The sequence below is a fragment of the Pilimelia columellifera subsp. columellifera genome, assembly GCF_039532605.1.
In the GTDB taxonomy this organism is placed as follows: Bacteria; Actinomycetota; Actinomycetes; order Mycobacteriales; family Micromonosporaceae; genus Pilimelia; species Pilimelia columellifera.
The window spans coordinates 1-55,904 of the sequence record NZ_BAAARY010000002.1 but is presented as its reverse complement, the minus strand read 5'-3'; the positions used below and the strand labels follow the sequence as shown (position 1 = coordinate 55,904).

General features: G+C 70.8%; 55 protein-coding genes and 4 pseudogenes. 41 read left to right on the top strand and 18 right to left on the bottom strand.

Annotated features, from left to right (window positions below):
* Positions 1–64: 64 nt before the first annotated feature.
* Positions 65–280, bottom strand: coding sequence for a DUF2277 domain-containing protein (locus ABD287_RS03215; RefSeq protein WP_344167919.1), 216 nt, complete (start codon positions 278–280; stop codon positions 65–67).
* Between the two features lie 49 nt (positions 281–329).
* On the opposite strand from ABD287_RS03215, the gene miaB reads away from it, so the two are divergent.
* Positions 330–1,865 carry a tRNA (N6-isopentenyl adenosine(37)-C2)-methylthiotransferase MiaB gene (gene miaB / locus ABD287_RS03210; RefSeq protein ID WP_344167916.1) on the top strand — a complete coding sequence of 512 codons (1,536 nt, stop codon included), beginning with the start codon at positions 330–332 and terminating at the stop codon, positions 1,863–1,865.
* A 22-nt stretch (positions 1,866–1,887) separates the two neighbouring features.
* On the opposite strand, the gene ABD287_RS03205 is transcribed toward miaB, so the two are convergent.
* A complete protein-coding gene (locus ABD287_RS03205) occupies positions 1,888–3,093 on the bottom strand; it encodes a DUF349 domain-containing protein (protein WP_344167912.1) in 1,206 nt (401 codons plus the stop codon).
* 220 nt (positions 3,094–3,313) lie between these two features.
* On the opposite strand from ABD287_RS03205, the gene ABD287_RS03200 reads away from it, so the two are divergent.
* Genes ABD287_RS03200 through dapF form a run of 3 tightly spaced genes read left to right on the top strand, consistent with a single transcriptional unit; the run spans position 3,314 to position 5,884 of the window.
* Positions 3,314–4,042: a class III extradiol ring-cleavage dioxygenase family protein gene (locus ABD287_RS03200; protein WP_344167909.1), complete on the top strand. Its 729-nt coding sequence runs from the start codon at positions 3,314–3,316 to the stop codon at positions 4,040–4,042.
* Positions 4,039–4,983, top strand: coding sequence for a tRNA (adenosine(37)-N6)-dimethylallyltransferase MiaA (gene miaA / locus ABD287_RS03195; protein WP_344167906.1), 945 nt, complete (start codon positions 4,039–4,041; stop codon positions 4,981–4,983). Before ABD287_RS03200 ends, miaA begins: the two co-directional genes overlap by 4 nt.
* 7 nt (positions 4,984–4,990) lie before the next feature.
* Positions 4,991–5,884 carry a diaminopimelate epimerase gene (dapF, locus tag ABD287_RS03190; protein ID WP_344167903.1) on the top strand — a complete coding sequence of 298 codons (894 nt, stop codon included), beginning with the start codon at positions 4,991–4,993 and terminating at the stop codon, positions 5,882–5,884.
* Between the two features lie 76 nt (positions 5,885–5,960).
* Here dapF and ABD287_RS03185 read toward each other — a convergent pair.
* Positions 5,961–7,340, bottom strand: a pseudogene (locus ABD287_RS03185) (NAD-dependent malic enzyme); the annotation flags it as partial.
* 132 nt (positions 7,341–7,472) lie between these two features.
* Here ABD287_RS03185 and hflX point away from each other — a divergent pair.
* A complete protein-coding gene (hflX, locus tag ABD287_RS03180; protein WP_344167900.1) occupies positions 7,473–8,885 on the top strand; it encodes a GTPase HflX in 1,413 nt (470 codons plus the stop codon).
* A gap of 68 nt (positions 8,886–8,953) precedes the next feature.
* Entirely contained in the window at positions 8,954–10,327 is a 1,374-nt protein-coding gene (locus tag ABD287_RS03175; RefSeq protein WP_344167897.1) for an SdiA-regulated/phytase-like domain-containing protein, read from the top strand.
* A gap of 48 nt (positions 10,328–10,375) precedes the next feature.
* On the opposite strand, the gene lexA is transcribed toward ABD287_RS03175, so the two are convergent.
* Complete coding sequence (gene lexA / locus ABD287_RS03170; RefSeq protein WP_344167894.1) at positions 10,376–11,149, bottom strand: transcriptional repressor LexA; 774 nt, start codon at positions 11,147–11,149, stop codon at positions 10,376–10,378.
* Between the two features lie 337 nt (positions 11,150–11,486).
* Here lexA and nrdR point away from each other — a divergent pair, with 337 nt between their 5' ends.
* The 4 genes and pseudogenes from nrdR to ABD287_RS18505 all read left to right on the top strand — a co-directional run.
* Positions 11,487–11,981, top strand: a complete 495-nt coding sequence (nrdR, locus tag ABD287_RS03165; RefSeq protein ID WP_344167891.1) for a transcriptional regulator NrdR — start codon at positions 11,487–11,489, stop codon at positions 11,979–11,981.
* 80 nt (positions 11,982–12,061) lie between these two features.
* Positions 12,062–12,529, top strand: a pseudogene (locus ABD287_RS18515) (vitamin B12-dependent ribonucleotide reductase); the annotation flags it as partial.
* A pseudogene (locus tag ABD287_RS18510) lies at positions 12,530–13,408 on the top strand (LAGLIDADG family homing endonuclease); the annotation flags it as partial.
* A gap of 177 nt (positions 13,409–13,585) precedes the next feature.
* Positions 13,586–15,964, top strand: a pseudogene (locus ABD287_RS18505) (vitamin B12-dependent ribonucleotide reductase); the annotation flags it as partial.
* An 87-nt stretch (positions 15,965–16,051) separates the two neighbouring features.
* Here ABD287_RS18505 and ABD287_RS03155 read toward each other — a convergent pair.
* A complete protein-coding gene (locus ABD287_RS03155; RefSeq protein ID WP_344167888.1) occupies positions 16,052–16,420 on the bottom strand; it encodes an FKBP-type peptidyl-prolyl cis-trans isomerase in 369 nt (122 codons plus the stop codon).
* Positions 16,421–16,548: 128 nt separating this feature from the next.
* On the opposite strand from ABD287_RS03155, the gene ABD287_RS03150 reads away from it, so the two are divergent.
* Together ABD287_RS03150 and ABD287_RS03145 are read left to right on the top strand one after the other, a co-directional pair.
* Positions 16,549–17,700, top strand: a complete 1,152-nt coding sequence (locus tag ABD287_RS03150; RefSeq protein WP_344167885.1) for a hypothetical protein — start codon at positions 16,549–16,551, stop codon at positions 17,698–17,700.
* A gap of 135 nt (positions 17,701–17,835) precedes the next feature.
* Positions 17,836–18,132: a C1orf53 family protein gene (locus tag ABD287_RS03145; RefSeq protein ID WP_344167882.1), complete on the top strand. Its 297-nt coding sequence runs from the start codon at positions 17,836–17,838 to the stop codon at positions 18,130–18,132.
* A 34-nt stretch (positions 18,133–18,166) separates the two neighbouring features.
* Here ABD287_RS03145 and ABD287_RS03140 read toward each other — a convergent pair whose 3' ends face one another.
* From ABD287_RS03140 to ABD287_RS03130, 3 genes are all read right to left on the bottom strand, one after another.
* Positions 18,167–18,526 (bottom strand): hypothetical protein, encoded by a 360-nt coding sequence (locus ABD287_RS03140; RefSeq protein WP_344167878.1) that lies wholly within the window; start codon positions 18,524–18,526, stop codon positions 18,167–18,169.
* Positions 18,527–18,598: 72 nt separating this feature from the next.
* Complete coding sequence (locus ABD287_RS03135) at positions 18,599–19,870, bottom strand: sensor histidine kinase (RefSeq protein ID WP_344167875.1); 1,272 nt, start codon at positions 19,868–19,870, stop codon at positions 18,599–18,601.
* Positions 19,867–20,568, bottom strand: a complete 702-nt coding sequence (locus tag ABD287_RS03130) for a response regulator transcription factor (RefSeq protein WP_344167872.1) — start codon at positions 20,566–20,568, stop codon at positions 19,867–19,869. Before ABD287_RS03130 ends, ABD287_RS03135 begins: the two co-directional genes overlap by 4 nt.
* Before the next feature lie 101 nt (positions 20,569–20,669).
* Here ABD287_RS03130 and ABD287_RS03125 point away from each other — a divergent pair, with 101 nt between their 5' ends.
* Positions 20,670–21,176: a septum formation initiator gene (locus ABD287_RS03125; protein WP_344167869.1), complete on the top strand. Its 507-nt coding sequence runs from the start codon at positions 20,670–20,672 to the stop codon at positions 21,174–21,176.
* 7 nt (positions 21,177–21,183) lie between these two features.
* Here the strand turns inward: ABD287_RS03125 and ABD287_RS03120 are convergent, their stop codons facing one another.
* Positions 21,184–21,867, bottom strand: coding sequence for an iron-dependent transcriptional repressor DtxR (locus ABD287_RS03120; RefSeq protein ID WP_344167866.1), 684 nt, complete (start codon positions 21,865–21,867; stop codon positions 21,184–21,186).
* Between the two features lie 94 nt (positions 21,868–21,961).
* The gene (locus ABD287_RS03115) at positions 21,962–22,897 is read right to left on the bottom strand and encodes a sigma-70 family RNA polymerase sigma factor (protein WP_344167863.1); all 936 of its coding nucleotides are present in this window, start codon (positions 22,895–22,897) and stop codon (positions 21,962–21,964) included.
* Between the two features lie 187 nt (positions 22,898–23,084).
* Between ABD287_RS03115 and ABD287_RS03110 the strand changes: the two genes are divergently transcribed.
* Complete coding sequence (locus ABD287_RS03110) at positions 23,085–23,873, top strand: sporulation protein (RefSeq protein ID WP_344167860.1); 789 nt, start codon at positions 23,085–23,087, stop codon at positions 23,871–23,873.
* 103 nt (positions 23,874–23,976) lie between these two features.
* Here the strand turns inward: ABD287_RS03110 and ABD287_RS03105 are convergent, their stop codons facing one another.
* Positions 23,977–25,458 carry a DUF7782 domain-containing protein gene (locus ABD287_RS03105; RefSeq protein WP_344167857.1) on the bottom strand — a complete coding sequence of 494 codons (1,482 nt, stop codon included), beginning with the start codon at positions 25,456–25,458 and terminating at the stop codon, positions 23,977–23,979.
* A 135-nt stretch (positions 25,459–25,593) separates the two neighbouring features.
* On the opposite strand from ABD287_RS03105, the gene ABD287_RS03100 reads away from it, so the two are divergent.
* From ABD287_RS03100 to ABD287_RS03060, 9 genes are all read left to right on the top strand, one after another.
* Positions 25,594–26,250, top strand: coding sequence for a sigma-70 family RNA polymerase sigma factor (locus ABD287_RS03100; protein ID WP_425565490.1), 657 nt, complete (start codon positions 25,594–25,596; stop codon positions 26,248–26,250).
* Entirely contained in the window at positions 26,247–27,005 is a 759-nt protein-coding gene (locus ABD287_RS03095) for an anti-sigma factor family protein (protein WP_344167854.1), read from the top strand. Before ABD287_RS03100 ends, ABD287_RS03095 begins: the two co-directional genes overlap by 4 nt.
* Before the next feature lie 194 nt (positions 27,006–27,199).
* A complete protein-coding gene (locus ABD287_RS03090) occupies positions 27,200–27,892 on the top strand; it encodes a hypothetical protein (RefSeq protein ID WP_344167851.1) in 693 nt (230 codons plus the stop codon).
* A 427-nt stretch (positions 27,893–28,319) separates the two neighbouring features.
* Positions 28,320–29,111: a DUF4142 domain-containing protein gene (locus tag ABD287_RS03085; protein ID WP_344167848.1), complete on the top strand. Its 792-nt coding sequence runs from the start codon at positions 28,320–28,322 to the stop codon at positions 29,109–29,111.
* A 47-nt stretch (positions 29,112–29,158) separates the two neighbouring features.
* Positions 29,159–29,938 carry a hypothetical protein gene (locus ABD287_RS03080; protein ID WP_344167845.1) on the top strand — a complete coding sequence of 260 codons (780 nt, stop codon included), beginning with the start codon at positions 29,159–29,161 and terminating at the stop codon, positions 29,936–29,938.
* A 95-nt stretch (positions 29,939–30,033) separates the two neighbouring features.
* Positions 30,034–30,612: an HhH-GPD-type base excision DNA repair protein gene (locus tag ABD287_RS03075; RefSeq protein ID WP_344167842.1), complete on the top strand. Its 579-nt coding sequence runs from the start codon at positions 30,034–30,036 to the stop codon at positions 30,610–30,612.
* Between the two features lie 47 nt (positions 30,613–30,659).
* Positions 30,660–30,995 (top strand): DUF3099 domain-containing protein, encoded by a 336-nt coding sequence (locus tag ABD287_RS03070; protein WP_344167839.1) that lies wholly within the window; start codon positions 30,660–30,662, stop codon positions 30,993–30,995.
* Positions 30,996–31,045: 50 nt separating this feature from the next.
* Entirely contained in the window at positions 31,046–31,309 is a 264-nt protein-coding gene (locus ABD287_RS03065; RefSeq protein WP_344167836.1) for a DUF3039 domain-containing protein, read from the top strand.
* 110 nt (positions 31,310–31,419) lie between these two features.
* Entirely contained in the window at positions 31,420–33,129 is a 1,710-nt protein-coding gene (locus tag ABD287_RS03060; protein WP_344167833.1) for a DEAD/DEAH box helicase, read from the top strand.
* 81 nt (positions 33,130–33,210) lie between these two features.
* On the opposite strand, the gene ABD287_RS03055 is transcribed toward ABD287_RS03060, so the two are convergent.
* Together ABD287_RS03055 and ABD287_RS03050 are read right to left on the bottom strand one after the other, a co-directional pair.
* The gene (locus tag ABD287_RS03055) at positions 33,211–33,438 is read right to left on the bottom strand and encodes a DUF7455 domain-containing protein (protein WP_344167830.1); all 228 of its coding nucleotides are present in this window, start codon (positions 33,436–33,438) and stop codon (positions 33,211–33,213) included.
* A gap of 443 nt (positions 33,439–33,881) precedes the next feature.
* On the bottom strand, positions 33,882–35,396 hold the full coding sequence (locus tag ABD287_RS03050) for an RNA polymerase sigma factor (RefSeq protein WP_344167827.1): 1,515 nt from the start codon (positions 35,394–35,396) through the stop codon (positions 33,882–33,884).
* 329 nt (positions 35,397–35,725) lie between these two features.
* Between ABD287_RS03050 and ABD287_RS03045 the strand changes: the two genes are divergently transcribed.
* Entirely contained in the window at positions 35,726–36,535 is an 810-nt protein-coding gene (locus tag ABD287_RS03045; protein ID WP_344167824.1) for an inositol monophosphatase family protein, read from the top strand.
* Positions 36,536–36,543: 8 nt separating this feature from the next.
* On the opposite strand, the gene ABD287_RS03040 is transcribed toward ABD287_RS03045, so the two are convergent.
* Positions 36,544–37,080 carry a LytR C-terminal domain-containing protein gene (locus ABD287_RS03040; RefSeq protein ID WP_344167821.1) on the bottom strand — a complete coding sequence of 179 codons (537 nt, stop codon included), beginning with the start codon at positions 37,078–37,080 and terminating at the stop codon, positions 36,544–36,546.
* A gap of 348 nt (positions 37,081–37,428) precedes the next feature.
* Here ABD287_RS03040 and ABD287_RS03035 point away from each other — a divergent pair, with 348 nt between their 5' ends.
* On the top strand, positions 37,429–37,725 hold the full coding sequence (locus tag ABD287_RS03035; RefSeq protein ID WP_344167818.1) for a DUF4193 domain-containing protein: 297 nt from the start codon (positions 37,429–37,431) through the stop codon (positions 37,723–37,725).
* On the top strand, positions 37,712–38,500 hold the full coding sequence (locus ABD287_RS03030) for a hypothetical protein (RefSeq protein ID WP_425565489.1): 789 nt from the start codon (positions 37,712–37,714) through the stop codon (positions 38,498–38,500). The genes ABD287_RS03035 and ABD287_RS03030 overlap by 14 nt, the downstream gene beginning before the upstream one ends.
* On the opposite strand, the gene ABD287_RS03025 is transcribed toward ABD287_RS03030, so the two are convergent.
* On the bottom strand, positions 38,448–38,945 hold the full coding sequence (locus ABD287_RS03025; RefSeq protein ID WP_344167815.1) for a DUF3093 domain-containing protein: 498 nt from the start codon (positions 38,943–38,945) through the stop codon (positions 38,448–38,450). The two genes, ABD287_RS03030 and ABD287_RS03025, sit on opposite strands and share 53 nt — an antisense overlap.
* Before the next feature lie 91 nt (positions 38,946–39,036).
* On the opposite strand from ABD287_RS03025, the gene dut reads away from it, so the two are divergent.
* From dut to ABD287_RS03005, 4 genes are read left to right on the top strand one after another with little or no spacing between them, the layout of a single operon-like run.
* Positions 39,037–39,519, top strand: coding sequence for a dUTP diphosphatase (gene dut / locus ABD287_RS03020; protein WP_344167812.1), 483 nt, complete (start codon positions 39,037–39,039; stop codon positions 39,517–39,519).
* Positions 39,516–40,160, top strand: a complete 645-nt coding sequence (locus ABD287_RS03015) for a DUF3710 domain-containing protein (protein ID WP_425565488.1) — start codon at positions 39,516–39,518, stop codon at positions 40,158–40,160. The genes dut and ABD287_RS03015 overlap by 4 nt, the downstream gene beginning before the upstream one ends.
* Positions 40,157–40,528, top strand: a complete 372-nt coding sequence (locus ABD287_RS03010) for an OB-fold nucleic acid binding domain-containing protein (RefSeq protein ID WP_344167809.1) — start codon at positions 40,157–40,159, stop codon at positions 40,526–40,528. The genes ABD287_RS03015 and ABD287_RS03010 overlap by 4 nt, the downstream gene beginning before the upstream one ends.
* A complete protein-coding gene (locus ABD287_RS03005; protein WP_425565487.1) occupies positions 40,525–41,208 on the top strand; it encodes a DUF3159 domain-containing protein in 684 nt (227 codons plus the stop codon). Before ABD287_RS03010 ends, ABD287_RS03005 begins: the two co-directional genes overlap by 4 nt.
* A gap of 24 nt (positions 41,209–41,232) precedes the next feature.
* Here the strand turns inward: ABD287_RS03005 and ABD287_RS03000 are convergent, their stop codons facing one another.
* Entirely contained in the window at positions 41,233–41,901 is a 669-nt protein-coding gene (locus ABD287_RS03000) for a potassium channel family protein (protein WP_344167806.1), read from the bottom strand.
* Positions 41,902–41,903: 2 nt separating this feature from the next.
* Complete coding sequence (locus ABD287_RS02995; protein ID WP_344168550.1) at positions 41,904–42,569, bottom strand: potassium channel family protein; 666 nt, start codon at positions 42,567–42,569, stop codon at positions 41,904–41,906.
* 256 nt (positions 42,570–42,825) lie between these two features.
* Here ABD287_RS02995 and ABD287_RS02990 point away from each other — a divergent pair, with 256 nt between their 5' ends.
* The 11 genes from ABD287_RS02990 to ABD287_RS02940 all read left to right on the top strand — a co-directional run bounded on the left by ABD287_RS02990 (position 42,826) and on the right by ABD287_RS02940 (position 55,459).
* Positions 42,826–44,904 (top strand): APC family permease, encoded by a 2,079-nt coding sequence (locus ABD287_RS02990; RefSeq protein ID WP_344167803.1) that lies wholly within the window; start codon positions 42,826–42,828, stop codon positions 44,902–44,904.
* Positions 44,901–46,154 (top strand): class I SAM-dependent RNA methyltransferase, encoded by a 1,254-nt coding sequence (locus tag ABD287_RS02985; RefSeq protein WP_344167800.1) that lies wholly within the window; start codon positions 44,901–44,903, stop codon positions 46,152–46,154. The genes ABD287_RS02990 and ABD287_RS02985 overlap by 4 nt, the downstream gene beginning before the upstream one ends.
* A gap of 73 nt (positions 46,155–46,227) precedes the next feature.
* The gene (gene dxs, locus ABD287_RS02980; protein WP_344167797.1) at positions 46,228–48,183 is read left to right on the top strand and encodes a 1-deoxy-D-xylulose-5-phosphate synthase; all 1,956 of its coding nucleotides are present in this window, start codon (positions 46,228–46,230) and stop codon (positions 48,181–48,183) included.
* 164 nt (positions 48,184–48,347) lie between these two features.
* A complete protein-coding gene (locus ABD287_RS02975) occupies positions 48,348–48,881 on the top strand; it encodes a hypothetical protein (protein WP_344167794.1) in 534 nt (177 codons plus the stop codon).
* Positions 48,882–48,929: 48 nt separating this feature from the next.
* On the top strand, positions 48,930–49,289 hold the full coding sequence (locus ABD287_RS02970; protein WP_344167791.1) for a response regulator: 360 nt from the start codon (positions 48,930–48,932) through the stop codon (positions 49,287–49,289).
* Positions 49,286–50,731: a DUF7125 family protein gene (locus ABD287_RS02965; protein ID WP_344167788.1), complete on the top strand. Its 1,446-nt coding sequence runs from the start codon at positions 49,286–49,288 to the stop codon at positions 50,729–50,731. Before ABD287_RS02970 ends, ABD287_RS02965 begins: the two co-directional genes overlap by 4 nt.
* 140 nt (positions 50,732–50,871) lie before the next feature.
* Positions 50,872–52,392 (top strand): ferredoxin reductase family protein, encoded by a 1,521-nt coding sequence (locus tag ABD287_RS02960; RefSeq protein WP_344167785.1) that lies wholly within the window; start codon positions 50,872–50,874, stop codon positions 52,390–52,392.
* A gap of 25 nt (positions 52,393–52,417) precedes the next feature.
* A complete protein-coding gene (locus ABD287_RS02955; protein ID WP_344167782.1) occupies positions 52,418–52,906 on the top strand; it encodes an FMN-binding protein in 489 nt (162 codons plus the stop codon).
* Entirely contained in the window at positions 52,906–53,664 is a 759-nt protein-coding gene (locus tag ABD287_RS02950) for an FAD:protein FMN transferase (protein WP_425565486.1), read from the top strand. The genes ABD287_RS02955 and ABD287_RS02950 overlap by 1 nt, the downstream gene beginning before the upstream one ends.
* Before the next feature lie 71 nt (positions 53,665–53,735).
* Positions 53,736–54,416, top strand: coding sequence for a response regulator transcription factor (locus ABD287_RS02945; protein ID WP_344167779.1), 681 nt, complete (start codon positions 53,736–53,738; stop codon positions 54,414–54,416).
* A complete protein-coding gene (locus tag ABD287_RS02940) occupies positions 54,413–55,459 on the top strand; it encodes a sensor histidine kinase (protein ID WP_344167776.1) in 1,047 nt (348 codons plus the stop codon). Before ABD287_RS02945 ends, ABD287_RS02940 begins: the two co-directional genes overlap by 4 nt.
* A gap of 35 nt (positions 55,460–55,494) precedes the next feature.
* Here ABD287_RS02940 and ABD287_RS18500 read toward each other — a convergent pair whose 3' ends face one another.
* Positions 55,495–55,698: a transposase family protein gene (locus tag ABD287_RS18500; protein ID WP_425565485.1), complete on the bottom strand. Its 204-nt coding sequence runs from the start codon at positions 55,696–55,698 to the stop codon at positions 55,495–55,497.
* Between the last annotated feature and the right edge of the window lie 206 nt (positions 55,699–55,904).

Sequence of the window (55,904 nt, the reverse complement as noted above, 5' to 3'; positions counted from 1 at the left end):
TCACGGCCCGGTAACGCGCTCCCCGTGCCCCTGCTGGCACGTTGTCATACCGGGTCAAGCAGTGTCACCTCTGGCCGCCGCGTACCTCCAACCGCCCCAGCAGTGTCGCGGTGGCCGCCGCGACGGCCGCCACCGCCTGCTCGAACGCCTCGGCGTTGTGCGCCGCCGGCTGCCGGAAACCGGAGATCTTGCGCACGTACTGGAGCGCGGCGGCGGCGATGTCGGCGTCGGTGACGTCGGCGGTGTAGGGCTCACGAAGCGTCTTGATGCTGCGGCACATGACTGCCCCCTCCACTGGGCTACCCGGGGCGGATAACCTTCTCGCTGACATGACTATCGCAGCCCCCGCCCCCAGCGACAGCAGCCCCGCCGTCGACGGCAGCCCCGTCGACCAGGCCGGCCGCACCTACCAGGTGCGCACCTACGGCTGCCAGATGAACATGCACGACACCGAACGGATCTCCGGCCTTCTGGAGGGCGCGGGCTACCGTCGAGTGTCCGACGGCGTCGACCCTGACGTCGTCGTCTTCAACACCTGCGCGGTGCGCGAGAACGCCGACAACCGCCTCTACGGCAACCTCGGTCACCTGCGCCCGACGAAGCTCAGAAACCCGGACATGCAGATCGCGGTCGGCGGCTGCCTGGCCCAGAAGGACCGGGGCGAGATCGTCAAGCGGGCCCCCTGGGTGGACGTGGTGTTCGGCACCCACAACATCGGCGCCCTGCCGGCGCTGCTGGACCGCTCACGGCACAACGCCGCCGCCGAGGTGGAGATCCTCGAATCGTTGGAGGTCTTCCCCTCGACCCTGCCGACCCGGCGCGAGTCCACCTACGCGGGCTGGGTGTCGATCTCGGTCGGCTGCAACAACACCTGCACCTTCTGCATCGTGCCGGCGCTGCGCGGCAAGGAGAAGGACCGCCGACCCGGGGACGTGCTCGCCGAGGTGCGGGCGCTGGTCGCCGAAGGCGTCCTCGAGGTCACCCTGCTGGGTCAGAACGTCAACTCCTACGGGGCCGAGTTCGGCGACCGGCTCGCGTTCGGCAAGCTGCTGCGGGCCTGCGGCGACATCGATGATCTGGAGCGGGTCCGTTTCACCAGCCCGCACCCCAAGGACTTCACCGACGACGTCATCGCCGCGATGGCCGAGACGCCCAACGTGTGCCACCAGCTGCACATGCCGTTGCAGTCCGGCTCGGACGCCGTCCTCAAGGCGATGCGGCGCAGCTACCGCACCGAGCGTTACCTGGGCATCATCGACAAGGTCCGGGCGGCGATGCCGGACGCGGCGATCACCACCGACATCATCGTCGGCTTCCCCGGCGAGACCGAGGACGACTTCCAGGGCACCCTGGAGGTCGTCCGTCAGGCCCGGTTCGCCACGGCGTTCACGTTCCAGTACTCGATCCGGCCCGGCACCCCGGCGGCCACCATGGACGACCAGATCCCCAAGGCCGTCGTCCAGGACCGGTACGAGCGGCTCCTCGCCGAGCTTGAGGCGATCACCTGGGCGGAGAACAGCAAACAGCTCGGACGTACGGTCGAGGTCCTGGTCGCCGTGGGGGAGGGCCGCAAGGACGAACGCACCGGCCGGATGTCGGGGCGGGCCCGCGACGGCCGGCTGGTCCACTTCAACGCCGGCGACATCGCCGCGTCGATCCGCCCCGGCGACGTCGTCACCACCGAAGTCACCTACGCGGCCCCGCACCACCTCAACTGCGACGGCGCCCCGCTGTCACACCGGCGCACCCGCGCCGGCGACGCGTTCGCGGCCGGCCACGCCCCGAAGCTGCCCGGCGTAGCGTTGGGTATGCCGACGATCGGTCAGCCGACGCCGCCGCCGGTAGCGGGCGGCTGCGTCGGCTGACCACCACCGAAGCGCTACGACGTCAGCTGGCCTTCTCCGCCAGCGCCAGAAACTGGCGTTTGCCCTCCAGCGCCTTCTCGGCCTCCTTGACGCGCTTGGCGTCACCGGCGGCCCTGGCCCGCTCCAGCCGCTGTTCGGCCTCGGCCACCTGCTCGCGCATCTGCGCCAACAGCGGGTTGTCCTGCGGGGCGACCCGACGCCACGCGGTGTCCATCGCCTGACGGATCTTGTCCTCCACCGCGCGGAAGCGACGGTCCAGCGACACCATGTGCTCGCGCGGCACCCGGCCGGCGTCGTGCCACAGGCCCTGGATCTCCCGAAGCTCCTTGTGCGCGGTCTGCGGGTCCGCGGCGATGTCCAACCCCTCGGCGCGCGCCAGCAGGGCCTGCTTGGCCTCCAGACTGCTCTTCTGCTCGGCGTCGCGGGCCGAGAACACCTCGCTGCGACGGCTGAAGAACGCGTCCTGGGCGGCCCGGAACCGGTCCCACAGCCGCTGCTCGGCGTCCTTGGCGGCGCGCGGCGCCGCCTTCCACTCCGCCATCAGCTCCTTGAGCCGGTTGGCCGTCGGCGCCCAGTCCTCGCTGCCGGCCAGCGACTCAGCCTCGGTGACCAGGGTCTCCTTGGCTGTCTGCGCCTGCTTGCGCTGGGTGTCCAGGCTGGCGAAGTGCGCGCCACGACGACGGGTGAAGCCGTCACGGGCCGTCGAGAACCGCTTCCACAGCTCACCGTCGGTCTTCTTGTCGACCCCACGGATGGACTTCCACTCGTCGAGGATCTCCTTGAGACGGTCCCCGGCGGCTTTCCAGCCGGTGGACTCGGCGGCGAGCTTCTCGGCCTCCTCCACCAGCGCGTTCTTTCGGGCGACCGCTTCGACCCGGGCGGCGTCGCGGGCGGCGCGGACGGCGCTGGCCTTCTCCTCGGCGTCGGTGGCGAGTTTGTCCAGCCGCCTGGCCAGCCCGTCGATGTCGCCGACGACGTGCGCCTCGGGGAGGGAGTCCCGTAGTCGTTTCACCGTCGCCTGCGCCTGCTGGGCGTCGCCACCTGCCTTGAGCCGGGCGGCGACGAGGTCGACCTCGGTGACCAGGTCGGCGAAGCGGCGCGCGTAGTGGGCCAGGCCCTCCTCGGGTGTTCCGGCCTGCCACGATCCGACGACCCGTTCGCCTTCGCCGGTCACGACGTAGACAGTGCCGTCAGCGTCGACCCGACCGAAGCTCGTCCAGTCGTTCATGTGTGTTCCTCGTCTTCCCGGCAGTCCGCGCCGCCCGCGACGAGTGTCCCCCTCGCGGCGGTCGCGCGGCGTCGCCGCCATCGCGCAGATTCAGTTCGTGTCGTATCGCATTGTCACAGGCCGGTCTACCCCGATGGAACGGGCCCGTCGGCGACCGTGACCATACGGTGTCGTCGAACGCTCGCGCAGCCCCCGAACGGACGGCCGTTACCGTGGTCGGGTGCCTGTCGTCAGCGTCGCGTTCTGCCCGCATCCGCCCGTGCTCGTGCCCGAGGTCGCGGCCGGCGCCGCGGCGGAGCTGGCCGACCTGCGCGCCGCCTGCCTGGACGCGGTGGCCGCGCTCGCCGGCGCCGCCCCGGACGCGGTGATCATTCTCGGCGCCGGTCCGGCGAACGGCTGGCACGGGTCCGCGGCGTGCGGCTCGCTCGCTGCGTACGGGGTCCCCGGGCCGCTGCCCGGAGCCACTGTGGCCGCCCCGAACGGTCGTCGGTCGGGCGGCCGGCCGGCTGCCCATCCGTTGCCGTTGAGCCTGACCATCGGCGCCTGGCTCCTCGACCGCGCCGCCGTCGGCGTCCCCGCCTACGCCGTCGCGGTCGCCGACGGCGAACCCGCGCCCACGCTCGCCGCCGACCTGACCTCGCTGGGCGGCCGGGTGGCGTTGCTGGTCATGGGCGATGGCGCCGCCTGCCACGGCGAGAAGGCCCCCGGCTACGCCCACCCGGACGCCGCCGGCTTCGACGCCGCCGTCGCCGCCGCGATGTCCACCGGCGACGCGGCGGCGCTCCGCGACCTCGACCCGCCCACCGGCCGCCGGGTCCTGGCCGCTGGCGTCCTCGTCTGGCGGGTCGCCGGGGCGCTGCTCGACGACCGGCGCTGGTCCGGCCGGCTCCGCCGCCACGAGGCCCCCTACGGCGTGGGCTACCTGGTCGCCGACTGGCAGCAGGCATGAGCACGCCGCGGCAACGGGTGATCGCGGTGGTCGGCCCCACGGCCGCCGGCAAGTCTGAGCTGAGCCTGCGGCTCGCCGAGGCCCTCGACGGCGAAGTCGTCAACGTCGACTCCATGCAGCTCTACCGGGGCATGGACATCGGCACCGCCAAGCTGTCGCCGGCCGAGCGCCGAGGCGTCCCACACCACCTGCTCGACATCTGGGACGTCACCGAGCGCGCCAGCGTCGCCGAGTACCAGCGTCTGGCCCGGACCGCCGTCGACGACATCCACGCCCGCGGCCGGACCCCGCTGCTGGTCGGCGGCACCGGCCTGTACCTGCGGGCCGTGCTGGAGGACTTCCGGTTCCCCGGCACCGATCCGCAGGTCCGCGCCGCGCTGGAGGCCGAGCTGACCCAGATCGGCCCCGCGGCGCTGCACGCCCGCCTGACCGAACAGGACCGGGCGGCCGCCGCGGCGATCCTGCCCAGCAACGGGCGACGGATCGTGCGGGCCCTCGAAGTCATCGCCATCACCGGCCGGCCCTTCGCCGCCAGCCTCCCCGATCCGGCGCCCGTCTACCCGTCGACGATCATCGGCGTCGACCGCGACCCGGCCGAGCTGGACGAACGGGTCGCCGCGCGGGTCGACCTCATGTGGCGAGCGGGCCTGGTCGAGGAGGTACGGACGCTGGTGGCCCGGGGCCTGCGCGATGGCCGCACCGCCAGCCGGGCGCTGGGCTACCAGCAGCTCCTGGCGGCGTTTGCCGGGGAGCACGACGAGGACGCCGCCCGGGACGAGACCGTCCGGGCCACCCGGCGCTTCGTGCGCCGGCAACGGTCCTGGTTCCGACGCGACCAGGCCATCGTATGGCTGGACGCGGCCCGCGCCGACCTCGCTGAGGCGGCGCTCGCCGCGTTGGCCGACCGGACAGGTGCGGTCCCTGGCCCCGTTGGGCGATGATGTGGCCATGGGCCAGCACAGCGTCGCCGAAGGCAAGGGAACCGACGGCGTCATCGGCATCGACGGCGTCCCGTTCGCGAAGGGGCACGGCGCCGGGAACGACTTCGTTATCCTGCCCGATCCCGATGGCGCCCTGCCGCTGACCGCGGCGCAGGTGGCCGCGCTGTGCGACCGCCGGCGAGGCATCGGCGGCGACGGCCTGCTGCGGGTCGTGCGCTCGGCCAAACACCCGGACGCCGTCGCCATGGCCGGCGAGGCCGAATGGTTCATGGACTACTGGAACGCCGACGGCACCCAGGCCGAGATGTGCGGCAACGGTGTGCGCGTCTTCGCCCGCTACCTCATCGAATCCGGCCTGGTCGGCTGGCCGTCGGGCGACCTCAGGGTCGCGACCCGTTCCGGGGTCGTCCCGGTGCGCGACGATGCTGCCGGCCTGGCTGCCGGCCTGGCCCCGCCGCGCCTCGGCGGTCCGGCCACCGCCGCCGTCGCCGGTCGCGAGCTGGACGGCGTCGCCGTCGACTGCGGCAACCCGCACCTGGTCTGCGCGCTGCCCGACGCCGAGGACCCCGCCGTGCTCGACCTGACCGCCGCGCCCACCCTCGACCCGGAGACCTTCCCGACCGGGGCGAACGTCGAGTTTGTCGCGGCTGCCGAGCCGGTCGACGGCGCCGACCTGTCCGTGCGGATGCGGGTGCACGAACGCGGCGTCGGCGAGACCTTGTCCTGCGGCTCCGGGGCGTGCGCGGTGGCCGCGGCGGCGCTCGCCGACACCGGCCGCGACACCGGCGTCGTCGCGGTCCATGTGCCAGGCGGCCGGCTCACCGTCACCGTCGCCGACGAGGCGTGCTGGCTCGCCGGGCCGGCGGTCATCGTCGCCGCCGGGGTCGTCCACCTGGGTTGACGCCATCGCGACCGCCTCAGACGCCGCGGCGCTGGCAGCCGAGGCCGCCGCCAACGCCGACTGGTCAGCGCTTGGGGGCCGCCGCCCGTACCGCCGCCGCGACCGCTGGCGCGACCCGGGCGTCGAACACACTGGGCACGATCACCGACGGGTTGAGCTTCTCCTCGCCCACCACGTCCGCGATCGCGGTGGCCGCCGCCAGCGCCATCTCCTCGGTGAACTCCTCGGCGTGCGCGTCGAGCATCCCCCGGAACACCCCCGGGAACGCCAGCACGTTGTTGATCTGGTTCGGCTGGTCGGAACGGCCGGTGGCGACGACCTTGGCGTGCTTGCGCGCCTCCCGAGGGTCGACCTCGGGGTCCGGGTTCGCCAACGCGAACACGATCGCGTCCTCGGCCATCGCGGCGATGTCGTCGCCGGTCAACAGATTCGGGGCGCTGACCCCTATGAACACGTCCGCGCCGCGCAGCGCCCCCGGCAGATCACCCTCGTAGCCGTCGCGGTTGGTGTTGTCGGCCAACCACTGCCAGGACGGGCTCAGATCCTCCATCTTGCGGTGCAGCGCCCCCCGGCGGTCGTACGCGATGACGTCGCCGACGCCCTGGCGCAACAGCAGCTTCATGATCGCCGTGCCGGCGGCGCCCGCGCCGGACACGACCACCTTCACATCGGACATCCGCTTGCCGACCACCCGCAGCGCGTTCGTCAACGCCGCCAGCACGCAGATCGCGGTGCCGTGCTGGTCATCGTGGAAAACCGGGATGTCGAGAAGGTCGCGCAGCCGCGCCTCGATCTCGAAGCAGCGCGGCGCCGCAATGTCCTCCAGGTTGATCCCCCCGTACGCCGGCGCGATCGCCCGGACGATCTCCACGATCTGGTCGGTGTCCTGGGTGTCCAGCACCACCGGCCACGCGTCGACGCCGCCGAAGCGCTTGAACAGCGCCGCCTTGCCCTCCATCACCGGCAGTGACGCCGCCGGCCCGATGTTGCCCAGCCCCAGCACCGCCGACCCGTCGGTGACCACCGCGACCGTGTTCCGCTTGATCGTGAGTCGACGGGCGTCAGCGGGATTCTCGGCGATCGCCAGACACACCCGGGCCACCCCGGGGGTGTAAGCCCGCGACAGCTCATCCCGGTTCCGCAGGGACACCTTCGGGTTGACCTCGATCTTGCCGCCGAGGTGCAGCAGGAACGTCCGGTCGGAAACTTTCCGGACCTGCACCCCCTCCAGATCGTTGATCGCGGCGACCACCTGGTCGGCGTGGCCCGAGTCAGCTGTGTCGCAGGTGATGTCGACGATCACGCTCACATGGTCCGAGTCGACCACGTCAAGGGCGGTCACGATCGCGCCCGACTCGCCCACGCAGGTGGTCAGGCGGCCGATGGCGGAGCTGTCAGAGGTCACACTTGCCCGGATGGTGATAGAGAATCCGGCGCTCGGCAGGCGGCTGGTCATAGTGCTCATTTGTACTCCCCGCGTTCCATCGACCCGCGTGCCGTATCCGCGGCGTCGGAAAGCCAGGTGCGGCGCCCCGACAAGGCGTGCGACGATTGAATCCTCCTGAACGCCCACACTCCTGGAGCGAATTTGCGAAACCGTACGGATCCCGCGCCCGAGTTCGCCGAGCAGCTCGAGCTCACCGGTGGCGACCTGGAGCTGGCCGAACGGCACGCCCTGCGTCGAGTGGCCGGTCTGTCCACCGAACTCACCGATGTCACCGAGGTCGAGTACCGGAAGCTGCGCCTCGAACGTGTGGTGCTCGTCGGGGTCTGGGCCGACGGCAGCATCACCGACGCCGAGAACTCCCTCACCGAGCTGGCGGCGCTCGCCGAGACTGCCGGCTCGCAGGTCCTCGAAGGCGTCATCCAGCGCCGCAGCCGCCCGGACTCCTCCACCTATGTCGGCCGGGGCAAGGTCGAAGAGCTGCGCGCCGTCGTCGATGACACCGGCGCCGACACCGTCATCTGCGACGGCGAGCTCTCGCCCTCGCAGCTGCGGAACCTGGAACAGGCCGTCAAGGTCAAGGTGGTCGACCGCACCGCGCTGATCCTGGACATCTTCGCCCAGCACGCCAAGAGCCGAGAGGGCAAGGCCCAGGTCGAGCTGGCCCAGCTCCAGTACCTGCTGCCGCGGCTGCGCGGCTGGGGCGAGAGCCTCTCCCGGCAGGGCGGCGGCGCCGGCGGCTCCGGTGGCGGCGTCGGCACCCGCGGCCCCGGTGAGACGAAACTGGAGACCGACCGGCGACGGATCAACCAGCGGATCTCACGGCTGCGCCGCGAGATCAAGGGCATGAAGACCGTCCGGCTGACCAAACGCGCCAACCGGTCCCGTAACGCCCAACCGACGGTAGCGATCGCCGGCTACACCAACGCCGGCAAGTCGAGCCTGCTGAACCGGATCACCGGCGCCGGCGTACTGGTGGAGAACGCGCTGTTCGCCACCCTGGATCCCACCACCCGCCGGGCGCAGACCACCGACGGCCGTTGGTACCTGCTCTCCGACACGGTCGGTTTCGTACGACACCTGCCGCACCAGATTGTGGAGGCGTTCCGGTCCACCCTTGAAGAGGTCGCCGCGGCGGATCTGGTCCTGCACGTCGTCGATGGTTCGCATCCGGACCCGGAGGAGCAGGTCCGTGCCGTCCACGAGGTGCTCGCCGACGTCGACGCCGGGGCGCTGCCGGAGCTGCTCGTCATCAACAAGACCGACGCGGCCGACCCGGAGACGTTGCAACGGCTCAAGACGCTGTGGCCGGATGCGGTGTTCGTCTCCGCCCGTACCGGCGCCGGCGCCGCTGAGCTGCGGGAGGCCATCGACCGGCTGCTGCCCCCGCCGCCGGTGGAGCTGGAGCTGACGATCCCGTACGACCGGGGCGATCTGGTCGCCCAGGTGCACGCCAACGGGGAGATCGTCGCGTCCCGGCACACCGAGTCCGGCACCTGGCTGCATGCCCGGGTCGGCGAGGGCTTGGCGGCGGCGTTGGCGCCGTATCGCGACTGATTTTGGCCGCGCCCCGGCACGCCGCGTCGGGGCGCGGCGCCAATCGGGTGACGTGCGACACTGACCGAATGCGCTCAGTGCCTCATCTGATCACGACCGGCGCCAGGGTCGCTGTCGCCGTCGCCGCCACGCTGGTCGCAGCGGCAGCCGGATCATTCGCGGGTGCTCCCGCGGTCGCTGGCGCGGGCCTGGCCGCTGTCGCGGAGGCGGGCACGAAGTTGTGCGCCATCAACGACGAGCGCACCGTCGAACTGTCCGGGCTGGTCGCCACCGCCAGCGGGTACGTCGCGGTCAACGACGGCAGTGATCTTGAGGAGCGCAAGCGGGTCTTCCTCCTCGACCGCAAGTGCAAGGTCATCGATGCTGTTCCGTTCGCCAGCGAACCCCGTGACCCGGAGGACCTGGCTCTCTCACCGGACGGCAAGACGCTGTGGATCGCCGACACCGGCGACAACACCGCCGACCGCGACCGGGTCGCGTTGTGGCGGATGCCTGTCACCGGCGGCAAGCGCCCAGAGATCTTCCGGCTGCGGTACCCCGACGGCGCCCGGGACGCCGAGGCCCTCCTCATCGCCAAGGACGGTACGCCGCACCTCATCACGAAGGGCGCCAAGGCGCTGATCTACCGCGCCGCGGGGCCGCTGGTGAAGGGCCAGGAGACGCCGCTGGTCCAGGTGGGTCAGCTTGACCTGCCGCGCACCAACACCAGCAACCCGCTGGGCATGATCGGTCGGATCACCGTCACCGGCGCCGCCAGCGCTCCGGACGGCAACCGGGTGGCGCTGCGCAGCTACGCCGACGCCTTCGAGTTCGATGTGCCCGACGGCGACCTCGTGAAGGCGCTGACCACCGGTAGGCCAAGGGTCACCCCGCTGCCCGACGAGCCCTGGGGCGAAGCGATCAGCTACAGCCCTGATGGCGCCAGGTTCGTGACGGTGTCGGAGACAGCGCAGTCGCCGGGCGTCGACCCGGTGTTGCGCGCCTACGACCAGGCGACGGTCCTGGCGACAGCCCCGCCAGCGGCGAAGCCTGCTGGCGACGAGCGGTCGATCCTGTCGACCTTGAGTCTGAGCGACCTGACGACGCTGGTGAGCGCTGTCGGCGGGGTCGGCCTGGTGTTGGTGGCGCTGGGCGTAGTCGGCATCGTCCGGTCCCGCCGCGCCGCAGCCGCCGAACCGACGGTGCCGCGTCCGGCAGGGCCGGCCCGGGCCGGGAGGTCCGGCGCCGGCCGGAAGAAGGGGCAGGCGTCGGGCACACCGGCGACGAGAGCCACGTCGACGCCATCGCCGGTGCCGCCTGAGGACGCCGCTGGCGTCTGGCCGTCGGGCAAGGCGGGTGCCACCGGGGGTTCAGCCGGTGGCCGCACGCGTGGCGGGGTCTACGGCAAGCCGATGACGGCGAAGCCCGACCGCGACGTCACCGCTGACGGTGGCCGCCGCTGACGCGGCGGCCCAGGCGAAGCTGGTGCGGCGCTACCAGTTTCGGGCTGGTCAGATCCGACGCAGGACGGTGACGACCCGCCCCAGGATGCGAGCCTCGTCGCCGGCGATCGGCTCGTAGGCGGAGTTCGCCGGCATCAGCCAGACCCGGCCGTCCCTCGGCCGGTAGGTCTTGACGGTGGCCTCGCCGTCGATCATGGCGGCGACGATGTCGCCTGAGTCCGCGTTGGGCTGCTGGCGCACCACCACCCAGTCACCGTCGCAGATCGCGGCTTCGATCATCGAGTCGCCGTGCACCTGGAGCACGAACAGGTCGCCCTCGCCGACCAGCTCACGCGGCAGCGGGAAGACGTCCTCCTGCGACTGCTCGGCGAGAATCGGGGCCCCGGCTGCGATCCGGCCCAGCAGCGGCACGAAGGCGGGAGTCGGCGGACCCATGGTGTCGGCGGGCTCGGCGACACGGGTGTCCGGAAGCCGGACGTCGACGGCGCGTGGCCGATTGGCATCGCGCCGGAGGTAGCCTTTGCGCTCCAGCTCCTTGAGCTGATAGGCAACGCTGGACGGCGACACCAGCCCGACGGCCTCGCCGATCTCCCGGACGCTCGGTGGGTAGCCGCGTCGGTCCACCCAGTCGCGGATGGTCTCCAGGATGCGCTGCTGCCGTCCGGTGAGGTCAGCGAGCGCCTCCCCGCCGACCGCGGCGAGCGGACGAGGGCTGGCGAGGGCGCGCGCTGCTCGGCGGCCGGCGCGGGCTGGCGGGCGGGCGGCCCGGCCGCCACGGTCGGCACCGCTCCGGTCGGCGTCGCCTCGTTCGCTGTCGCCCACGTCCCGATCCCTCCGTCGCCGCCGCCGCTTCTGTACGCGAAACGTCATTGGTGACCGTAGCTGGCCGAGCGGGGCTTTTCAAACATGTGTACGACGAACCGGGCGCGCTGGGCCCGACCACCGCGAGCGGGCCGGTGCGGCGCCCAGGGTGAGACCTGGATAGCCCGGCGTGTCGAACGCCGTGTCGACTTGCACAGCGCCCTCGGTGAGGTTTACCGTCACCCCCACATGTAGTAGTTGCAGCCATGTAACTCGCCTACCTGTTGGGTCCCGGCGGGGGATAGCTCGTAGGGACAGGGTAGCGTGTCGGCCGGTCGGCCAAGGAACGGAGAACAGCGTGCGGTGTCCGTACTGTCGGTTTTCCGACTCCAGGGTCGTCGACTCCCGTGAGGTGGACGACGGCCAGTTGATCCGCCGCCGCCGCTCCTGCCCCGAATGCGGCAAGCGGTTCACCACGGTCGAGGAGGCCATCCTCGCGGTGGTCAAGCGCAGCGGGGTGACCGAGCCGTTCAGCCGGGCCAAGGTGATCAGCGGGGTCCGCAAGGCGTGCCAGGGCCGGCCGGTCGACGACGACGATCTGGCCGTGCTGGCCCAGAAGGTCGAGGAGTCGATCCGGGCCCGGGGCACCGCCGAGATCCCCAGCAACGAGGTGGGCCTGGCCATTCTGGGCCCGCTACGCGACCTTGACGAGGTGGCCTACCTGCGGTTCGCCAGCGTCTACCGGTCGTTCGAGTCGCTGACGGACTTTGAGCACGAGATCGCGACGCTGCGGGCCGCCGCCGTCGCCAGAGCCGAAACCGGACGCCAGCCGGCCGGTGGCCGCACCTCCTAGAACCACTCCAACCACCATCACCACCACGCGGCGAGCGGGCCGCGGGCAGCCAAGGGGGAATTTTGGCCGGGGAAGGCACCATCAAGGGTCGGGCGCGGGCGAACGGCGCCACACCGTCGAGCGGCAGCGGGGGGCTGCGTATCGAGCGGGTATGGACGACCGAGGGCGTGCACCCGTACGACGAGGTCGCCTGGGAGCGCCGTGACATCGTCATGACCAACTGGCGTGACGGCTCGATCAACTTCGAGCAGAAGGGCGTGGAGTTCCCGGACTCCTGGAGCGTCAACGCCGCCAATATCGTCACCACCAAGTACTTCCGTGGCGCGGTCGGCACCCCGGAGCGGGAGTGGTCGCTCAAGCAGCTCATCGACCGGGTGGTCAAGACCTACGCCAGCGCCGGGCGTCAGGAGGGCTACTTCGCCACGCCCGCCGACGCCGACGTCTTCGAGCACGAGCTGACGTGGATGCTGCTGCACCAGGTGTTCAGCTTCAACTCCCCGGTCTGGTTCAACGTCGGCACCAAGAGCCCGCAGCAGGTCTCGGCGTGTCTGCCGTACGACTCGCTGGTCAGCACCCCGGCGGGAATGGTCCCGATCGGAAGGCTGGTCGAGGACAACGCCATCGGGACCAAGATTTACGACGCCCACGGCCTGACCCGGATCCTGGCCGTCAAGGCCAACGGCGTCCGTGACGTCATCCGGCTGCACACCAAGGCCGGCTACACCCTCGACGTCACCCCGGACCACACGGTGTGGAAGAGCACCGGCACAGGAGCCGGCAAGTGGGCCGAGGCTGGCACGCTCCAGCCGGGCGACATGCTCGAATGGCACCGCACCACGGCCTACGGCGAGGCCGAGATCGACCTCCGGGAGATCCGCGAGGCGGCGCTGGCGGGCTGGCTGCAGTCCGACGGCTTCGTCGGTCAGTACGACCACGGGACGAACCGCTCGCTGACGATCGAGGCGATCACCGTCAACGACGACGAGCTCAGCTGGGTCACCCGGATGCTCGACGAGGTGTTCGGCGACGCCCACCGCCACGAGCGCACGGTCACCCAGGACGCCGCGCTCGACTGCCGGCGGACCAGGCTCTACGGCGAGCACCTGCGTCCGTTCGTCGACAAGTGGAACCTGCTCGTCCGGGGCGCCGAGATGGACATCCCGCAGCAGCTGTTCACCGCGCCTTTGCCGGTGGTGACGGCGTACCTGCGCAGCCTGTTCCAGGCTGAGGGATACGTCTCGCCCCGGCAGAGCTCGACGCTGCTCGGGCTAGACATGATCTCCGAGAAGCTCATCCGCGGCGTGCAGAGCCTGCTGCTGCGGTACGGCATCTTCGCCCGGGTGTCGTTCAAGCCCGACGACCGTGGCAACCGCAACGGCATCTGGACGCTGCGCATCCAGAACGACGGCGACCGGGACCTCTTCGCCACCGCCATCGGTTTCATCGGCGCCGAGAAGATGGCCAAGCTGGAGGCCAGTTTCGGACTGCCTGGCCGGCGCGCGGCTGAGGTCAAGCGCCTGACCATCGACCGCATCGAGCCGCTCGGCCAGCTGGAGGTCTATGACATCCAGACCGAGAGCGGCGAGTTCCTGGCCGGCAGCCTGCGCGTGCACAACTGCTTCATTCTCTCCGTCGACGACTCCATGGACTCCATCCTGGAGTGGTACAAGGAGGAAGGGTTGATCTTCAAGGGTGGTTCCGGCTCCGGAGTCAACCTGTCCCGGATCCGTTCCTCCCGTGAGCTGCTGTCCTCTGGAGGCACCGCCTCCGGCCCGGTCAGCTTCATGCGCGGCGCGGACGCCTCCGCCGGCACCATCAAGTCCGGCGGCGCCACCCGGCGCGCGGCCAAGATGGTCATCCTCGATGTTGACCACCCGGACATCGAGGAGTTCGTCCAGACGAAGGCCCGCGAAGAGGACAAGATTCGCGCGCTGCGGGACGCCGGCTTCGATATGGACCTCGGTGGCAGCGACATCGTCAGCGTCCAGTACCAGAACGCCAACAACTCGGTCCGGGTCTCGGACGAGTTCATGAAGGCGGTCGAGGGCGGCGCGACGTTCGACCTGCTTGGCCGGCTCGACGGCGACGTGATCGACACCGTCGACGCGCGCGGCCTGTTCCGGAAGATCGCCAAGGCGGCGTGGGAGTGCGCGGACCCCGGCCTACAGTACGACGACACCATCAACGATTGGCACACCAATCCGGAAACTGGACGAATCACAGCGTCTAATCCGTGCAGTGAATATTTGTCTCTTGACAATTCGTCGTGCAATTTGGCGTCATTGAATCTCATGAAATTCCTCAAAGCCGATAACGGCTTCGAGGTGGACAAGTTCGTCAAGTCCGTCGAGCTGGTCATCACCGCGATGGACATCTCGATCTGTTTCGCCGACTTCCCGACCGAGAAGATCGGCGACACCACCCGCAAGTACCGGCAGCTCGGCATCGGCTACGCCAACCTCGGCGCGCTGCTCATGGCCTCGGGCCTGCCGTACGACTCGGAGCAGGGCCGGGCGGTCTCCGCGGCGATCACCTCCCTGCTCACCGGCGTCTCCTACCGGCGCTCGGCGGAGCTGGCCGGGATCGTCGGTCCGTACGAGGGCTACGCCCGGAACGCCGCTCCGCACCAGCGGGTCATGCGCAAGCATGCCGCGGCGAGCGAGTCGGTCAAGGCGGCGACCGGCGTGGCCGGCGACATTCTGCGTGCGGCCAACGCCAATTGGCAGAATGGCAACAAGATTGGCGAGAAGAACGGCTGGCGAAACGCCCAGGCCAGTGTGTTGGCGCCCACTGGCACTATTGGCTTAATGATGGATGTCGATACGACTGGCGTTGAGCCGGACCTGGCATTGGTCAAGTTCAAGAAGCTCGTCGGCGGCGGCTCGATGCAGATCGTCAACCAGACCGTGCCGCGCGCCCTGCGTGCCCTGGGTTACCAGGAGGAGCAGGTCGAGGCGATCGTCGAGTACATCTCCGAGCACGGGCACGTCGTCGACGCCCCCGGTCTGAAGACCGAGCACTACCCGGTCTTCGACTGCGCCATGGGCGACCGGTCCATCGCCGCGATGGGCCATGTGCGGATGATGGCCGCGGTGCAGCCGTTCCTGTCCGGCGCCATCTCCAAGACGGTCAACGTCCCCGAGACGGCGACCGTCGAGGACATCGAGAAGGTGTACTTCGAGGGCTGGAAGCTGGGCCTCAAGGCGTTGGCGATCTACCGGGACAACTGCAAGGTTGGGCAGCCACTGTCGGCGGCGAAGTCCGGTGGCGCCAGCAACACCACCAACACCCCGGTCGAGTCAGCCGAGAAGGCCGTGGAGAAGGTCGTCGAGTACCGCCCGGTGCGTAAGCGGCTGCCGAAGAAGCGTCCGTCCGAGACGGTCTCGTTCTCGGTCGCCGGCGCCGAGGGCTACCTCACCGCGTCGTCCTACCCGGACGACGGTCTCGGCGAGGTCTTCCTCAAGATGTCCAAGCAGGGTTCCACCCTGGCCGGCGTCATGGACGCCTTCTCGGTGGCGATCTCCATCGGCCTGCAGTACGGGGTGCCGCTGGAGACGTACGTCAGCAAGTTCACCAACATGCGCTTCGAGCCGGCCGGCATGACCGACGACCCGGACATCCGCATGGCGGCCTCGGTGATGGACTACATCTTCCGTCGCCTGGCGCTGGACTTCCTGCCGTTCGAACGCCGCAGCGAGCTGGGCATCCTCACCGCCGCGGAGCGGGCCGCCCAGTTGCGGGCCGAGGCGGCCGGCGAGGACATCGACCTGGCCGCGATGGCCGCGTCGGCGCCGATCGAGAAGCCGCGGCAGGTCGAGGCGCCGGCCACGCCGACGCCGGTGGGCGCCAGCACGGACCTGCTGGAGCTGGGGCAGAACAAAGCCGCCGACGCGCCGCTGTGCTTCACCTGCGGAACGACGATGCGTCCGGCCGGCAGTTGCTACGTCTGCGAAGGCTGCGGCTCGACCTCGGGTTGCAGCTAGCGCCGTCGCGGGCCAGGCGGCCCGCGTGACGCGCTGAGCCGGGGCTGACCACGCGGTCGGCCCCGGCTCAGCTTCTGCCTGTCCCGCTCAGCGGGCGTCGAGCAGGTCCACCACGAAGACGAGCGTCTCGCCCGGCTTGATGACGCCGGCAGCCCCACGGTCCCCGTAGCCCAGGTGCGGGGGGATGGTCAGCTTGCGCCGGCCGCCGACCTTCATGCCGACGACGCCCTTGTCCCACCCGGCGATGACGTGGCCCTTGCCGACCGGGAAGTCGAACGGTTCGCCACGGTTCCAGGACGCGTCGAATTCCTGGCCGGTGGAGTGGGAGACGCCGACGTAGTGGACGGTGGCGTTCTGGCCCGCCCCGATCTCCGGCCCGTCTCCGACAGTCAAATCCTCCACGACGAGGTCGGCCGGGGCCGGCTCGGTGATCGGATCGATGGTGGGCTTGCTCATCGGGTCTCCTCCCGCGGTGCGGACACGTACCCGGCCGACCCTACCGAGGTCAGCTTCAGGCAGTGGCCAGCGCCCGGATTTGCCCGGATCTTGCCGCATCGTCCACCTTCTCGGGCGAAGATCGGAGCATGTCGACGCTGCTGCGTGGGCGGGTGCGTCGTACCGCCCTGCCGGTCTCTGAACAGTCACCGCTCACCGTCGGCGGGCCCACCGTCTCGGCCTGGCGTGAGGAGGCGCTGAGCCGGATCGCCAGCGTAGAGGCGTTGCGCCGGCAGTTCGCCGCCGAACGCGCCGCCAGCCTCGACGCCCGACTGGCCGCGGACGAGTCCGGCGACGATCCGTCGGGCGCCGGTGCCGCCGCGGCCGGCGGGTTCGGGGTCGGCTCGCTGCTTCCCGAGGAGCAGGCCGAGGCCGCTCGCCTCGATGAGATCGACGACGCGATCGTCGCCCATCTGGCGGTGGCCCGCCAGACCGCGGAGAAGCGGGGCATGGGTCCGGTGCGGCGCTGGTACTCGGCGTTGTCTGGCGCCCAGGTCCAGCGGGTCGCGGTGAACATCGACGCCGCCACCGTCCAACTGCTCCGGGTCGCCCCTGCCGACGTGCTCCGCGGCGCCCTGCCTGGTCTGCTCGCGCACCTGCGCCGCCAGCTGCCGATGCAGGACCTTCGCCGGGTCGAGGCCGAGCGCCTGACCGCTGACAACGGCGCCTACAGCTTCGACCGCGGACGTCGGGAGATCCTGGCGTTCGCCGTGGACGCCGCGTACGCGGCGCAGCGGTGGTCTCAGGCGCGGCTGCGTGGCTTCCGCAACCACATCTACGCGGCCACCGCCATGATCGTGACCATTGTGGCTGGTCTCATCGCGGTCGGGCTCTGGGAGCCGGAGGCGCTGCCGCTGTGCTTCACCGGCCCGGACGGCGTCGTGTGTCCGGTCGGCGACCGGCCCAGCGCCGCGGACGTGCCGGTCGTGGCGCTGATGGGCCTGGTCGCCGCCGCGGTCGTGGAGGTGCTGTCGCTGCGGCGATCGCGCACTGACGGCGCCCCGTTCAGCCTGCCCGCGGCGCTGATGATGCTGCGACTGCCGCTGGGAAGTCTGACCGCGATCCTCGGCATCCTGCTCATCCGGGCGCAGTTCCTGCCAGGGCTGGACCAGCTGTCCAGCTCGGCGCAGGTCCTGGGATGGGCGTTGGCGTTCGGACTGGCGCAGCAGTTCATCTCGCGCCGCGTCGAGCGTCAGGCCGCGGAGCTGCTGCTGGACACCGGGCGCGATGACGTCGGCTGAGCCGCCAGCGCCGCCAACGGCCAGGCGAGCGACTCGGCGGGCCGCCAGCCCAACGCCGCCCGACGTCCGCTGAGCCGCGCCCCGGCGCCGGGCGTCCACGGCGGCGGCCAGATGGCTCTAGCTAGGGTCGATGGTGTGGACGACACGACCGGTGGACGCCCGGCCCGCCGGCGCGAGCGCCGGCGGCTGCCGCTGGCGCCGCGCCCGCTCACCGAGCCGCACCCGACACGGCTGCCCCCGGGCGCGGCCCTGCGGGACGACATCCTCGCCGCCCACCGGGCGGCCCTGGTCGCTGGCGCCGCCGGGTATCTCGACCCGACGACCGGCCTGTTCGTGCTCAGCGCCGGGTTCCTGGCCGACCGCGACAGCTGCTGCGGTCGCGGCTGCCGGCACTGCCCCTACCTGGGCGGCCCCGCGCAGCCCGACACCTGAGCGGGCCCCAAGCCAGGCGGGCCCGCCCCGGCGGTCAGCGGTCGTCGCCGCCGCGTCCCCGGCCCCGTCCGCGGCCGTGGCCGCTGTCGTCGTCGCCTGAGCGGGCCCGGTCGTGCCGACGGTCGTCGTCGTGCCGACTGTCGTCATCGCCACTGTGGCGGCGGTGGCCGGCGGCGCGGTGCCTGGCGTCGTCGCCGGAGTGGCGGCGGTGGCCTGCGCCCGGGTGGTCGTCGAACCGGTCAGTCGGGTCGGGTGATGCGTTCGGCGTCGGCGAGACGATCGAGTCGGTCGGGACGCTCGGCGAGGCCGTCGGCTCCGCCGCCCAGGCCACGGTCCCCACACCGGCGCCGGCCAGGACCACTCCGGCGACTGTCGCCACGATGAGCTTCTTCATGTTGAACCTCCTACAGGGTCGTTGCTGAGGAGAGATTCGCCGCTGCCGGCCTATGGCCGCGCTGCGTGCCCGCTAAGCCGAGGTTAAGACGGGTCGGACCAGCGCCAGATCCAGGACGACTTCCGTCCCGGGGCGGCCGTCGGACCGGGCGCCGGCGCGCAGCGACCCGCCCCCGCTGGCGGCGAGCCGGCTCGCGATGTCCAGCCCCAGCCCGGTCGAGCCGCCGCCGCTGATCCCCCGCCCAGTCAGCCCGGGCAGTCCGCCGCCCTCGTCGGCGACGACCAGCCGGGCCACGTCCCCGGAGCGGGTCAACCCGACTGAGAACGACACCCCATCCGGGGTGTGCGCGAACACGTTGCCCAGCAGCGCGTCGACTGCCGCGGCCAGCTCGTCGGCCGGGACCGCCGCCGGTAGTGGCCCGTCGTCCAGCTGGCTGGTCATGGCCCGGTCGGTGTCCTCGGCCAGCGCCGACCAGAATGTCACCCGCTGTGCCACGACCGCCGCGATGTCGCAGCCGGACGGCTCGGCGACGCGCTGCCGGGCCTGTCGGATGAGCGCGGAAACCGTCCGTTCCAGCCCGTCGATGCGCGCCGCGACCCGGCCCGCGTGCGGATCGGGCAGGGTCTCGGCTTCCAGCCGTAGCGCGGTCAGCGGCGTTCGTAGCCGGTGTGACAGGTCGGCGACGTTCTCCCGTTCCTGTTGGAGCAGCTCCTGGATCCTGCCGGCCAGGTGGTTGAGCGCGGCGGCGGCCTCCCGCACCTCCGGCGGGCCGGCCACTGCCGCCCGCACGTCCAGCTGACCGGCGGCGAGCTGCCGCGACGCCGCGGAAACCTCGCCCATCGGACGGACGAGGCTCACCGCCAGCCGGTCGGCCACCACCACACCCAGGCCCAGCAGCAGCGCGCCGAGCCCGGCCAGCATCAGCCATGCCCGGCTCACCCCCCGGCGCAGGTCCGCTTCGGGAACCTGGGCGCGGACGACCGCCACCCCCTCGCCCTGGACGGCCAGCACGATCTCGCGGCCGGAGTCGCTGGCGACCGTCAGGCTGCGCCCGGACCGGGCGAAACGGACCGCGTCGGTGGCGGGCGCCGGTGCCCCGAGCGTCGTGCCATCGGCCAGATAGACGGTGAACGAGCCGGCCGCGTTCATCCGTTCGGCCGCCAGCGCCACCGCGTCGCGGTCCCCGGTGGCGACCAGCAACGCCAGGGTCTGCGCGTCCCGGGCGGCCCGGTCCACCGCCGTGTCCTCGGCCACCGACCGCACCAGCAGGGCCAACGGGGCCAGGAACGCCAGCAGGGTGAGCGTCATGGCCGCAGCGACCAGCAACGTGAGGCGGCGCCTCACTGGGCTGGTCCACCCGGGGAGGGGTCGACCAGCTTCACCCCGACCCCGCGCACGGTGTGCAGGTAACGGGGCGCCTGGGCGGTCTCGCCGAGCTTGCGGCGCAGCCAGGACAGGTGCACATCGACGGTCTTGTCCGCGCCGCCGTAAGGCAACTGCCACACCTCGGTGAGCAGCTCGCGCTTGCTCACCACCTGTCCGACGCGGGCCGCCAGGTGCCGCAGCAGGTCGAACTCCCGCGGCGTCAGCTCCACCGGCGCGCCGGCCAGCGTCACCTCCCGCGAGGACGGGTCGAGCGTCAACCCGCCGACGACGATCGGGCCGGCCGACTGGGCGTCCGGGGCCCGCCGACGCAGCACCGCCCGGATCCGGGCGTCCATCGCGGTCGCGGTGAACGGCTTGACGACGTAGTCGTCGGCGCCGGCGTCCAGCCCGCGGACCAGATCCGGCTCGGCGTCCCGGGCGGTGGCCACGATCACCGGGACGCCGCTGACGGCGCGCAGCATCCGCAGCGCCTCCAAACCGTCCACGTCCGGCAGCCCCAGGTCGAGAATGATCAGGTCGGGTCGTTCCCGCATGGCGGATTCCAGGCCCGCGAGCGCGGTCGGCGCCGAGTCGACGGCGTGCCCACGGTCGCGCAGCGCCCGGATCAGCATGGTGCGGATATCGACGTCATCCTCGATGATCAACAGCCGGGCCACGTCGTGCACCGTAACGTCCGGCGAGGCCGGCGCGGGCTGCTTAACCTCGCTTTAACGCCGCCCGGGCCCTGGCTTAACCCTCGGCGGTCCATAGTTCAGGCATGCGACGCGCTGTCCTGATCTCCGCCACGGTCTGGCTGGCCGTGGCGGCCGGCGCGACCGCAGCCGGACTGGCCGCGGTGGCCTTCATCGGCGACGGCCTCGGCGGGGTGGGCGCTGACCGGCCTCTCTCCACCGACGAGGTCGCCCGACAGCTCGCCGCGGTCAGTCCGGCGCCGCCCGCACCGGCCACGCCAGGTTCGGCTCCAGCTGTTCCGGCCGCGCCCGGCCTGGCCGCACCCGGTCCAACCGCGTCGGGCGCCGCCGCGTCGCGCGCGCCGGGCGCCCCCCGGGTGCTCACCACCCCTGGCGGATCGTTGATCGCCGCCTGCGGACCGGGCCGGCAGGTGACCCTGCTGTCCTGGACACCCGCGCCGGGCTACGCCACCAACGAGGTCGAACGCGGTCCTGACCACCGGGTCGAGGTGACGTTCACCCGCGCGGACGAGCGGATCGAGGCCCGCGTCGAGTGCTCGGCTGACGCGCCGCAGCTGCGCTGGCGGCGCTGACCGGGAGTCAACCCGCGGTGACGAAGACCCGGGACGCGACCTCGCGCGGCAGCCGCACCTTGCCGCCGTCACGGTCGATGATGACGCTGTCCCGGTCCTGCGCGACCGAGACCGTGGCGCCAGGGTCCACTCCGGCGGCGTGGAGTTGGCGCAGCACGTCCACCTCGGTCTGCACGCTCTCGCAGATCCGGCGCACCACGACCTGCCCGGTCAGCCCCGGGAACGCCAGGTTTCGCTCGCCCTCGGAGGTGTCGGTCGCGTCGGGAAGGTCCCCGGACAGGCCCTCAAGGCCGGGGATGAGGTTGCCGTAGGGGGAGCGGGTGGGCCGGTTGAGCAGGTCGTAGACCCGCCGCTCGACCTCGTCGCTCATGACGTGCTCCCAACGGCACGCCTCCTCGTGGGCGTCCTCGTAGGGCAGACCGATGACGTTGACCAGCAGCAGCTCGGCCAGCCGGTGCTTACGCATCACCGCGACGGCCTGCGCCCGCCCGAGATCGGTCAGAGCCAGGTGCCGGTCGCCCTCGACGGTGAGGAGGCCGTCGCGTTCCATCCGGGCGACGGTCTGGCTGACAGTGGGGCCGCTCTGACGCAGCCGTTCGGCGATCCGAGCCCGCAGCGGCGGGACGCCCTCCTCCTCCAGTTCGAGGACTGTGCGCAGGTACATCTCGGTGGTGTCCACGAGGTCCTTCACGGCACACACCTTCCGGGCGGCAGCGGTTGGGGATTCCGGCGCCCGATGCTACCTGGTCGGGTCGGGACCAGCCGCGCGCCGTGCGCGCGGCCGATCAGCAGGCCCGGGCGGCCGGCATGACCGGTTGCCGGAGTTTGGTCAGGGTGCCCCGCTCGATCTGGCGCACCCGCTCACGGGACAGACCGAACTCCTGTCCGACCTCCTCCAGGGTCCGGTGTCTGCCGTCGTCGAGGCCGAACCGTAGTCGGATCACCGCCTGTTCCCGGCTGGTCAGCGACGACAGCATGATCTCCACCTCGTTCCGCAGCTCCGGATCGATCTGGGTAGTGATCACCTTGGGCGTGACGAAGTCGGCCAGGACGCTCTCGCCGTCCTCGCCGACGGTCTGGTCGAGGCTGATCGGCTCCCGGTCGTAGGACATGAGCTCCAGGACGGCGACCTCGGTCGTCTCCAGAGCGGCGGCGATGTCAATGACCGACGGCTCGCGTCCGAGCGTGGCGACCAGGTCGCGGCGGACCCGCGCCATCCGGTTGACCTGCTCGGCCATGTGGACGGGCAGCCGGATCGTCCGGGACTGGTCGGCCATGGCGCGGCTGATCGCCTGGCGGATCCACCAGGTGGCGTAGGTGGAGAACTTGTAGCCCTTGGCGTAGTCGAACTTCTCGACCGCCCGGATGAGACCCAGGTTGCCTTCCTGGATGAGGTCGAGGAACGACATGCCGCGTCCGACGTACCGCTTCGCGATGCTCACCACCAACCGCAGGTTGGCTTCGAGCAGGTGGTTCTTGGCGGCGTTGCCCTCGCGGACCACCACGGTCAGGTCGGCGCGCAGCCGAGCGTCGTCGATCGTGGCCGTGAGGAGCTTGTGCGCGGCGTAGACGCCCGCCTCAATCCGGATCGACAGCTGCACCTCCTGCTCGGCGGTGAGGAGCTTGGTGCGGCCGATGCCGTTGAGGTAGGCACGGACGAGGTCGGCCGAGACACCACGCTCGTCGGTGGCGTCCAGGTCCGGCTCCGTCGCGGTGGTCATGTTCAGGCCCATCCCGTTCCCTCTCCCTCGCGCCGGTGTGGGCAGCTGTTGCCGCCGTCGTGCCCCGACGTGCCGCTCACCTTGGCGCCGTGGCCGTGAAACGTCGGTGAGTCGCTCGTGTGGTTGCCGTGAGTTGTGGGCAACGCGCGGTAGCGTGCGCGCCATCTGGCATGTCTGAGGAGGACGCGTGGTTTTCAAGCGGATGATGAAGGCGTTCGGCGTCGGCGGGCCGACGGTCGACACGGTGCTCACCAACCCGAGCTGCTACCCGGGCGGCTACCTGGAGGGCCAGGTCAAGATCGTGGGGGGCGACCACGATGTCGCGATCGAGCACGTTGCGCTTGGTCTGGAGACCCGGGTCGAGGTCGAGTCCGGCGACAGCGAGTATGAGACGACCAAGGAGTTCCACCGGGTCCACGTCGCTGGCGCGTTCCCGCTGACGGCCGGCCAGCGACACGACATCCCGTTCCGGATCGAGACGCCCTGGGAGACGCCGGTCACCGAGGTCTACGGCCAGCGGCTGCACGGCATGACGATGGGACTGCGGACCGAGCTGTCAGTCGCCAAGGCCGTCGACAAGGGCGACCTGGACCAGGTTTCGGTGCACCCGTTGCCGGCGCAGGAGCGGATCCTGGACGCCCTGGTCAAACTCGGTTTCCGGTTCAGCCGGGCCGACAACGAGCAGGGCCGCGTCCACGGCGTGCAGCAGGCGCTGCCGTTCTACCAGGAGATCGAGTTCTACCCGGCGCCCCAGTACGCCAACGCGATCAAGCAGCTGGAGCTGACGTTCGTGGCCACGCCGCAGCACCTCCAGGTCGTCCTGGAGATCGACAAACGCGGCGGGGCCTTCACTGAGGGTCGGGACGCCTTCGGCCGCTTCACCGTCGACTACGCCACGGTCGACCAGACCGACTGGGCCGCCCAGCTCGACGGTTGGCTGCGGCAGGCGTGCCAGCGGCGCGGACTCTTCTCCTAGACGCTCGGCGAGCGCGGCGGGCTCGCGCGCCCGAACTGGGGCGCCGCGGCCCCGCCGTCCGCGCTGACGCTGGCCCGGCTGACCGTCTCGACCACGGCCCGCATCAGCCGGCTGCCGGCACGAGCAGACCACGTTCGACGAGCCGGGCGACCAGCGGCGTCACCATCGCGCCCAGCTGCCATGCCGGCGTCTCGTAGGCGGCGGCCAGCACCGTGAGCTGCTCGCCGAGGGACGCGTCGCCGTCGCATCCGCTGACCACCGCCAACGCCACCGGGTCGACCTCCTCCTGCCAGCGCAGGCCATCGGTCAGCGCCAGGACCTGCCGGGTCACCGCCCAGTCGCCATTCTCCCGGCGGGCCTCCTGACGTAGCTTGAGCCCGTCAGCGGCCCGGAAGCGGGTGGCCAGTAGAGCCCCGCTGTCGTGGGAACGCAGCCACCGCTGCCGGTCGAACCAAGCGGCGACGTGTCCGCCCAACTCCCCGGCGACTTGTTGGCGTAGCTCCTCGGCGCGCACGACAGGCGCGGCGCTGTCGGTGCGGCGGAGGCTGACCAGCCCGAATCCGATGCCCTCGATGCCCTGGGCGTCGCACCAGTCCAGCCAGTCCGCCATCCGCTGCGGGTCGGCCGGCTCGCCGGCGTCGGCCAGCCACAGTCGCACGTACGATGCCGGGTCGCTGACCTCCCGCTGGATGATCCACGCGTCCACGCCCGTGCCGGTCACCCAGCCGGAGACCCGCTCCCGCCAGTCCTGGCCCCGCACATGCGCCCAGTTGGCCAGGAACTGCATGGTCCCGCCCTCGGTGAGCAGAGACGGCGCGGCGGCCGCCAGCTCGGCGCAGATGGCGTCGCCGGCGCGGCCGGAGTCCCGGTAGGTGTGGGTGGCCCGACCTGGCCCGACGACGAACGGCGGATTGCTCACCACCAGGTCGAACCGGCGTCCGGCGACCGGCGCGGCGAGGTCCCCGTGGAGCAGCTCCCAGCTCTGGCCGGACAGCGCGGCTGTGGTGGCCGCGAAACGCAGCGCCCGGCGGCTCAGATCGGTGGCAGTCACCCGTTCGGCGTGGGCGCCCAGCCGCAGCGCCTGCACGCCGCAGCCGGCGCCCAGATCCAGCGCGGTCCGCACCGGCGCCCGGATCGTCGCCGCCGCGAGGGTCGCCGACGCGCCGCCGAGGCCCAGCACATGGTTGGCCGGCAGCGGGCCGCCTCGGTGTGTCCATGCCGGGGGGTCGGCGACAATCCACCACCGGTCGCCGTACGGTTGCAGGTCGACGCCCTGCCGCAGGCAACCCGCCGCGTCGGTGACGATGCCGCCGGCCACCGCCTCGTCCAGGTCCAGCGGGGCGAGCGCCGCCCGGACGGCGGGGGCGGGTTCGACCTGCTGGCAGACGAACAACCGGATCAGGGTGGCGAGCGGGTCCCGGTCGGCGGTGGCCCGTAACGCGGCGCGGTGGTCGCCGCGTCCGATCGCGGCCACGGCGTCCGGGCCGAGTCGGCCGGCGATGCCCTGGTCGGTGAAGTCGGCGGCGGTCAGCGCGTCGCGGAGTCGGGCGATGTCGTCGATACTGAGCAACGTGTCTTCTGGCACCCGACCATGGTGCCTTCCGCCGCCGTCGCCTCAGCGGACGGGCGATCAGAAAAATTTCGCCGGTGGGCTGATCCGTTCAGCCGACCGGCCCGTATCCCATGACATCAGCGCCCGCCAGCACCACCGGAGGCATAGATGTCGTCACCAGCGCACGCCGTCGCCCACGCTCGCGTCGTGGCCGACCGTTGGCGGGTGCTCGACGGCACGTCAAGGAACGGCGATGATGTTGCGGTGACGCCGAGACCTGGAACCCGACGGGGGGATTCCCCAACGGGAGCCCAGAGCCACGAGGATGAACTCCTCCGACTTCTCTACGAACAGCACGCTGGTCCGCTGCTCATGTTCGTGTCCCGACTCACCGGCGGCGACATGCAACGCGCGGAGGACATCGTGCAGGAGACCCTGCTGCGCGCGTGGCGGAACGCGCACAAGCTGGGCGCTCATGGTGAGAAGTCCCTGCGTCCCTGGCTCGTCACTGTCGCGAGACGCATCGCCATCGATGAGTATCGCAGTGAGTCGGCCCGGGCTCCGGAAACCTATGACCGGGATCTGGAGCTCTTTCCCACCAGCGACGAGACCGACAAGGTGCTCGGGATGATGACCATCACCGACGCGCTACGCGCGCTGAGCCCGGCGCACCGGGAAATTCTGGTCGAGACGTATTTTCGTGGGCGCAGCGTGCCGGAGGCTGCGTCGGCGTTGGGACTGCCACTGGGTACGGCGAAGTCCCGGGTCTATTACGCGTTGCGCGCACTCCGCGCCGCGCTCGAACAGCGGGGAGTGACCCAATGAATCGGTCGGACGAACTGCATTACGACGTCGCGTCGTATGCGTTGGGGATCCTTGACGACCGTGACGCCCAGATCTTCGAGGACCATCTCGCCGGCTGTCAGCGGTGCGCGATCGAGCTGGAGGGCATTCTCCCGGTGACGTCGCTGCTGTCGGAGGTCGACGGCGAGACGTTCGTCGAGATGGAGGAGATCGTCCGGGACGAGCACCTGCTCGACGAGATGGTCAACGCCGTCACCTACGAACGGAGCCGGGCCCGGGCCAAGCAGATGTTCTCCCTGGCCGCAGGGGTGGTCGCGCTGGCCCTGGTGGGTGGGCTGGCGTTCCTGAACATTGGGGGCGGCAGCGACAGCCTGCCGCAGGCGTTGCCGTCGGTCAGCGAGGCGCCCCGTTCCGATTCCGAATCGCCGCTGGACGGGCTGGCGGGCGTCACGCCCAAGCGCGCTACCGACGCGGGCACGAAGGTCGAGGCGGCGGTGCGGTTGGCTGATCGCGTCTGGGGCACCGACGTCGCTCTTGAGCTCCGTAGCGTCAAGGGTCCGTTGAAGTGTCAGCTGGTCGCGGTCCGCGCTGACGGCCTGGGCGAGGTCGTCACGACCTGGACGGTCGACAAGAACGGCTGGGGCACCAACGAACGCAGGGAAGCGTTGAAGCTGCGCGGCGGGACCGCCGTCAAGTTCGACGACATCGATCGTATGGAAGTCCAGTCGGTCGATAGCTCAGGCAGCACTGAGCTATTGGTGGCGGTAGATATCTGATCCATTGCCGCGCCTCAGAGCGTCCCTTGCCGTGCCGCGGCAGGGGACGTTTTTTGTTCACAGCGGACCTGGTCAAAGTTTTTTTGGAATCGTTAATCCATTCGCGGCGAGGTCTGCGTACTACCTGACGAACGGGCGCCGCGCCAGGCGCAGCAGACGGAATACCGCCAGCAGCACCAGGAGGAACTGTGTTAGTGAACACCCGAACCGCGCTCGCCGGCAGCGCGCTCGCCGCTATCGCCGCTATGGCGATGTCGGCCTGCGCCCCGGTCGGTGGCGACGGAGTCGCACAGCAGCCAGTGGCCAACCAGGCGGCGAACCCCGATGACGCTGCCGCCGACGATGGCGATGTCGCGGACGAGGACGCCGTTGACGAGGGCGCGTCAGCCGATGACGCAGCAGGTGACGACGCCGCCGGCGACGCAGCGGATGACGCTGGGGACGCCGGGGGCGAGAACGCCGACCAGAAACTGACCACGCAGCTCATCGCGCGTGACGTCAAGCGGATGGGCCGGATGGTCACCGACGACAAGGGGTGGGTGCTCTACCGCTTCGAGAAGGACACCCCGGACCCTGCCAAGAGCAACTGCAAGGGCGACTGCGAGAAGGTCTGGCCACCGGCCTACACCGATGGCGACCCGGAGCTGACCGGGATCGACGAGGAGACCGTGGGCACGGTCACCCGCGATGACGGATCGAAGCAGCTCACGCTCGGCGGATGGCCGGTGTACCGCTACGTCGGCGACAAGAAGCCCGGCCAGTGGACCGGCCAGGGCGTCGGGGGCGTGTGGTTCGTGGTGGACCCGGACGGCAAGAAGAACCTTTCGTGCCTGCCGAAGGGCACTCCGAAGGCGGTCGCGCCGCCGTCCGGCGGCGGTGGCTACTGATACTTGTCGATAGTGGGTGGGATGGTGGCCAGTCGCGACCGTGGGGGGCGCGGCTGGCCACCGTGTTGGCCACCGTCGGAACGGTACGTCTCGCACTCCAGAACAAGTCGCGAAAGCAGTACGGCGCTAATCTGAATCAATTTCTTCTAGGCTTGTGTGCGTAATTCATGTCGGCCAACCGGGTGCCCTGTCCCGACCGGTCGGCTAGGGCGGCATACGTTGTTCTGCCTGTTCTTCTAGCTTTCGTGGTGACCGCACTGAACCGTTCGCTTCAGCTATTCGGCGGATGTTGTGGCGGGTCTTCAGGGGCTTTCATAGAGTCAATAGCTTTAAAGCGAAGGCGCGCCTTGACGGCCCATCTTTGATCGCAATATATTCGCATCACTCGAATTATCAACAGTCCGAGTGCGTCTCAACGGAGGTGCGTATGTGGTCTCGCCGAAGCCGGTGGTCCGCGGCCAGGTCATCACTGTTCGTGATGCTGTTCGCGGTGCTGACGCTCGGCTGGACGGCTGCGCCGGTTACGGCGGAGCCGGGCACCGCCCGACAGACCAACCCGGGCTCGATGCCTGGCGGGTGGGTCAACACCCAGTGGGGCCCGCTTGGTCCCGCCGACCGTGACCTGCTCATCAAGGTGCGTCAGGCTGGCCTGTGGGAGATGCCCGCGGGCGAGCTGGCCGCCGAGCGGGCTGCCAGCGCCCGGGTCAAGGAGGTCGGCCGCATCATCGCCGACCAGCACGCCGACCTGGACCGCCAGACCCTCCAGGCCGCCGCCCGCCTCGGCGTGGCGCTGCCGAGCGTTCCCAACAACGATCAGGAGGACTTCCTCGACCAGCTCGCCCAGCTCCGTGGCGACGCGTTCGACCGCGCCTACGCGCAGTTGTTGCGGGACGCCCACGGAAAGGTCTTCACGGTTATCTCCGGCGTTCGTGCCGGTACCCGGAACGAGATGGTCCGGTCATATTCCGAGACTGCCAACGACGCGGTGATGACGCACATGCGCCTGTTGGAGAGCACGACCTTCGTCAACTACGACGCGCTGCCCGAAGCGCCGCCACCGCCGCCAGGCGCTGCGGCGATGGCGGCCGCAGCGCAGGCGGCGGGCCTCCCCGGCCTGCCCGCAAGTCCAGGATTCGATCCAGCAGTCATCTGGGTGGTGCTGGCGGCGGCAGTCGTCGCCGCGGTCGCCACCACGACCCGGATGCTCCGACGCCGCTAGACCCCTCGGGGCGGCATCTCGCCGGCCCGTCTACGAAAGGTGCTGCCGTGAACCGCTCAGCGACGCGTCGCAGAGGCGCAGCCTACTTATCCGGCCGCGGCCGACGGTTGTTCGCCGCCGGGGCCATGATCGCCGTCGTCGGCGGCACGGTCGCGGTCACGCAGGTGTCCTCGGCCAACGAGCGCACCCGGATCGGTTCCCGGACCGGGGCCAAAGCCGCCGCCGACACCGGGAACCGTACTAAGGCCAGTAACGGCCGTGGTGGCCAGATCATCAATGGCCTGCAGGTCGTCGGCCGCGCCTGCGGCGGCAGCAACCTACAACCGCACCAGGGCTTCGAGGCCGGTGACCGCTGCGTCAACACGCAGTTCGGCGAGGTCAGCGACGCGCCCCGGAACCCGTCTCTGCTCATCACCGGCTCGCCGCGGGCGGTCCGGGTCGGGCAGGCGTTCCAGCTGGTCGTCAGCACCCGCAACCTGATCCGGGACCGGTTCCTGGGAGCCGCTGACGGCGGCTACTACCTGGAAGCGTCGTTCCTCAACGGGCAGGGTCTGCAACGCGGTCACTTCCACACCGCCTGCCGGATGCTCAACAACGCCAAAGTGGCTCAGAACCCAGACCTGGAGCCGGCCTTCTTCAAGGCCACCGAGGACGGACGAGGAAGCGCCCGGGCCGACCAGGTGGCGGTTGCCGTCGATGGCTTGCCCAACGCCGGCTTGGCGCAGTGCGCGGTGTGGGCCGGCGATGGATCACACCGGGTACCGATGATGGAGCGGGCCAACCAGGTCCCGGCCTTCGACGCCATCCGGATTCAGGTCGTCAACTGATCAGATTCGTCTGGTAGTTCGGGCCGGCGGCTCCCCCCGCCGGCCCGATCGCTGTCCACGCGCCGCCGGGCGTCGTCAGGAGGCAGGATAGGCGGATGACGTTCTGGCTACCGATCGGCGACGACGCCAACGAGCTGCTGCGCCGGAACCCGCTGGCGCTGCTCATCGGCATGACGCTGGATCAGCAGGTTCCGATGGAGCGGGCGTTCTCCGCCCCGTACGACCTCGTCCAACGGCTGGGGCACGAGCCCGACCCGCACGAGCTGGCGACCTTCGATCCGGACGCGTTGATCGAGCTGTTCGCCCGGCGCCCCGCCCTGCACCGGTTCCCGAAGGCGATGGCCGGCCGCGTCCAGCAGGTGTGCCAGACCCTGGTCGAACGGCACGACGGCGACGCCGCGGCCCTCTGGAACGGCGCCACGGATGGTCGTGAGCTGCTCAAGCGGGTCAGCGACCTGCCTGGCTTCGGTAGGCAGAAGGCGCAGATCTTCGTCGCGCTGCTGGGCAAGCAGTTCGGGGTCCGGCCGCCCGGCTGGCGGGAGGCGGTCGGCGACTACGGCCAGGCGCAGGCGTACCGTTCGATTGCGGACGTCATCGACGAGGCGAGCCTCGGAAGGGTCCGCGAGCACAAGAAGCGCATGAAGGCCGAGGCGAGGTCCGCCACCGGGACCTAGCCGGCCGCCCCGCCAGCGCCACGGCGGGCCGAGCAGGGGAGGACGGCGTGCGACCACGCGCCCAGCCGACGCTCATCACCGACGCCGAGACCAGCCCGGACGACCAGCTGCGCTCGAGAAAGCGCAAGTACCTGATCATGATGGGCATCCGGATCGCCTGCCTCATCGTCGGCGCGGTCCTGGCGACTGCCGAAGCTCCCCTGTTGTGGTTGTGGCTGTCGGTCTGCGCGGTGGCGATGGTGCTGCTGCCGTGGCTGGCGGTCATGGTCGCGAACGACCGGCCGCCGAAGGACCAGCACCGGCTGCGGCGCAACCGGGTCGCGGCCACCACGTCCCCGAAGGCGCTGCCGACCGAGCGGCCTGGTCCGGTCATCGACGTGTAGATGGCCGGGCGGTTCTGTCGGGGTGCGGGCTGGCCTGGCAGAATGGGCGGGTGACGACTCCCATGATGCGCCCTGACAGCGGCGGAACGACTCTCGACGAGCGGATCGAGGCGCCGCTCGAGGCCGGCGACCACGAGCGGTTCGCCCACTACGCCGAGGCCGCCAAGGTCACTGAGGCGATGGTCCTGGGCACGCCGATCAAGGCCCTGTGCGGCAAGGTGTGGGTGCCCTCTCGCGACCCGAAGAAGTTCCCGGTCTGCCCCGAGTGCAAAGAGATCTACGAGGACGACGACCGGCTCGCCAACTGGAAGTAGGCCGCAGTCGCGCGGCCAGCCGGCCGCCACCGCGCCACCCGACGCACACCGTGCCATCGTCGCGGTGTGCGTCGCGCATGTCCTGAATCTGTCGCCTGGGAGGAACATCAGTGCCGGCCGCGCTTCCTGACCGCGAGGCTTTTCCCCCCCTGCGCGCCTGGCAGCGCCGGGCGATGGTGGAGTACCTGCGACGGCGCAGCGAGGACTTCCTCGCCGTCGCCACCCCCGGCGCCGGCAAGACCACTTTCGCCCTGCGGATCGCCGCCGAACTGCTGCTGGACGGCACCATCGAGGCCGTCACGGTCGTGGCGCCGACCGAACACCTCAAGACCCAGTGGTCGCAGGCGGCGGCCCGGGTGGGGATCCAACTCGACGCCGACTTCCGCAACGCCGACGTCCACTCCTCGGCCGACTTCCACGGCGCCGTGATCACGTACGCGCAGGTGGGCATGGCCCCGCAGGTTCACCGCCGCCGGACCATGACCCGCCGCACCATGGTCATCCTCGACGAGATCCACCACGCCGGGGACTCCCGGAGCTGGGGCGACGGCGTCAAATCGGCCTTCGAGCCCGCCGTGCGGCGCCTCATGCTCACCGGAACCCCGTTCCGGTCCGACGACAACCCGATCCCGTTCGTCGCCTACGAGCGCAGTGGCGATGGCCTCAAGCGGTCCCACGCCGACTCGACCTACGGCTACGCCGACGCGCTCGCCGACTCCGTCGTCCGTCCCGTGATCTTCCTGGCGTACTCGGGCGAGACCCGTTGGCGCACCCGCGCCGGCGACGAGCTGGCCGCCCGCCTCGGCGAGCCGATGACCCAGGACCTCATCGCCCAGGCCTGGCGGACCGCTCTGGACCCGGCCGGCGACTGGATGCCGCAGGTGCTGCGGGCCGCCGACGCACGGCTTCAGGCGCTGCGCGAGCACGGGATGAGCGACGCCGGCGGCCTGGTCATCGCCAGCGACCAGCAGACCGCCCGCGCCTACGCGAAGCGGATCTCGGAGATCTCCGGCGAGCCGGCTGTGGTGGTCCTCTCCGACGACGCCGGCGCCTCCGACCGGATCGCCGCTTTCGCCCGATCGCAGCAGCGGTGGCTGGTGGCGGTGCGGATGGTCTCCGAGGGTGTCGACATCCCCCGGCTCGCCGTCGGCGTGTACGCCACCAGCGCGTCCACGCCGCTGTTCTTCGCCCAGGCGATCGGCCGGTTCGTCCGCGCCCGTCAGCCGGGGGAGACCGCGACGGTGTTCCTGCCGTCGGTGCCGCACCTGCTTGGCCTGGCCAGCGAGATGGAGGCCCAGCGCGACCATGTGCTCGGCGCCCCCAAGCGCGACGACGGCTGGGAGGACGGACTACTGGAACGTGCCCAGCAGTCCGAGAAGGCCAGCGGCGAGTTGGAGAAGCGGTTCGAGGCGCTGTCGGCGACCGCTGAGCTCGATCAGGTGATCTTCGACGGGGCGACGTTCGGCGCGGGCTCCCCGGAGGAGGAGGAGTACCTGGGCCTGCCGGGTCTGCTCAGCCCGGAGCAGGTATCAGTGCTGTTGACCAAGCGTCAGGCGGACCAGCTGGCCGCCCAACGGCGCCACCGCCCGGCGGCGCCGGCGCAGGTCGCGGCGCCGGTGGAGCGATCGATGTCCGCCGCCGAGCGCCGGGTCGGCCTGCGGCGCAGGCTCAACGCCCTCGTGGCCGCGCGCCACCACCGGACGAATCTGCCGCACGGCAAAATCCACGCGGAGCTGCGTCGGCTCTGCGGCGGGCCCCCGTCGGCTCAGGCCACGATCGAACAGCTGGAGGAGCGGATCGCCACGATCCAGACCCTCTGAGACGGGAATCTCCGGTCCCACTACGACGAGCCGGACGGCCACCCTCGCGGGCGATCGTCCGGCTCGTCGTAGTGGCGGTGGCTAGCCCTTGTGGTTGGCGCCACGCCAGGTGAACTCGGGGTCTGCCGCGTACTGGACCGCGGTCTCGACCAGGCTGTCGGCGAACTTATTGGCGTGGTGGCCGCAGAACACCAGCTCACCCCCGCCAGCCAGCATGATGCGTAGCTTGGCGGCGGCGTTGCAGCGGTCACACCGTTCATCGGCGGCTGGTGGGGCCACCGTCTCGGGCGGCGTGAGGGTTGGGGTCATCGCCTTCCTCCTCGGGTCGTCACCGATGAACACGTCTCTCGGCGTCATTTGGCTCATCGTCATGGTTCAACGCCGGCTTGGCCGTCGGCGTTCCCGGGTGGCATCGGAGGGACCGACATCACATCAGGTCGACAGTCTGCCGTGCGACAAGGGTGGCACGTCAAGGATCAGTTGGTTGATCGGGGGCTGTCCACACGTCCAAATGAACATTGGGTAATCAAGGTATTACCCAATGTAAAGAAATTAACCGGTGGTTCACACCGGAGACCCGCTGGACATGTGGCCCGAGTCGATCAACTTTGCCTTTTCGCCTTGATAACGCTCCGCAGCGGCATAGGACCGGTGATCGTGCTGTTCATCACATAAACAGGGAGTGTCCGTTTCCCCGCCGGCCCCTGGCCCGGGCGCCCACGGCGCAACCGCCCCGGCGCCCGGCCCGGCGATCAGTCCAGGTAGTCGCGGAGCACCTGCGAACGCGACGGGTGCCGCAGCTTCGACATCGTCTTGGACTCGATCTGCCGGATCCGCTCCCGGGTCACCCCGTACACCTGGCCGATCTCGTCCAGGGTGCGCGGCTGCCCGTCGGTGAGGCCGAAGCGGAGCCGGACCACGCCGGCCTCCCGCTCCGACAGCGTCTGGAGCACCTGCTGGAGCTGGTCCTGGAGCAGCGAGAACGAGACCGCGTCGACGGCCACGACGGCCTCGGAGTCTTCGATGAAGTCGCCGAGCTGGCTGTCGCCCTCGTCGCCGATGGTCTGGTCGAGCGAGATCGGCTCCCGGGCGTACTGCTGGATCTCCAGCACCTTCTCCGGGGTGATGTCCATCTCCTTGGCCAGCTCCTCCGGGGTGGGCTCGCGGCCCAGATCCTGGAGAAGCTCGCGCTGGATGCGGCCGAGCTTGTTGATCACCTCGACCATGTGGACCGGGATTCGGATCGTCCGCGCCTGGTCGGCCATGGCCCGGGTGATTGCCTGGCGGATCCACCAGGTGGCGTAGGTGGAGAACTTGTAACCCTTGGTGTAGTCGAACTTCTCGACCGCCCGGATGAGGCCCAGGTTGCCTTCCTGGATGAGGTCGAGGAAGGCCATCCCACGACCGGTGTAGCGCTTGGCCAGCGACACGACCAGGCGCAGGTTGGCCTCCAGGAGGTGGTTCTTGGCCCGGTCGCCGTCCCGTGTGATCCACTTCATGTCACGGAGCAGCTGCGGGGCCAGGGTCTCCTCGCCCTCGTCGACCGCCCGTAGGCGCTCGGTGGCGTAGAGGCCGGCCTCGATCCGCTTGGCCAGCTCCACCTCCTGCTCGGCGTTGAGCAGCGGTACCTTGCCGATCTGCTTGAGGTAGGCGCGCACCGAGTCCGCGGAGGCGGTCAGCTCGGCGTCCCGCCGGGCCTGCTTAAGCGCCTCGGACTCCTCGTCGTCCCACTCGAAGTCGTTGCTGTCCTTGACGGCGTCCGCCTCCGCGGCCTTGGCCAGCTCGACGGGCTCCTCGACGACGACGTCCTCGATCTCGGCCGCCAGCGCTTCCGGATCGACGTCCGGCTCGCCGGGCTCGCCGGGCTTACCCTTGGCGGCCTTCGCCGGGGCGGCCTTCGTGCCCTTGGCGGCCTTCGTCGCCTTGGCCGGGGCCGCGGCGGCCGCCTCGTCGGCTGACTCCTTCGGGGCGGCCTTGCGGGCCGTCGCCTTGGTGGCCTTGGCGGTGGTCGCCTTCGACGCCGGGGTGGACGAGCGGGCCGCCGTCACCCGACGACGGGTGCTGGCGGAGCCGTCGACCACCACCGTCACGCCGGCCTCGGCGAGCGCTCGAAGGATCTTCTTGGCTTGGGTGGGTGTGACGTCGGCCGACTCGACCGTCCGGGCCACCTGCGCGGACGTCAACTGACCGCCGGCCTGCTCGGCATGGGCGATCAGGACGTCGGTGATCGAGCGAACGTCGGCGCCGGTCTGGCGGGCTTCAGTCACGAAAGACCTTCCGGATGCAATGAGCGAGCACGGCCGCACGGCCGTTAAGCGTGAAGCGACCCCAAGGATGCTTGTGGCCGTCCCAGGTCGCCGGCGACGACCGGGGCCGACTCACCGCGCCGGCCGAAATCAGCGTCTGACGGCCGATTCGGCGGCGTCGTTGACCGGGTGGCCGTCGCCCACGCCGTGGGACAGTCGTGAATTGTAGCGTCGAGCGCGGCAGCGGGCCCGCTGCGCACGCCGACAGGGTCGATGAACCCACGTCGACCTGCGTCAACGCGGTTCTGCCGGCCCTGCCAGGATGTTACGCGCGACCAAGGAGGCACTCGATGAACGGCGCGGCGCCTGACGGGAAGAAGTTGTTGCGGATCGCGGTCGGCCTCGCGGAGACGGCTGCGGCTACCGCCAGTCGGATGCGCGCCGTCGGCGTCTCGGGCGTGTCGAGCAAGTCGACGGTCTCGGACATTGTCACGGCCGCCGACCGGGCGGTCGAGCGTGGGATCGTGGCCGAGCTGGGGCGCCTACGACCGGATGACGCCGTGATGGGCGAGGAGTACGGGGCCGCCGGGCGGGCCGGCCCGGTGCGCTGGATCGTCGACCCGATCGACGGCACGGTGAACTACGCGCTCGGGCTGCCCTACTACGCCGTGTCAGTCGCCGCCGAGGTCGCCGGCGTTGTCGTCGCCGGCGTCGTGCGAAACCCGGCCACCGGCGACCAGTGGACGGCGGTTCGCGGCGCCGGCGCCCACAAGAACGGCCGCCGGTTGACCGGCTCGACGCGTCGGGAGCTGGCCCGGGCCGTCGTGGGCACCGGCTTCGGCTACGAGGCGGACCGCCGAGCCCACCAGGGCCGGGTGGTGGCCGGGCTGCTGTCGCGGGTCGCCGACATCCGCCGCTTCGGCGCGGCGGCCCTCGATCTCTGCCTCACCGCCGAGGGCGCGTTGGACGCCTACTACGAGAAGGGCCTGGCGGCCTGGGACCACGCGGCGGGCGGTCTCGTCGCCGCCGAGGCGGGCCTGACGGTGTCCGGGCTGGGCGGCTTGCCGGCCGGCCCGACGATGGTCATGGCCGCGCCACCGGCGTTACATCAGCCGCTGGCGGCGCTGTTGACCGAGCTGGACGCCGCCGGCGGCCCGTGAGCGCGCGGTCAGGGACGCTTGGCCTTTGGCAGCTCGCAGGCGCGGTCCGGCAGCGGCGGCTCGCCGAGGATCGCGATGGACTGGTTGACCTCGGTGGTGGTGCCGAGCTTCTGGAAGTCCTCGCCGACGGTGACCTCGACCAGTCGTCCCTTGATCTTCGGGTCGTAGCTGCGGCTGGCGGTGAGGAAGTAGGCCCGCAGCAGGTGCGCCGACCCGACGCCGCCCGGCCCGTACCGCAGCAGCGCCACCCCGCTGAACTTCTTGCTCGCGGTGGCGACCTTCTTGTCGACCTGGAACTTGCGGTTGGCGAAGTCGGTCGCCACCTGCTCGCCGAGTCCGGGGATCGCGGTGCCGTTGTACACGCGGATCTTCACCTGCTCCGGGACGGGCAGCTCGAGATCGGCGCGCGGCCAGCCCTCAGGACAGCCCTGGTCGGCCGCCGCGCCGCTCTGCCTGTCCCGTACCAGCGCGATCGTCACGAAGATCACCGCGGAGACGGCCAGGATGGCCACCACGGCAAGCGCCCGTACGCGTGCGAAGCTCATTTGTGTCGCCCCCGAGCGAATTCAGCTGTTCTACGGTCCGGCCCCGTCCCTGCCGAGGCTAGCGCCTCGTTGGTCACATCGGCGAAACGCCGGCCGTCACCGGCGCGGCATCATGGCGGAGTGGATCGGCGCCCCTACCTTGGTGTCGCCTGAGTCACATCGGGAACAACTAGGGCCCGGCGGGCGTACATCTCTCCCACGGGAGGGGTAAGGTACCGCGCTCGCTGGGCCTTTTCTGGCGGGCGTCAAGTCTGGCGAGAAAACCCCGCTTCGGCGGGGTGAGCATGGGAACATCGCCGTCCGGCACTGCGTCCACGGCGAGACGTCGATACGGGAGAGTGACATCCGATGGCCACCGACTACGACGCACCGCGTCGCGACGAAGTCGACCTCGGCGAAGACAGCCTGGAGGAGCTCAAGGCCCGGCGTACGGACGCTCAGTCCGGCACCGTCGACGTCGACGAGACGGAGGCGGCCGAGACCTTCGAGCTGCCTGACGGCGATCTTGGCGATGAAGAGCTGACTGTCAAGGTGCTGCCGATGCAGCAGGACGAGTTCCGGTGCTCCCGGTGCTTCCTGGTGCACCACCGCAGCCAGTTGGCGACCGAGCGCAACGGCGAGCTGATCTGTCGTGAGTGCGTCTGACGAGTCAGATCAGGTCAGGGCGGCGGAGATCGCCCGGATCTCTGATGATCTTGGTTCGGCCGTCCGCCGGACCAAGATCATCGCAATGGTGGGCGAGCTGCGTCGCCGCGGCCTGGCCTGGACCGCCCGGCCCGGGGCCGTCGCGGGAATCTTGCTGGACGTGGTCGGTGACCTCGCCCGACACGTCGTCGTCCGCGATCTGGCCACACTCCGCGAGCACCACGATGGGCTCGACGGCGGTGACCTCGCCGATCGGCTCGTCCGCAACGCCGCCAGAGCCTCGGCCGGCATCGGCGCGGCATGCGGTGGGGTGGCCGCTGTGGAGTGGGCGGTTCCGCCCACCCTGCTGACCGCTCCGGTGCTCCTCGGCGCGGAGACCGCCGGGGTCGTCGCGGTCGAGTTGAAGCTCGTCGGCGAGCTGCACTCGGTCTATCGGATTCCGCTTCCCGAAGGCGTCGCGCCGAGGGCGATCGCCCTGCTCCAGGCGTGGTCGCAGCAACGTGGCGTCAATCCCCTGGTTTCGGGCGCCGGCGCCGGCGCGGTCCTGGGCACGGCCGCCCGGACCAAGCTCCGCGCCCAGCTCCTCAAACGGCTCGGGCGCAACCTCACCACCCTGGGGCCGTTCCTGACCGGCGCGGCGGTGGCCAGTTACCTCAATCAGCGAGCCACCCGCGCCCTTGGCCAGCGGGTCCGCGACGACCTTCGTCGGCGGCGACCCGCCGTCACCGACGGCCCGACCCGCCCGGAGATGACGCCGCGGCCCGGGCAGCCGTGACCGCGGCAGCCAGCTCCACGGGACGAGCCGTGCTGATCACCCAGTACGGGGTCGGGTCGGCCGGATCGTCCAGCAGCACCTGCGCCGCCGTCGGCAGCCACGGCCGTTGGATGACGAACGCCATCGGGTCGGCGGCGGGCCCGAGCAGCTCACGGCGTCCGGCGGCGTTGATCGGGACGACATCGGCGATCGCCGTCAGCGGGAGCCGGGCGTCGTCCACGACAAGCTCGTCGTCGGTCACCCGGATCTCGATGCGCCCCAGCCACCACAGGCCGGCCGCGGCCAGGCCCAGCGCCAGCGCGAACGGCAGCCAGGCCGGCACGGTGTTCACGCCCCGCCACAGCTCGGCGGCGAACAGCCCGGCGAGCATGGCGGTCGCGACCCACCACCACCATGGCACCCGGAGCCGCTCCACATACCTGGCCACTGCCTGCTCGCCGCTCACGAAGCGTGAGCGTACGCGCCGCCGGCAGGTGACCGTGGACCTGCGTCCCGATCCCAGGCGCCGACGCCCGGAGACCATGTGAGGAGCCAGCATGACCGAACCCGTTCACATCCTGCTGCGACGGCTGGATCCGGATCTGCCGGCGCCCCGCTACGCCCACCCGGGCGACGCTGGCGCGGATCTGGTCGCGGCCCAGGACCTGCGGCTGGCGCCAGGGGAGCGCGCGCTGGTCGGGACCGGCATGTCGGTCGCGCTGCCGTACGGGTACGTCGGGCTGGTGCATCCGCGGTCGGGGCTGGCCGCCCGGCATGGCGTGACCGTGCTCAACGCCCCGGGTACCGTCGATGCCGGCTACCGTGGCGAGATCAAGGTCAACCTCATCAACCTTGACCAGCGGAACGTCGCGACCATCGCCCGAGGTGATCGGATCGCGCAGCTTGTCGTCCAGCAGGTGGAAAGGGCACACTTCCACCTCGTTGACGAACTTCCCGGCTCCGGTCGGGGCACTGGCGGTCACGGGTCGACCGGAGGCCATTCGGGCCTGGCGGTCGCAGACGAAAGGTTCGGATTGTGAAATTCTCTCGACGTAGCGACGAGCCCGTGGCCGCCGCGCAGGCGGCGCGGCCGGCGGCGCCGACGAGCGGCCCGTACGACATCAGCCAGGCGCCCAAGGGCGTTGAGCGGCTCGACCTCGGCGCGCTGCGACTGCCGGCCGTCGAGGGCGTCGAGGTCCGAGTCCAGGCCGACCCGGACGGCGTCGTCCAACAGGTCCTGCTGGTCGACGGGCAGAGCGCCTTGCAGATCGGCGTGTTCGCCGCCCCGCGGACCGAGGGCATCTGGGACGAGGTCCGGGAGGAGATCCACGCCTCGCTCAAGGAGGACGGCCTCACCGCAGCCGAGCACGACGGCGAGTTCGGCGTCGAGCTGCGGGCCGTCGTGCCGAGCCCGGAAGGCCCAGCGGATATCCGTTTTGTTGGTATCGACGGCCCGCGGTGGATGGTGCGGGGCGTCTTCCAAGGCCTTGCCGCCGCCGCCCCCGACCAGGCCCAGTCGCTGACGACCTGCCTGCGTGAGCTGGTCGTCGACCGCGGTCAGGACGCCATGCCGGTGCGCGAGCCGCTGGACCTGCGGCTGCCCCGTGAGGTCGTCGAGTCCGCCCAGGCGCAGCAGGCCGCTGAGGCCGCGGGCGTCGACGGAGCGCCGGCCGGGTCATGATCCGCGACGGCGGCGTGCGCGGCCGGATCAAACGGCTGGCCGCCACGCCGGACGAGCTGGACGCCGAGGAGCTGCAACGTGGCGCCATGGCGTCCGGCTGCATGCCGGCCCGGCAGTGCCAACGTGGCCAGCTCGCCAGCGTCTCCGGCCGGTTGCGGACGGTGGTCTACAGCCCGCGGGCTCAGTTGCCGACGCTGGAGGCCGATCTGTATGACGGCAGCGACGTCGTCACCCTGGTCTGGCTGGGACGGCGTCGGATCGCCGGCATCGAGCCCGGCCGCACGCTCGCGGCTCGCGGCCGGATCGCGCTGCGCGACGATCGTAAGGTCATTTACAACCCGATCTACGAACTGGAGCCGCCGCGGTGACCAGCACCTCACGGCCGGCGACCGAACCGCCGCTGCCCAGCCTCAGCGAGCAGATGGCCGAGCAGCTCGGCGGCTGGAAGGGTCTGCTGGAATCCAGCATCCCGGTCGTCGTCTTCGTTGTGCTCAACGTCGTCACCAAGTCGGTCTTCGACATGCAGGGCCGGTCCGGGCTGACCGTGGCGATCGTCGCCTCGGTCGCCGCCGCGCTGACGATCGCCGGGTACCGGCTCACCCAGCGCCGGTCGATCCGACACGCCATGAACGGACTGTTCGGCGTCGGCATCGGGGCCGTCCTGGCCTGGCGCTCCGGCGAGGCCAGGGACTTCTACCTGCCTGGCATCTACTACGGCTACGCCTACGCGGCGGTCCTGCTCGGATCGGCCGTCGTCCGGAAGCCGATGGTCGGTTGGGTGTGGTCGGTGCTGGTCAACGGCGGCCGCAAGGACTGGCTGTACGACGCCCGGCTGCTGCGCGCCTTCCAGTGGCTCACCGTTCTCTGGGGCGTGGTCTGGGTGGCCAAGGTCGCGGTCCAGCACGCCTTCTACCTGGCTGACATGGAGACCGCGCTCGGGGTTTCCCGGCTGGCGCTGGGCTACCCGCCGTACCTCATGCTGCTGGCGGTCACGGTCTGGACCGTCCGGAGGGTCCGCCGGGACCCAGCCACAGCGCCCGCCGGCTGACTGGCGGGCCACGCCCCGGGTTAGTCAGGTCAGCCGGTGGCCGAGCACGACGGCGCGGACCTGATCCTCGACGTCGACGGTGCAGACGAAGACCAGTTCGTCGCGCGGTTCCAGGGTGTCGTCGGGGGTGGGCGCCAGGACCCGGTTGCCGCGCACGATCGCCACGAGGGCGGCGTCGGGCGGCAGGGGGGCGTCCCGTACCGCCCGGCCCTCGACCGGCGAGTCCGCCGGCAGGGTGATCTCGACGAGGTTGGCCTGGCCCTGGCGGAACGTCATGAGCCGGACCAGCTGCCCGACCGTCACCGCTTCCTCGACGAGCGCGGCCATCAGCCGTGGCTTGCTCACCGCGACATCGACGCCCCACTGCTCGGTGAAGAGCCACTCGTTCTCGGCCCGGTTGACCCGGGCCACCACCCGGGCCACCCCGAACTCGGTCTTGGCCAGCAGCGACAACACCAGGTTGGCCTTGTCGTCGCCGGTGGCGGCGACAACGACGTCGCAGCCGGCGACGTCGGCCTCCTGGAGGCTCGACAGCTCACACGCGTCGGCCAGGACCCAGTCGGCCTCAGGAACGCGTTCCGGACGCAGCGCCTTGGGCTGGCGTTCGATGAGCATGACGCTGTGCCCGTTGCCGATCAGCTCGGTGGCGATGGACCGGCCCACGTTGCCGGCGCCGGCGATGGCGACCCGCATGGTCAGCGCACCTCCTTGGGCTCGTTGGCGGCCACGTCGGTGACGGCGCCGGCGATGTCGTCGGTGACGAGCATGTAGACCTGGTCACCGTCCTGTAGGACGGTCGAGACGGTCGGCAGCGCTCCGACGCCGAACCGGGTCAGGTAGGCCACCCGCGCGCCGGCGGCGTCCTCCAGGGACCGGACCGCCTGGCCGAGCCAGGCCGAGTGCAGCGGCATTTCGATGATCGAGACGGTGCTGGTCGGGTCACGGTATGTTTCGATGGCGCCCTCGGGCGCCAGGTGGCGGATGATCCGGTCGGCGGTCCACCGCACGGTCGCCACCGTCGGGATGCCGAGGCGTTCGTACACCTCGGCGCGCTTCTGGTCGTAGATGCGGGCCACGACCCGGTCGACGCCGAACTGCTCGCGGGCCAGCCGGGCGGAGATGATGTTGGAGTTGTCGCCGCTGGAGACGGCGGCGAAGGCGTCCGCCCGATCGGCGCCGGCCTCTTGGAGGACGGTGCGTTCGAACCCGACGCCGGTGATCGTGACGCCGGCGAAGTCCGCGCCGAGCCGGCGGAACGCGTTGGGGTCCTGGTCGATGATCGCCACGGTGTGCCCGCGTTCTTCAAGATTGTGCGCCAGGGTGGAGCCCACCCGGCCACACCCCATGATCACGACATACACCGTCGAGTCCTCCCGTGGCGCCGGCGTCCCGGCGGCCGCGGGACGTCCCGGGGTCGAGCCTGCCATGACCGGGGCGCCCCCCGAACGTCGGCCCAATCATGATCTTGTGGTTTCCGTCGTACGCGATCTCTCGGTCACCGGCCGGTAGCGCGCGGCGTTCGCCGTCCGGCCAGCGGCGTCGTGGCGCGCGCGTGCCCTCCCGACGCCCGCCCGGTCGGCGCCCGCCGCCGCCGCGCCGGCCGTAGTCTTACCCCTTGTGGCCAGTTCCAGTTCGCTGCTCAAGCGCCTGCTTCTCGGGCGCCCCTTCCGGTCCGACCGGTTGCAGCACACCCTTTTGCCGAAGCGGCTCGCGCTGCCGGTGTTCGCCTCCGACGCCCTCTCCAGCGTCGCGTACGCCCCCGACGAGATCCTGCTGACGCTGTCCATCGCCGGGACCGCCGCCTTCCTCTACTCACCCTGGGTGGCGCTCGCGGTCGTCGTGGTCATGTTGACGGTGGTGGCCAGCTACCGGCAGAACGTGCACGCCTACCCGTCCGGCGGCGGCGACTACGAAGTCGTCACGGTCAACCTCGGGCCGCGGTTCGGCCTTGTCGTGGCCAGCGCCCTGCTCGTCGACTACGTCCTCACCGTCGCGGTGTCGGTGGCCGCCGGCGTGACGAACCTTGGCGCGGTGCTGCCCTGGGTGGCCACCCACAAGGTGGGCATCGCCATCCTCGCGGTGCTGCTGCTGACCGCGGTCAACCTGCGCGGGGTGCGCGAGTCGGGAACCGCCTTCGCCATCCCCACCTACGGCTTCCTCATCCTCATGGCCGGCATGATCCTCACCGGATTCGTGCGGATCGTCGTGCTGGGACACGACCTCAGCGCGCCGAGCGCGGCGCTGGAGGTCACCGCCGAGGAGCAGCACCTGACGGCGCTGGCGTTCGGGTTCCTGCTGCTGCGTGCCTTCTCGTCCGGCTGCGCGGCGCTTACCGGCGTCGAGGCCATCTCCAACGGGGTCCCGGCGTTCAAACCGCCCAAGAGCCGCAACGCCGCCACGACCTTGGTGCTGCTCGGCGGCCTGGCCGTCACGATCATGGTGGGCATCGTGCTGCTCGCCCAGGCGACCGGCCTCAAGCACGTCGAGGATCCGGCCGCCCAGCTGGTCGGCGCGCCGGCGGACTACGTGCAGAAGACCGTCACCACCGAACTCGCCGAGACGATCTTCGGGCCCGGCTCGGCGCTGCTGTTCCTCATCGCCGGCGCGACCGCGCTCATCCTGTTCCTGGCGGCGAACACCGCCTTCAACGGCTTCCCGGTGCTCGGCTCCATCCTGGCCCAGGACCGGTACCTGCCGCGGCAACTGCACACCCGAGGCGACCGGCTGGCCTTCTCCAACGGCATCGTCTTCCTGGCCGTCTTCGCCAGCGTCCTCATGATCGCTTTCCAGGCCGAGGTCACCAAGCTCATCCAGCTCTACATCGTCGGCGTCTTCGTGTCGTTCACGCTGTCCCAGGCCGGGATGATGCGGCACTGGAACCGGCGCCTGCGCACCGAGCGTGATCCGTTCGCGCGGCGGCGGATGCGGCGCTCGCGGGCCATCAACGGCTTCGGCCTGGCCATGACCGGCACGGTCCTGGTCATCGTGCTCATCACGAAGTTCACCAACGGCGCGTGGATCGCCATCGCGGCGATGGCCGTCATCTACCTGCTCATGATCGGGATCCGGCGGCACTACGACCGGGTCTCCCGCGAGTTGGCGCCCGACGACGACGCGCCGGTGCTGCCGGCCCGCAACCACGCGATCGTCCTGGTGAGCAAGGTGCACCAGCCGACCCTGCGGGCCGTCGCCTACGCGCGGGCGACCCGGCCGGACACCCTCACCGCGGTCACCGTGAACGTCGACAGCAACGACACCAGGGCGCTACAGGCCGAGTGGGACCGACGGGGCGTGCCGATCTCGCTCACCGTCGTCGACTCCCCCTACCGGGAGATCACCCGGCCGACGATTGACTACGTGAAGTCGATCCGGCGCAGCTCCCCGCGGGATGTCGTCACCGTCTTCATCCCCGAGTACGTCGTCGGGCGCTGGTGGGAACACCTGTTGCACAATCAGAGCGCGTTCCGGCTCAAGACCAGGCTGCTGTTCGAGCCGGGCGTTATGGTCACCAGCGTGCCGTGGCAACTCCACTCGGCCGCGGGCAGGGACCTCGCCCGGATGGACCGTGACCTCAGCGTCACCGCCCCGGCCCGTGGCCCCCGCTCCGGCGTCCCGGCCCCCGCCGACGGCGCCACCCGGATCGACGGCGACGGCGCCGCCGACACCACGACCAGGACTGACGAGGTGGCACGGTGACGCTCCAACAGATCGACGACCAGATCGAGCTCGTCGAGGGCGACCGGCTGGAGCTGACGGTCGGGGCCGTCGCGCACGGCGGCCACTGTGTGGCCCGCTTCGGCCCCGCGCCCGGCCGGGTGGTCTTCGTCCGGCACGCCCTCCCCGGCGAGCGGGTCATCGCCGAGATCACCGAGATCCACCGCGGCTACCTGCGGGCCGACGCCATCGAGATCGTCGTGTCGTCGGCGGACCGGGTCGCGCCGCCCTGCCCGTGGTCGGGCCCGGACGCCTGCGGCGGGTGCGACTTCCAGCACGTCGCCCTGCCTGGCCAACGGTCCATGAAAGCGGCGGTCATCAAGGAGCAGCTGACCCGCCTCGGCGGCCTCGACGCCGACCAGGTCGACGCCCTGGGCGTCCGGGTCGACGCCCTGCCCGGCGACATCGACGGCCTGGGCTGGCGGACCCGCGTCCGGTACACCGTCGCCGCCTCCGACCACGCCGGCCTGCGTAAGCACCGCTCGAACGAGATCGTCCCGATCGATCACTGTCGGATCGCACACCCGAGCATCCAGGCCGTCGACGTGCTCAAACGCCCGTGGCCGGGAGTCGACTCGATCTCGGTGGCGGCCTCCTCCACCGGCGAGCTGGCGGTCATCGCCGACCACCACGTCGTCGAGGGCCCCGAGCGGCTCACCGAGACCGCCAGCGGCCGAACCTGGCAGCTTGCGGCCGGCGCCTTCTGGCAGGTCCACCCCGCCGCCGCCGAGGCGCTCACCGCCGCCGTCGCCGCGTTGCTCGCCCCACGACCTGGCGACGTGGTCTGGGACCTGTACGGCGGTACCGGGCTGTTCGCCGGCGCCATCGCGGAGACGGTCGGCGAGACCGGGGCGGTGACGGTCGTCGAGGCCGACCCGCGCGGGGCGGTCGCCGCCGCCGCGAACCTGGCCGACCTGCCGTGGGTGAAGGTCGTCAACGCCACTGTGGAAGCGGCGCTGCGGCAACGGGCGTTGCGCGGCGCCGCCGACCTGGTCATCCTCGACCCGCCCCGGGCCGGCGCCGGGGCCCGGGTGGTGCGCGCGTTGGCCGGCAGCGGCGCCCGGGCGATCGCCTACGTCGCCTGCGACCCGGCCGCGTTGGCCCGGGACGTGCGCACCTTCGCCGAGCAGGGCTGGGAGCTGCAACTGCTGCGCGCCTTCGACTGCTTCCCGATGACCCACCACGTCGAGTGCGTGGCCCTGTTCACCCCGGCAGGCGCTCCCGCCGGCTGACGCCGCCTGGCCAGGTGGTCGCGCCGGCTCAGCCCCGGCAAGCAGCGGCGGGGCCCGGATAGACTCGCCAGTCATGAGCGCACCTGAGGTCTCCGCCCCGGCCGGCGGGGGTAGCGAGCTGCCCGCCGCCGTCCAGCTGTCCGCCGTCCGCGAGCCCGGCGACCTGCGCCGGATGACGACCGAGCAGCTCACGGCGCTCGCCGCCGAGATCCGGGACTTCCTGGTCACGAAGGTGTCGCGCACCGGCGGCCACCTCGGCCCGAACCTGGGCGTGGTGGAACTGACTCTGGCCCTGCACCGGGTCTTCGACTCGCCCCGGGACCGGCTGCTGTTCGACACCGGCCACCAGGCATACGTCCACAAGATCGTCACCGGGCGGCAGGACGGCTTCGATCAGCTCCGTCAGCGCGACGGGCTCTCCGGCTACCCGAGCCGCGCCGAGAGCGAGCACGACATCATCGAGAACTCGCACGCCTCGACGGCCCTGTCGTACGCCGACGGCCTCGCCAAGGCGTACGCGCTGCGTGGCGAGGACCGCGCGGTGGTGGCCGTCGTCGGCGACGGGGCGCTCACCGGCGGCATGTGCTGGGAGGCGATCAACAACATCGCCGGGGCCGGCAACCCGGTCGTCATCGTCGTCAACGACAACGGCCGCTCCTACGCCCCGACCATCGGCGGCCTGGCCGACCACCTGGCGACGCTGCGTCTCAACCCCGGGTACGAGCGGGCCCTGGATCGGGTCAAGGAGACGCTCAGCCAGACCCCGGTGGTCGGTAAGGCCGCCTACGAGGTGCTCCACGCGGTCAAGAAGGGCATCAAGGACGCCATCGCCCCGCAGGGCATGTTCGAGGACCTGGGACTCAAGTACGTCGGCCCGGTGGACGGGCACGACATCGAGGCGCTGGAGTCCGCGCTGCGGCGGGCCAAGGGCTTCGGCGGCCCGGTCATCGTGCACGCGGTGACCCGCAAGGGCTACGGCTACCGTCCGGCCGAGGAGGACGAGGCGGACTGCTTCCACGGCCCCGGCGCGTTTGACGCCGGCACCGGCAAACTGCTGGCCGCCCCGTCGGTGAAGTGGACCCATGTCTTCGCCGAGGAGCTGACGGCGATCGCCGACGAGCGCCCCGACGTGGTCGGCATCACCGCCGCGATGGGGGAGCCGACCGGCATCGCCACACTGGCCCGCAAGCACCCGCGGCGGGCGTATGACGTGGGCATCGCCGAGCAGCACGCGGTGACCTCCGCCGCCGGCCTGGCCCTGGGCGGTCTGCACCCGGTGGTGGCCGTCTACGCCACCTTCCTCAACCGGGCCTTCGACCAGGTGCTCCTGGACGTGGCGATGCACCGGCTCCCGGTGACGTTCGTGCTGGACCGGGCCGGCGTCACCGGCCCGGACGGCCCCTCGCACTACGGCATGTGGGACATGTCGGTCTTCGGGGTGGTGCCGGGCCTGCGGATCGCCGCGCCCCGCGACGCCGCCACCCTGCGTGAGGAGCTGCGCGAGGCAATCGCCATCGACGGTCCGACGATCGTGCGGTTCCCGACCGGATCGGTCGGCAAAGACCTGCCCGCGATCCGGCGGATCGGCCCGGTGGATGTGCTGGCCGAGAGCGGGCAGAAGGACGTGCTGCTCGTGGCGGTCGGGGCGTTCGGGCAGCTCGGCGTGGAGGCCGCCGCCCGGATCGGCGAGCACGGCTACGGCGTCACGGTCGTGGACCCCCGATGGGTGCGGCCGGCGCCGGCTGAGCTGGTGCAGCTGGCCGCCGGGCACCGACTGGTCGTCACCGTCGAGGACGGGGTGCGTGACGGCGGCGTCGGCGACGCCCTGGCCAAGGCGATGCGCGACGCCGACGTGTGGACGCCGTTGCGGGATCTGGGCATCCCGGCCCGGTGGCACCGGCACGGCAGCCGGGCCGAGATCCTCGCCGACCTGGGGCTGACCGCCCAGCACGTCGCCCGCGACGTCACCGGCTGGCTGTCGACCTTGGATGATCGGGTGGCGCCGGTCTCGGTGCCTGCCGAAAGCTAGTTTCAAGGTTGGACTTTTTTCAGACTTTTTCCGTAAAGGGTGAAATGCAATAAAAACAGATCTATAGGCATGTACATCCGTTTAGCGTCTTCATGCGTTACCTGACGGGCTCGGCGCGGCCATGCCGCACCAAGGCGAGGTCCCACATGCAGAGAGGCGCAGCTGTGCGAACGTCGAGGCTCGTCCTGACAGCCGGGATCGTCAGCATGACGCTGACCGCCACCGCCACGCCGGCCCTGGCCGGGGCGGTCCCCATTCCGGTGAAACAGCCACTCGTCGGCCCCGGCGCGGTGATCTACTGCGACAGTCTCGAACCGTTCCCGGGCGACGACCCCAGCCAGCTCGGTCCGGGCGACATCGCCCTGAACCAGTCTCCGAACGGCAGCACCGTCTCGGCGGACGTGGTCCTGCGCGCCGCCGCCCCGAACACCGTGTACTTCGTCCGGCTCATCCAGTCCGACGGCATCGACTGCCACACCTTCGACGCCACCACGACGACCAACGCCCACGGCACGGGCTTCGTCCGGGTCGAGGAGCCGACGCGCCTGGGGGCGACCGCCACCCAGGTGATCATCGATACCGCCGGGCAGTACGGATTCCCGACCTTCCGCGCCGCCGCGAGGTACGAGCTGGCTGTGGACGTCGGCCCGATCGCTCCGCTGCGGTCCGTCGGGTCGGCGAACTCCGCCCGGCCGTAGCCGCCGGCACGGGTGGTCTCGGCGGCGCACAGTGAGGAGGACGGTGCTGTGTCAAGGGTGCTGGTGGTGGACGACGAGCCTGATCTGCGGTTCCTCCTGCGGCGGGCCCTTGAACGGGCTGGCTACGAGGTGACGGACGCCCATCAGGGCGCCACGGCCATGGCCGTGGCGCATGACTCGCCGCCGGACCTGGTGGTCACCGACATGATGATGCCGGTGATGGGGGGCGTGGAGCTGATCGAACGGCTCCACACCGACCCGGTGACCGCGGCGATCCCGATCGTGGCCGTCTCCGGTGACACCCACCTGGCCACCGAAGCCGACGCGGTGCTCCGTAAACCGTTCAGCCCCGAGCAGCTCGTGGCCGTCTGCGACGCGCTGCTGACCGATAAGGGGAGCCGATCATGAAGCGACTCGCCACCGGGGTGCCTGGTCTCGACGCGATCCTCGGCGGGGGCATCGAGCCCGGCGGTGTAGCGGTCCTGACCGGACCACCCGGCACAGGCAAGACGGTGCTGGCGCAGCAGATCTGCTTTGCCACCGCCACCGAACGTCACCATGCGGTCTACTACACGACACTCTCAGAGCCGCACTCCAAGATCGTCAGGCATCTGGATCACTTCTCCTTCTTCGACCAGGACGCGCTGGGGCCGAAGGTGGAGTACCTGCACCTGGGCGACCTGATCCGTGAGGAAGAGCGGGAGGGGCTGTCGGCGGTGGTCGCCGAGATCGTGCGCAAGGTGCTGGACGAGCGACCCGTCCTCGTGGTGATCGACAGCGCCAGGGTGCTGCGGGACTTCACCGACGCCGGCCAGCTGCGGACGGCGTTCTACGACCTGACCAGCCGGCTGGCGCACAGCCAGACCGCGCTGTTGCTGGTGGGGGAGTACACCCCTGCCGAGATGCGCGGCGGCCCGGAGTTCGTCCTGGCTGACAGCATCATCCAGCTCATGTACGAGCCGCGGGAACCCATCGACCGCCGGTGGATGCGGATCATCAAGATGCGCGGCGCCCGCCACCTCGAAGGCAAGCACACCTTCCGGATCGACGCCGCCGGCTTCACGTTCTATCCGCGGATCGAAACTCTTGACACCGGCGCCCCCGCCACCGTCACCGGCCGGATCGGCGCCGGCGTGGACGGCCTCGGAGAGCTGATGGGCGGGGGGATCGGCGCTGGCGAGGCTACCGTGGTGCTCGGACCGTCCGGGGTCGGGAAAACGATCCTCGGCCTGCGGTTCGTCGTCGAGGGCCTGGACCGGGGCGAACGCTGCCTCTACGTCACGTTCCAGGACACCGCCGAGCAGCTGATCAAGATGGCTTCGGGGTTCGGCTGGGACCTCCAGACGCCCGTCGACAAGGGGCAGCTGGTCATCCACCATGTGCCTCTGGGTGACCTGGACCTCGACATGCTCGCCGCCGGCGTCCGTCGCGAGCTGGAAGGCAGGCGCACCGGTCGGGTCGTCATCGACAGCCTGGCGGAGATGGTCCATGCCGCCCGGGAGCTGGAGCGCTTCCCCGCCTATGCCCGCGCCCTCACCGGGCTCATCCGGGCGTCCGGCGCCTCGCTGCTCATCACGAGCGAGACCACCACCCTGGGGCCGAGCGCCGAGCCGGTCGGTGGCGTCATGTTCCTGTTCCACAACGTGATCCTGTTGCGGTACATCGAACTCGCGTCGAGCACCGGCCGGGCGCTGAGCATCGTCAAGATGCGCAACAGCGACCACAGCAAGGACGTGCACCAGTTCCAGATCACCGCGGAGGGCTTCGCCCTGGGTGAGCGCCTAGACCAGGTCACCGGCACGTTGGGCTGGAGCGCCCTGCGCGGGCAGGACGGCGCCGCCGCCCTCTAAGGCGCCCGAAGTCAGTTTCGTGGCGTTTTGACGCGGCCGTTGGGGCGGTCGGCCAAGAAATAAGGGCCATTGGTCGAACCGCGGCCGCCTCCGTGCCCGTACCTCGCTGTGACATCTGTCAGCGAACAAAGGGGCGCGACTTGTCCAGCGCGACAAAGGCCTACCCCCGGGCGGTCCCTGTCCGGACGGCCCGGTTGGAGCCGCGGCGTACGCTGCGCCCGATCGGCGCGGGCCCCGGCGGACCGGCGGTCGGCCGCGCGGTCCCCGGCGCCGCCCCCCGCCTGGGCGTCGGCCAGCTGTTCGACGACACCGCCGAACGCCACATCATCCGGCACAAGCTGCACGCCGAGGAGTCAGCGGGCAACCGGCTGCTGGTCATTCTGCTGTTCTGGGGGATGCTCGTCACCAGCGTCGCCGTGTGGCTGTACGACACCGCGCCCGGGTCGCTCGTCACCACCAGCGACATCGCCATCGCCGTCGGCCGGATCACCGGCATGATCGGCGGCTACCTGCTGCTCGTGCAGGTGGCGATGGCCAGCCGGGTGGCCTGGATCGAGCAGTGGGTCGGCGGTCGCGACATCATGCGCTGGCACCGCTGGATCGGCACGTCGCTGCTGGTCGCTGTCCTCGCCCACGCGGTCTTCATCACCTGGGGATACGGCCTGACCACGGGCACCCCGCTCACCGAGCAGGCGTGGAAGATGCTCGCTCTGGAGGACATGGTCAGCGCCACCGCGTCCACCGGGGTGCTGGTCGCGGTGGCGCTGCTGGCCATCCGGGGCGTCCGCAAGCTGCTGCCGTACGAGGTGTGGCACTTCCTGCACATGGGCGGCTACGCGGCGTTGCTGCTCGGCTTCGGCCACCAGTTCGCGCTCGGCGCGAACCTCACCAACGGCTTCGCGTACTGGTTCTGGAGCGCCCTGTACGCGCTCACCATCGCCGTCCTGGCCTGGGGTCGGCTCATCGAGCCGCTGTGGTTCAACGCCCGGCACCAGCTGCGGGTCAGCGAGACCGTCCAGGAGTCGCCGGACACGTTCTCGATCTATCTGACCGGCCGTCACCTGGACGACATCGGCGTCAAGGCCGGGCAGTACTTCCGCTGGCGGTTCCTCACCAGCGGCGGCTGGTGGCAGTCGCACCCGTTCTCGCTGTCGGCGGCGCCCAACCCCCGGCACCTGCGGATCACGGTCACCGCCGTCGGCGGCCACACCGCCTCGCTCCGGGAGCTGAGCCCCGGCACACGGGTGCTCGCCGACGGGCCCAGCGGCGTCTTCACCGCCGACCGTCGCACCACCAACCGGGCGTTGCTGGTGGCGGTGGGCAGCGGCATCGCCCCGATCCGGGCCATCTGCGAGCAGATGCCGCAGGACACGGTGCTCATCTACCGCGCCCGCTCCGAACAGGACCTCGCTCTCAAGGCCGAGCTGGACAAGCTGGCCACCAGCCGCGGAATGACGGTCCGCTACGTGCTCGGCTCCCGCGACGACGAGGAGCCCCGGGAGCTGTTCACCCCGGGCGGCCTCGGCCGGTACGTGCCCGACATCGCCGAACGCGACATCTACATCTGCGGACCCGGCGGGTTCGTCACCGACCTGTGCGCCAAGCTGCGCCGTCTCCAGGTCCCCGCCCGCCAGATCCACCTGGACCCGTTCGAGTTCTAGCACACCCCCACCCCAAGGAGTTTCGATGCGTCGATCAACCGCAGCCGTCGTCGGCACGCTCGCCGGCGCCGCCATGCTGCTCGGGGTACGCCTGAGCGCCACCCCGGTGGCGGTCGCGGCCACCGGGTCCCAAGCCACCGAGCCGGTCGACAGCGACCAGGTCGACCGTCCCGCCAAGCCGGGCCGCAAGCCCAGCGGAGGCGCCAGCGCCGCCGATTCGGGGGGTGACTCGTCGTCCGGCCGTAGCGGCAGGTTCCGCGGCGACACCGTCACCAACCCCTACGGGTCGGTGCGGGTGACGATCACGGTCGCCGACGGCGAGATCACCAGAGCCAGCGCCGCCTACCCGAACGAGGGCCAGTCCGCGGCGATCAACGGGCCGGCCGTCCCGCAGCTCAACGAGTCCGCGGTCAAGGCCCAGGACGCCGACATCGACAGCGTCTCCGGCGCCACCTACACCAGCGACTCGTACCGCAAGTCACTCCAGGCCGCCATCGACAGGGCCGGGCTCTGATGCGCCACGTCGAACAGGTCATGGGAACCGCCGTCAGCATCGAGCTGGCCGACGACCTGCCCACGGCGACCCTGGCGAGCCTGGTCGACCACACCGTCGCCTGGTTGCACGAGGTCGACCGCCGCTTCAGCACCTACAAGGACGACAGCGAAGTCAACCGGATGCAGCGCGGCGAGCTGACCGTCGCCGACTGCTCCGCCGACCTGCGCCAGGTGCTCATCACCTGCTCCGACCTGTGGCGCGAGACCGAAGGCTACTTCGACGTCCACGCCACCGGGCGGATCGACCCCTCCGGCTACGTCAAAGGCTGGTCGGTCGAGGTCGCCTCCCGCTGGCTCGCCGCCAACGGCTCCACCAACCACTGCATCAACGCCGGCGGCGACATCCGGACCCGCGGCGGACCGGCCCCGGGCTGGGAGTGGCGGATCGGCGTCCGGCACCCCTGGAAAGCAGACAAGGTCGCCTGGGTGATCAGCGGCCACGACCTCGCCGTCGCCACCTCCGGGGTCTACGAGCGCGGCGAGCACGTCATCGACCCGGTGCGCGGCCGCCCCGCCACCGACCTGCGCTCGGTCACCGTCGTCGGACCCGACCTCGGCCGCGCCGACGCGTACGCCACCGCGGCGATGGCCATGGGCGACGCCGGCCTGCGCTGGCTCGCCGGCCTCGACCCCGCCGGCTACTCCAGCGCCACCGTCGCCAGCGACGGCAAAGCATTCACGTCACGGCGCCTGCCGGTCGCAGCCCTGGCGGCCTGACCACTCAGCTATCGTCCCCGCGACCGCCCCGGCTCACCGGGGGCTCACCGGCGATAGGGGAAGCTGACCGGATGCGTGTGCTGGTGGTCGAAGACGAGCGGAACCTGGCCGACGCCATCGCCCGGGGGCTACGCCGCCACGGCATGGCCGTCGACGTCGCCTACGACGGCGACACCGGCCACGAAATGGCCTTCGTCACCCGATACGACGTCCTCGTCCTCGACCGGGACCTGCCCGGCGTCCACGGCGACGACCTGTGCGCCGAGATCGTCGCCTCCGGCGCCCTCACCCGGGTCATCATGCTCACCGCCAGCGGCGCCGTCGCCGACCGCGTCGAGGGCCTGGGCCTTGGCGCCGACGACTACCTGCCCAAACCCTTCGCCTTCGACGAACTCGTCGCCCGCGTCCGGGCCCTCGGCCGGCGGGCCACCCCCGCCGCCCCGCCTGTCCTGGAAACCGCCGACCTCACTCTCGACCCCGCCAAACGCCTTGTCACCCGCGCTGGCGCCCCGATCGAGCTCACCAACAAAGAATTCGGCGTTCTCGCCGAGCTGCTCAAAGCAGACGGCGCCGTCGTCTCCAGCGAAGAGCTGCTCGAACGGGTCTGGGACGCCAACACCGACCCGTTCACCACCATCGTCCGGGTCACCATGCGCACCCTGCGCCGCAAACTCGGCGACCCGCCCCTCATCGACACCGTCGTCGGCGCCGGCTACCGGCTCGTCGTCCCACCCGCCGCAGGAGCCCTATGACCCCCCGCCCCGCCTGGTGGCAGCCCAGCCTGCGACTACGGCTCACCCTCCTTATCGGCTTCCTCGTCGTCGACGCCGGGCTCATCCTCCTGCTGCTCGCCTGGGCCTTCGGCGACCTCGAACAAGCCGTTCTCCTCGAAGCCGTCGCCGCGTTCGTCGTCATCAGCGCCGCCGGCACCGTCGCCGGCTACCTGCTCACCGGACGCGCCCTGCGCCCCATCCACCACGTCACCGCCACCGCCCGCCGGCTCAGCGAACAAACCCTCGACCAGCGCATCGGCTACCGCGGCGCCAACGACGAGATCGCCGAACTCGCCGGCACCTTCGACGCCATGCTCGACCGGCTCGGTCAATCGTTCGAGACCCAGAAACGCTTCGTCGCCAACGCCTCCCACGAACTACGCACCCCGCTGGCCGTCATGCGCACCGAAATCGACGTCACCCTCTCCGACCCCGACGCCGACGCCGCCGACCTACGCCGGATGGCCACCATCGTCCGCGACGCCTCCGAACGCGCCAACGGACTCGTCGACGCGCTCCTCGTCCTCGCCCGCAGCGAAGCCCAGGCCAGCCGCGGCCTGGCCCGACGCGAACCGACCGACCTGGCCGACGGGGTCGGCGGGGCGCTCGCCGCGATGCGCCGCGAGATCGACCGGGTGCAGATCCACGTCGACGAGCACCTCGCCCCGGCGACGGTCGCCGGCGACCCCGACCTGCTCGGGCGGCTGGCCGGAAACCTCATCGAGAACGCCGTCCGCTACAACCACCTGCACGGGCGGCTCTGGGTCCACACCGGCATCGTGGACGGGGCGGCGCAGCTCGTCGTCGGCAACTCCGGGTTCGAGGTGGCGCAGCGGGACGTGCCGGGGCTGTTCGAGCCGTTCCGGCGCGGGGGTCGGGAGCGGACCGGGGCGCGTGGGTCGGGGCTCGGACTGTCCATTGTGCGGGCAGTGTGCGACGCGCACGGCGGGACCGTCAGCGCCGAGGCCCACCCAGCGCCCGAGGGCGGCCTGAAGGTGACGGTGCGCCTCCCACTGGCCTGACGAAGGCACATAGAGGCTTATTCAGCGGCGAGCTTCTAGAACTGAAGCGCCACAACTACAGAAATCGTTTCTCGAAATGTTTCGATTGGGCGACGATAGCCGACGTGGAGGGTCCGCCAAGTCTTAAGATACGCAATGACTTGCTCGATCACCCATCGGACTCCGTTGATTCCGGAGTTGTACTCCTCGTCCCAGCCGAGTAGCTCACGGAACGCCGGCTTCTTGATAGGCGTAAGCATCTGAGTTGGGGTGCCGCCGGCCTGCCTCAGCGTGCCCCTGAATAAGCCTCAATGAACCTGACTAATTTCGAATGTCGCTACCTGTCGAATGAGCCTTTCCGGGCAACCCTTTGGTCACAGAAGGTGACGTAGGTGGCGACACGCCGACCGGCTCGGGGTCCAAGATGGAGACGCGGCGCCCCGGTAGGAAGTAGGTCCTTCTAAAG

Excerpts from the sequence above, each read along its gene's own strand:
- ABD287_RS03000 (WP_344167806.1), bottom strand. The coding sequence starts at position 41,901 with ATGCGGGTCGCCATCGCCGGCGCCGGCAACGTGGGCCGGTCCATCGCC.
- ABD287_RS03095 (WP_344167854.1), top strand. The coding sequence starts at position 26,247 with ATGAATCGGTCGGACGAACTGCATTACGACGTCGCGTCGTATGCGTTG.
- ABD287_RS03040 (WP_344167821.1), bottom strand. The coding sequence starts at position 37,080 with ATGAGCTTCGCACGCGTACGGGCGCTTGCCGTGGTGGCCATCCTGGCC.
- ABD287_RS18500 (WP_425565485.1), bottom strand. The coding sequence starts at position 55,698 with ATGCTTACGCCTATCAAGAAGCCGGCGTTCCGTGAGCTACTCGGCTGG.
- ABD287_RS02945 (WP_344167779.1), top strand. The coding sequence starts at position 53,736 with ATGCGTGTGCTGGTGGTCGAAGACGAGCGGAACCTGGCCGACGCCATC.
- miaA (WP_344167906.1), top strand. The coding sequence starts at position 4,039 with ATGAGCACGCCGCGGCAACGGGTGATCGCGGTGGTCGGCCCCACGGCC.
- ABD287_RS02940 (WP_344167776.1), top strand. The coding sequence starts at position 54,413 with ATGACCCCCCGCCCCGCCTGGTGGCAGCCCAGCCTGCGACTACGGCTC.
- ABD287_RS03150 (WP_344167885.1), top strand. The coding sequence starts at position 16,549 with ATGTCGACGCTGCTGCGTGGGCGGGTGCGTCGTACCGCCCTGCCGGTC.
- ABD287_RS03215 (WP_344167919.1), bottom strand. The coding sequence starts at position 280 with ATGTGCCGCAGCATCAAGACGCTTCGTGAGCCCTACACCGCCGACGTC.
- ABD287_RS03155 (WP_344167888.1), bottom strand. The coding sequence starts at position 16,420 with ATGAGCAAGCCCACCATCGATCCGATCACCGAGCCGGCCCCGGCCGAC.
- ABD287_RS02950 (WP_425565486.1), top strand. The coding sequence starts at position 52,906 with ATGCGCCACGTCGAACAGGTCATGGGAACCGCCGTCAGCATCGAGCTG.
- ABD287_RS02955 (WP_344167782.1), top strand. The coding sequence starts at position 52,418 with ATGCGTCGATCAACCGCAGCCGTCGTCGGCACGCTCGCCGGCGCCGCC.
- ABD287_RS03115 (WP_344167863.1), bottom strand. The coding sequence starts at position 22,897 with ATGACCACCGCGACGGAGCCGGACCTGGACGCCACCGACGAGCGTGGT.
- ABD287_RS03035 (WP_344167818.1), top strand. The coding sequence starts at position 37,429 with ATGGCCACCGACTACGACGCACCGCGTCGCGACGAAGTCGACCTCGGC.
- ABD287_RS03175 (WP_344167897.1), top strand. The coding sequence starts at position 8,954 with ATGCGCTCAGTGCCTCATCTGATCACGACCGGCGCCAGGGTCGCTGTC.
- dapF (WP_344167903.1), top strand. The coding sequence starts at position 4,991 with ATGGGCCAGCACAGCGTCGCCGAAGGCAAGGGAACCGACGGCGTCATC.
- ABD287_RS03075 (WP_344167842.1), top strand. The coding sequence starts at position 30,034 with ATGACGTTCTGGCTACCGATCGGCGACGACGCCAACGAGCTGCTGCGC.
- ABD287_RS03100 (WP_425565490.1), top strand. The coding sequence starts at position 25,594 with ATGTCGTCACCAGCGCACGCCGTCGCCCACGCTCGCGTCGTGGCCGAC.
- ABD287_RS03205 (WP_344167912.1), bottom strand. The coding sequence starts at position 3,093 with ATGAACGACTGGACGAGCTTCGGTCGGGTCGACGCTGACGGCACTGTC.
- ABD287_RS03140 (WP_344167878.1), bottom strand. The coding sequence starts at position 18,526 with ATGAAGAAGCTCATCGTGGCGACAGTCGCCGGAGTGGTCCTGGCCGGC.
- ABD287_RS03085 (WP_344167848.1), top strand. The coding sequence starts at position 28,320 with ATGTGGTCTCGCCGAAGCCGGTGGTCCGCGGCCAGGTCATCACTGTTC.
- miaB (WP_344167916.1), top strand. The coding sequence starts at position 330 with ATGACTATCGCAGCCCCCGCCCCCAGCGACAGCAGCCCCGCCGTCGAC.
- ABD287_RS03045 (WP_344167824.1), top strand. The coding sequence starts at position 35,726 with ATGAACGGCGCGGCGCCTGACGGGAAGAAGTTGTTGCGGATCGCGGTC.
- ABD287_RS02965 (WP_344167788.1), top strand. The coding sequence starts at position 49,286 with ATGAAGCGACTCGCCACCGGGGTGCCTGGTCTCGACGCGATCCTCGGC.
- dut (WP_344167812.1), top strand. The coding sequence starts at position 39,037 with ATGACCGAACCCGTTCACATCCTGCTGCGACGGCTGGATCCGGATCTG.
- ABD287_RS03055 (WP_344167830.1), bottom strand. The coding sequence starts at position 33,438 with ATGACCCCAACCCTCACGCCGCCCGAGACGGTGGCCCCACCAGCCGCC.
- ABD287_RS03010 (WP_344167809.1), top strand. The coding sequence starts at position 40,157 with ATGATCCGCGACGGCGGCGTGCGCGGCCGGATCAAACGGCTGGCCGCC.
- ABD287_RS03125 (WP_344167869.1), top strand. The coding sequence starts at position 20,670 with ATGCGACGCGCTGTCCTGATCTCCGCCACGGTCTGGCTGGCCGTGGCG.
- dxs (WP_344167797.1), top strand. The coding sequence starts at position 46,228 with ATGAGCGCACCTGAGGTCTCCGCCCCGGCCGGCGGGGGTAGCGAGCTG.